Genomic DNA, 54,937 nt, shown 5'->3' with positions numbered 1-54,937 from the left:
GGTGCTGCGCGTCTTCGTGCGCCGCAGCCAGGCCTATGCATCGAACACCCATATTTTCCTGATCTGGATGGTCGGCACCTCGCTGGTGCTGCTGATGATCGCCATTCCCTTCCTGCGCAACCAGATCCGGCCGATTCTGACGCTGGCCGAGGCGGCCGAGAGCTTCGGCAAGGGCCGGCCGATGCCGCGCGATTTTCGCCCGCGCGGAGCCGAGGAGGTCCGCCGCGCCGGCTTTGCCTTCATCCAGATGCGCGAACGCATCGAACGCCAGCTCGAGCAGCGCACCGCCATGCTGAGCGGCGTCAGCCACGATCTGAGGACCATCCTCACCCGCTTCAAGCTGCAATTGGCGCTTGCCGGGACCAAGGCAGCCGATACCCAGGCACTCGACCAGGACATCGCCGACATGCAGTCGATGCTGGAAGGCTACCTTGCCTTTGCACGCGGCGAAGCTTCGGAAGACGCCGGCCAGTTCGATCTCGAAGCCTTCTTCGATAAGCTTTGCGAGGAGGCCGCGCTGCGCAAGCGCAAGCTGTCGACCGTGCTCGTCGGCGATCCGCATGTGCACGTGCGCCCCAATGCCTTTGCCCGGCTGCTGTCCAACGTCGTCGGCAATGCATTCCGCTATGCCAAGTCGGTGGAGATCAATGCCAATCATGGGCGCGGTTCGCTGCTCGTCACCATCGACGATGACGGTCCGGGAATTCCGCCCGAAAAGCGGGAGGATGTATTCAAGCCGTTCGTGCGGCTGGACGAGGCCCGCAACCTCGACGCCAGCGGCACCGGCCTTGGCCTCTCCATCGCACGTGACATTGCCCGCAGCCATGGCGGCGACATCGTCCTCGAACGCAGCCCGCTCGGCGGCCTTCGGGCGGTGATCAAGGTCCCCGCTTGACGGCAGCGACACCCGGCCTTCATCGGCCCGTCATGAAACCATGGTGAAGAGCGCCAATGAAGCGCGCGATCCTGATTGATTCGGCCCTGCGGCCTCATTTCGACCCCGCGCCTGTCCGGGTGCGCCGGTGCGAGGCCAGAGTGGCGGCGTGGTCGCCGTTCAGGCATCGCGGCAAGCCAATCAAGGTTGCCGCCAAGGGACCGCCATGCGCATCCTGATGGTCACCGACGCCTGGCGCCCGCAAGTCAACGGCGTCGTCCACACGCTGGAGCGCCTCTCGGAGACCCTGAAATCCTTCGATATCGAGACGGACTTCCTGACGCCGAATATCTTTCGCACCCTGCCTCTGCCGACCTATCCCGATATCAGGCTGGCGCTGACGACGCCGCACCGCGTGGCGCAGCTGATCGAGGCACGCAAGGTGGACCACATCCATATCGTCACCGAAGGACCGCTCGGCATTATGGCCCGGCGCTACTGCCGCAACGCCGGCCGCCCGTTCACGACCAGCTATCACACACGTTTTCCGGAATATCTGAGCGCGCGCCTGCCGGTGCCTGAAGCATGGGCCTATCGCTGGCTGCGTGATTTCCACAATTCAGGACAGGGCACGCTGGTTGCCACCCAGTCGCTTGCCGACGATCTTGCGGCGCGCGGCTTCACCAAGCTCCGGCCGTGGACGCGCGGCGTCGACACCGATCATTTTCGGCCGGATAAAAGAAAGGACCTGGGATTTCCCGGACCGATCTTCCTCTGCGTCGGCCGCGTCGCGATCGAAAAGAACCTGCCGGCCTTCCTCGACCTCGACCTGCCGGGCAGCAAGGTGATCGTAGGCGAAGGGCCGGAATTGGCGAAGCTGAAGGCCAGATATCCCGATGCCCATTTCCTTGGCCATCGTCCGAACGACGAACTGGCCGAGATCTACGCCTCGGCCGATGTTTTCGTCTTCCCCAGCCGTACCGACACGTTCGGCAACGTCATCATCGAGGCGCTGGCCAGCGGCACGCCGGTCGCAGCCTATCCCGTCACCGGACCGATCGATATCGTCGGCGACAGCATCGGCGGCGCGGTATCGGACGACCTGCGGCAAGCAGCGCTCGCCGCCCTTCATGTCGACCGCGCCGAGGCGCGGCAACGCGCGATGCGCTACAGCTGGAAGGCCTGCGCGGAAATGTTCATGGAAACGGTCGAAGAGGCGCTGGGTACCACGCGTAAACTGGCTGCGTGAACAACAGCGCAGCTAGAACAACCTGCCGCCGTCCGGCACCTTGCGCTCGATCGCGCCAAGGACGACGGCGCCCTCCTCGTCAGGAAAGCCGAGCGTCAGCACTTCCGACATGAATGGCCCGATCTGACGCGGCGGGAAATTGACCACAGCGAACACCTGCCGGCCGATCAGGGTTTCGGGCGTATAATATTTCGTGATCTGGGCCGAGGATTTCTTCACCCCGATCACGGGACCGAAATCGATTTTCAATTTGATCGCCGGCTTGCGCGCCTCGGGAAAAGGCTCGGCCTCGACGATCGTGCCGGCGCGGATGTCGATGCGGTCGAAATCGGCAAAGCTGATCTCGGGTTTTCGCGCGTTGCTCGAACTCATCGACGGTCAGGCGTTTCCGTAGGTTTCGAACAGCACGCCGGCCAACGCATCCTTGGCCGAAGTGCCTGACCAGACGACGAACTGGAACGCCTGGAAATAGCATTCGCAGGCTTCCAGCGCCGACGACAGCAGCACCTCGACCTGCTGGCTCGACGGCTCGACCCCACCGGCCAGCAGCAGCGACTGGCGGAACATGATGGCGCCTTCCTGCTCCCAGAGGTCAAAATGGCCAAATAGCATCTGCTCGTTGATCAGCGAAAGCAGCCGCATCACCTCGAGCGCGCGCGCCTCCGGGACCTTGATGTCGAAGGCGCAGGCCAGGTGCAGCGCCTCGTAGTCCTCCATCCAGGAGAATGAAACGTGGTAGTCGGTCCAGCTTCCGGCAACCGAGATCGAGATCTCGTCGTCACCGGCCCGCTCGAAGGACCAATCGTTGTTGTGCGCCACCTGCTCGATAACGTCCACCGGATGGATTTCGCGGGAGAATTCGAGTTCGAGAAGTTCCATGAAATGCTTCCTGTCGTTCTGGGAGCGCCACCACACGCTCCGCGGGAGAGGCACACTCGAACAATTCTGCCTAGAACTCGGACGGCCAGGACTTCGTCAACGCAAAGACCCCGGACCGGACCCCACCGCCCGGCGCATGACCCTGCTCCGAATCATGCAACAAATTCAGTCTATTGATCGGGAGTCGCGTGACCAGCCAAATTTTTCGCACTGCGTCATTCGCATGTGGAAAGGCGCTGTCACAAAGATTCACGCAGTACCGGTAAGCGATTCACGACAAAGCGCTTTTTGCGATCCGGCTTTGTGGAAAAGTTTAACGATTTATTTCTTGTTATTTTTTTGCACGCGGCTTTGCCGCAGCCGCAGGCGCTGCTTGACCGGTCAATTCGGCAAGCCTGGCCTCGAGCGCCTCGATGCGAGCGGCGAGGCGGGTGTTTTCTTTCCTGGCCTTCGCCGCCATGTCGCGAGCGGCCTCGAATTCCTCGCGCTGCACCACGTCCATGGAGTTGAGTATGCGCTCGGCCTGGCCCCTGAAGGCGGTCTCCACCTCGCGCCGCACGCCTTGCGCGGCACCGGCTGCATCGGTCATCAGCTTGGCGAATTCATCGAGAATGCGGTTCGGTCCGGTCGCCATGGCAAATCCTCGCTTGGTCGAATTGACGTAGTGGCGCGCGATTCGGAATGCAAGCATATGCTTGCCTTGACCGCGCCAAAAGCCTGCCGCATGGTCCGCGCCCGAACCTGATTGGGAACCCGGAGACCCTGTTGAGCGAATATTTGCTGCCGCTGGCCGCCCTGCCCTTTCCCAACATCGACCCGGTCATCGTCCGGATCGGACCGCTGGCGGTGCATTGGTACGGCGTCGGCTACATCGTCGGCATTCTGTTCGCCTGGTGGTATGCCAAGCGCCTCGTCACCAACCCAAAACTGTGGCCCGACGGCACCCTGCCGATGAAGCCCGTCGACCTCGATGACTTCATCGTCTGGGCAGCCATCGGTGTGGTGCTCGGCGGACGCACCGGCTACGTGCTGTTCTACGATCTCAAGCGCTATATCGCCCATCCGCTCGATATCGTTGCCGTCTGGCAGGGCGGCATGTCTTTCCATGGCGGCCTGCTCGGCGTCATTGTCGCCATGACGCTGTTTTCCCGATCGCGCGGCATCCGAACGTGGTCGCTGTTTGACGTGGTGGCGGCCGGCGTGCCGGTGGGGCTTGGTCTTGTCCGTCTCGCGAATTTCGTCAATGCCGAACTCTGGGGCCGCGTTACCGATGTGCCATGGGGCGTCGTCTTTTGTAACAACCGCATTCTGCAGGCCGGTCAGTGCCTGGCCGGCACCGATCCACGCCATCCGAGCCAGATCTACGAGGCGCTGCTCGAAGGCTTGGTGTTGTTCCTTGTCCTGCGCTTCCTCACCCATTCGCGGCTCAAGCTGAAGACGCCGCGCTTCGTCGGCGGCGCCTTCATCGCCGGCTATGGCGCCTCGCGCATCTTCGTCGAATTCTTTCGCGAGCCCGACCAGCAGCTTGGCTACCTCCTTGGCACGAGCTGGCTGACCATGGGAATGGTGCTGTCACTGCCGATGGTGCTTGCCGGCATCTGGGCAATGGCAACGGCCAAGCCGGTGACAAAACCGCAGCCGGCATGACGCGGCTGAAGACCCGCATCGCCGAGCTGATCGGTGCGGTGGGACCGATCCCCATCAGCGAATACATGGCGCTCTGCCTGTTCGATCCGCAGGACGGCTATTATACGACACGCGAGCCGTTCGGCGCTGCCGGCGATTTCATCACCGCACCGGAGATCAGCCAGATGTTTGGCGAACTGGTCGCCATCTGGCTCTACCAGGCGTGGCTGGCGATCGACCGGCCGACGCCGGTCGCCATCGCCGAAATAGGCCCCGGCCGCGGCACGCTGATGAGAGATATGCTGCGCACGCTTTCGCGGCTCGATCGGACGCTTACCGCCAGCGCATCGTTCGCCTTGATCGAGACCAGTCTGCGGTTGACCGAGGTCCAGAAACGAACGCTTGCCGGGACGTCGGCCACCATCGCCTGGCATGAGGCCGTGGACACACTACCGCAGGGGCCGCTTCTGATTGTTGGTAACGAGCTGTTTGACGCGGTGCCCATCCGCCAGTTCGTCCGCGCTGGGGCCGGCTGGCGCGAGCGGATGATCGGTCTCGACGATGCGAACCGGCTGCGCTTTTTCGTCGGCGCCGGCTCGCTTGACCCGATGCTGCTGCCGGAGGGTGCCGAGAATGCGCCGCAAGGTGCCGTCGTCGAGGTGGCGCCAGCCCGCGCCGCCCTGATGGCGGCCATCGCCGGGCGACTTGCCGGATTTGGCGGCGCCGGCCTGTTTCTCGACTACGGTCACCTCCAGCCCGGGATCGGCGACACCTTGCAGGCGTTGCGCAAGCACGGTCATGAGGACGTGCTGGCCAATCCGGGGCAGGCCGATCTCACAGCCCATGTCGATTTCGCTGCCCTCGCGGCAACCGTTCGGGCACACAGCCTCGATGCCCACCTCTCAACGCAAGGTGAATTCCTGCTCAAGATGGGGCTTCTCGAACGGGCTGGCCGGCTCGGCGCCAATGCCGATGAGGCAGCTCGCGAAAAGATCGCGGCCGACGTCGAGCGCCTCGCCGGCCCGCTGGCCATGGGCGAACTCTTCAAGGTGCTTGCCGTCCTCCCCGCCGGCATTGCCGTTCCGCCGTTTCCAAGCACGGATTGACTTTTCGCTGCCGCCTCTCTCACTCTCCCGTCTCCGACTAGCGCCCGACATCAACTGCGCCAGCCTTCAACTGACTAGCCTTCAACTGCGCCCCTTCAACTCGCTTGACGAAATCGCCCATACGGACAACAAAGCCGCCATGCTGAATCAGACCAAACCGGATCCCGTTCGGTCGCCCTTGCTGGAAACGGCGCAAGGCATCCGCCACGGCTACTTCACGCGAGTCGGCGGCATTTCCAGCGGCATCTACCGGGGCCTCAACATCGGCACCGGCTCGAACGACGACCAGACGCTGGTGCGCGAGAATCGCCGCCGGGTCGCCGAATGGATGGGCGTGCCTGCAAACCATCTGCTGACCGCTCACCAGGTTCATTCGCCGGACGTCGTCATTGCCAGGGAGCCTTTTGCCGGCGAGCGGCCCAAGGCCGACGCCATTGTCACCGACCGGCCGGGCATTGCCGTCGGTGCCTCGACCGCCGACTGCGGACCGGTCCTCTTCGCCGACGCCGAGGCGCGCATTACCGGCGCCGCCCATGCCGGCTGGAAAGGCGCTTTCACCGGAGTGCTGGAAAACACCATCGCGGCAATGGAAAGCCTCGGCGCCCGGCGCGACCGCATCGTCGCAGTGCTCGGTCCTTCGATCGGCCCACGGAATTACGAAGTCGGACCGGAATTCGTCGCCCGTTTCGTCGACGCCGATGCCGGCAATGCTCGCTATTTCGCGCCCTCCGCAACTGCCGGACACGCGATGTTCGATCTCAACCGCTACACGGTCGACCGGCTGACCAAGGCTGGCATCAACGCCGAAGGACTTGGCCGCTGCACCTATGCCGAGGAAGAGCTTTTCTACTCCTATCGGCGCAGCACGCATCGCAACGAGCCCGACTACGGGCGGCAGGTTTCGGCAATCGTTTTGGAGGCTGACTGATGGCGCTGCATTTCGAACGCTCGGAATTCGACGCGCGGCGCGATCGACTGATGATCGAGATCGCCGAAAAGAAGCTCGACGCCGTCCTGCTGTTTGCCCAGGAAAGCATGTATTGGCTAACCGGCTACGACACCTTCGGCTTCTGCTTTTTCCAGTCCCTGGTGGTCAAGGCCGACGGCTCGATGGTGCTGCTGACGCGTTCGGCCGACTTGCGCCAGGCGCGCCACACCTCGATCATCGACAACATCGTTTTGTGGACGGACCGCAACGGCGCCAATCCGGCGGTAGATCTGCGCAATCTGCTCAACGAGCTTGACCTGCTCGGCGCCCGGATCGGCGTCGAATACGACACCCACGGCCTGACCGCCTATAATGGCCGGCGCCTCGACGAGCAGTTGCAGACCTTCGGGCAGATCGCGGATGCCTCCGGCATTGTCAGCCGGCTACGGCTGTTCAAGAGCCCGGCAGAAATCGCCAAGGCGGAAAAAGCCGCAAATCTGGCCGACGACGCGCTGGACGCAGCACTGCCGCTGATCAAGCAGGGCGGCGATGAGGCGCTGATCCTCGCCGCCATGCAAGGTGCGATCTTTGCCGGCGGCGGCGATTATCCGGCCAACGAGTTCATCATCGGCTCCGGAGTCGACGCCCTGCTTTGCCGCTACAAGGCCGGTCGCCGCAAGCTCACCAAGAACGACCAGCTGACGCTCGAATGGGCCGGTGTCTTCCACCACTACCATGCGGCAATGATGCGCACGGTGTTGACCGGCAAGGTATCGAAACGCCACCAGGAATTGTTCGATGCCGCCCGCGCCGCGCTACTTGCAGTCGAGAAGGCGATGACGCCCGGTAATACGTTCGGCGACGTGTTCGACGCCCATGCCCGCACCCTCGAAGCCCACAATTTGACCAAGCACCGGCTCAATGCCTGCGGCTATTCGCTCGGCGCCCGCTTCACCCCGTCCTGGATGGATATGCCGATGTTCTATCAGGGTAATCCCGAACCGATTGCGCCGAACATGACGCTGTTCGCCCATATGATCATCATGGACTCCGAAACCGAAACCGCGATGACGCTTGGCCGCACCTATCTGACCACCGAATCCCAGCCGAAGCCGCTGTCCCGCCATGATCTCGACTTGATCGTGCAGTGAATCCATAATGGAAAGAGTGTGAGGGGCGTTCGTCGCCAAGGAGTTTTCAGGCTAATGAGACGATCGCATGTGACGACCGTGTCATTGCTCGTGGCGCTGGCACTGGCGGCCTGCACCAATGCGAAGGACGTTCTCGAACCCTCGGCCATTGCCCCGCAATCGACGCAATCGCTCTCCGGAGCCGGAGGTGCCGCAACGCCCCCCGCAACTCCGGCTCAGCCTGCCGGCACCGCGCAAACTGGAGATACGGCGCAGCCTTCCGCTGCAGCAGCCGTGCCGCCCGCCAAAAGCGCGGCTGCCATTGCGCGGACCCGGCTGCAGGTGGCGCCGATCGTCGGCGCCTCGGTAGAAGCCGCGACACCGCTGACCGCCGAGCTTCAGACACGCGCCAGGCAGCGCGGCATCACCTTGGCCGGCAGCACCGACCAGACCCCTACGCATGTGCTCAAGGGCTATTTCTCGACCATGACGGAAGGCAAGGACACTACCGTCATCTATGTCTGGGACATTTATGACCCGGCCGGCAACCGGCTGCATCGCATCAACGGCCAGCAGAAGGCGCCGTCCGTTGGCGGCGGCGAAGGCTGGACGGCGGTCGCGCCGGCGACCATGCAGGCAATTGCCGACCAGACAATCGACCAGTTCGCCACCTGGCTTGGCGGCGGCGCCGGCTGACCTGGAGCGTGATTCCGAAAAGTGGAATCCGGTTTTCGGAAAAGAGCATGCTCAGACTGAAAGTTAGAAGCTATCCCGATTCCGTCGGCATGGAACTGGCTCTATCGCCGCATGCTCAAGCCGTAAGCGTTTATTGAGATTAGCCGGCGGATTCCCATTCACGACGCTTGCAATACCGGCGCGGGCCGCTAAAAGCCCGACTAAGAGGCTGGAGTGCTATCGGAGTCTCTCAATCCTTCGCCAGGAACGGTGCATGAAGCTCTTCGCGGGCAATTCCAACAGGGTGCTGGCCGAATCAGTCGCCCGTTACCTCAACATTCCGCTGGGCAAGGCCAGCGTCAGGCGCTTCGCCGACCAGGAAATCTTCGTCGAGATCCAGGAGAACGTGCGCGGCGAGGACGTCTTCATCCTGCAGTCCACCTCGTTCCCGACTAACGATCATTTAATGGAACTGCTCATCATGATCGACGCCTTCATGCGCTCCTCGGCCAAGCGCATCACTGCAGTTATTCCTTATTTCGGCTATGCCAGGCAGGATCGCCGTGCCTCGGGCCGCACACCGATCTCGGCCAAGCTGGTCGCCAACATGATCACGAGGGCGGGCGTCAACCGGGTGCTGACCCTGGATCTCCATGCCGGCCAGATTCAAGGCTTCTTCGACATCCCGACCGACAATCTGTTTTCCGTGCCGGTCATGGCCCGCGACGTAAAGGCGAAATACAAGCAGCTTGCCAACGTCATGGTGGTGTCGCCGGATGTCGGCGGCGTGGTCCGCGCCCGCGCGCTCGCCAAGCGCATCGACGCCCAGCTTGCCATCGTCGACAAGCGCCGCGAGCGCCCCGGCGAATCGGAAGTCATGAACGTCATCGGTGACGTGCGCGGCAAGGATTGCCTGTTGATCGACGACATCATCGATTCGGGCGGCACGCTGTGCAATGCGGCCGATGCGCTGCTTGCCGACGGCGCCACCAGTGTCACTGCCTATACTACCCATGGCGTTTTGTCCGGCGGCGCCATCGCCCGCATCGGCGCCTCGAAACTGCAGGAACTGGTCATCACCGATTCCATCCAGCCGACCCAGGCAGTGCTGGACGCCGCCAATATCCGCGTCATCTCCATCGCCGAATTGATGGGCGAGGCGATCTCGCGCACGGCGACCGAGGAATCGGTGTCGAGCCTGTTCGATTAATGCGTGTCGCGCAAAGTGCAGCGGTTTTGCGATAACGACATGCATAAAAGCAAGAACCCAAAGCGCGTCGCATGAGGCCGGTCGAACGCGACGCCCTTCAGGGCTGCGACTCAGGCCGAGCCGGACCGCTTATTCGCCGCACACCTTCGCCAGCATCACGGGCGCCCCGCATGTAACCGCGTGGCGAGGCTCCCAGCATGCGCTTGAACATGGTGATGAACGCCGGCACGCTGTCATAGCCGAGATCGAGCGCCACCCTCGTGATCGGCTCGCCGTCGGCCAGCCGTGGCAGCGCCGCGAACAGACAGGCCTGCTGACGCCAGGTCGACAGCGACAATCCGGTCTGGCGGTGGAACGCGCGGGTGAAAGAGCGGCGGCTCATGCCAACGATAGCGGCCCACTCGTCGATCGTCGCATGCGGTGACGGTGCCGAGACGAAGCGCCGGCATAGCGTCGCCAGCCTTGCATCGGACGGGAACGGAAGGCCGAGCGGCCGTTCCGGCAGGTTCGGGATTTCGTGCAGCAGGAGCTTCATGATCAGTCCGCCCCGCCCCTCCAGCTCGGCGCCTTGCGGCAGCTTTTCCGATTCCACGATCAGGCTGTGCATCAGGTCGGTGATGCCGACGACACGCAACCCGTCCGGCAGGCCGGGAATGGCCTCCGGCATCACATAGACGGACCGCATGCTGACGTCGCCCAGCATCTCGACGGAATGTTCGGTGCCGGCGGGGATCCACATCGCGTGGTCCGGAGGCACCATCCAGCGCCCATGCCGCGTCGTCACCAGCACGACACCGACCAGCGCGTGCAGCAACTGGCTGCGGCTATGATGGTGCCGTGGCACATGGTAGCCGTCCGGATATTCGGTCGGCAGCGCCACTGCCGGCCCTACGGCCTGCTCCAGCCATTGCCAGCGACGCTCATGCAACAGCCCGAGATCGGTGTCGCCCGCTCTGAACATTTCCCTGCCATGCGGCATCAGCTATGGCCCACTTGCGAAACTATTGGACCAAACCACGAAAGAAGTCGCGTGACAAGCAACGTATAAGGCTGCGGCCTATAAGACCGCCTGCGGGAGCGCCCGCCAAAAAGACCACGGAGCCTGCCTTGACCGATACCACAGCAACCGCCGACGCCAAGCCGGCAGCGGCCAGCCACATTTCAGCTCAGGCGACGGCCTTCACCGTCATCCTGGCGGTGAGCTTCTGCCATTGCATCAACGACATCATGCAGTCGCTGCTGTCGGCGATCTATCCGCTGCTGAAGGACAATTACGGTCTCGATTTCTGGCAGATCGGCCTTTTGACTTTCACCTTCCAGGTGACGGCATCCTTGCTGCAGCCGGTGATCGGCATGATTACCGACAAGCGGCCGATGCCTTATTCGCTGCCCTACGGCATGGCTTCTTCGCTGATCGGGCTGGTCGTGCTGGCCTATGCCGGACATTACTCGCTGCTCCTCATCGGCGCCTCGCTGATCGGCATCGGCTCGGCGATCTTCCACCCGGAATCCTCGCGCATCGCCCGCTTCGCCTCCGGTGGCCGGTTCGGTCTTGCGCAGTCGCTGTTCCAAGTCGGCGGCAATTTCGGCCAGGCGATGGGGCCGCTGCTGGCAGCCTTCATCGTCGTGCCCTTCGGCCAGACTAGCATTGCCTGGTTCGCCGGGGGCTCGCTGATCGGCATCATCGTGCTTTGGCAGGTCGGCGGCTGGTACAGCCGCCTGCATGCCGCACAGGGCACCCGCAAGGCGGCAGGTTTCGTCTCGCCCTTCCCGCGCCGCAAGGTCCTGGGCGCGCTGGCGGTGCTGACCTTGCTGGTATTGACCAAGAACGCCTACATCGCCAGCCTGTCCAGCTACTACACCTTCTATGCCATCCATAAATTCGGCGTTTCGGTGCAGATGTCGCAGGTCATGCTGTTCCTGTTCCTCGGCGCCTCGGCCCTGGGCATCCTGCTCGGCGGCCCGTTCGGCGACCGCTACGGACAGAAGGCGATGATCTGGTTCTCGATCGTCGGCGTGCTGCCCTTCACGCTGGCCCTGCCCTATGCCAATTTCGAGTGGACGATGGTTCTCACCGTGCTGATCGGCCTGATCCTGTCCTCGGCCTTCTCGAACATCGTCGTCTTCGCCCAGGAACTGGTGCCCGGCCGCGTCGGCATGATCGCCGGCATCTTCTTCGGCTTCGCCTTCGGCATGGGCGGCATCGCCGCCGCCGTGCTTGGCGTCGTCGCCGACATGAAAGGCATCGATTTCGTCTTCCAGGTCTGCTCGTATTTGCCGCTGCTCGGGCTACTGACGGTCCTCCTGCCTAACATGAAGGAAGCGAGGAAGATGGAGGCGGCGGCCAGCTAAAAATCAGTTCATCTTTCGGAATTGATACGAGTGCGCGACAGTTGCCGCGCCCTCGATGATTCTTTCATCATACGCCGGGTGAAAAGCCTGTTAGAGAGGGTCACCCCTGAAGGCAAAATTTTGGTCAGCAACGCCTTCAAGTTGAACATACCGGGCTCAACCCTGATGCTGCGCAGCGCTCCGCGCCAGGAAAGGCAATTCGCTTATGTCCAGACTAAAAGGCAAGGCCGCATTGATTACCGGCGGCACCAGCGGCATCGGCCTGGTGACGGCGCGACGTTTCATCGAGGAAGGTGCGCGCGTCGCTATCACCGGAACAAATGCGAGCCGTCTCGAGGAGGCGCGCACCATCCTCGGCAGTGATGTGCTTGTCATTGCCGCCGACGCCGGAGATGCTGCTGCCCAGAACGACATAGCGCGGCGGATCGAGGAAACCTTCGGCAAGCTCGACGCTCTCTTCCTCAATGCCGGTATCGCCGACCTGCGCCCGCTTGGCGACTGGACCGAGGCCGCGTTTGACAGGAGCATCGACGTCGACCTCAAGGGGCCGTACTTCCTGGTCAAGGCGCTCGTTCCGCTGTTTTCGAACCCGTCGTCGATCATCCTCAGCGGCTCGGTCAACGCGCATATGGGAATGGCTGGAACGCACGTCTATGCGCTGGCCAAGGCCGGCATGATTTCGCTCGCCCGGACGCTCTCGGGCGAACTGATAGAACGCGGTATTCGCGCCAATGTGATCAGCCCGGGTCCGATCGACACTCCGCTCAACGACAAACTTGGGCTGGACCCCGAAGCGGCGAAGGCGCGTGCGAAAGCTGTGGTCGGCCTGGTGCCTGCCCGTCGTTTCGGAACCGCCGAGGAAATTGCCAACGCGGTGGTTTTTCTTGCTTCGGACGAATGCCCGTTCATGGTCGGTGCGGAAATGCTGATCGATGGCGGCTTGAGCATCGCCTGACATCGGCACGACCTGACACGAGATCACCCGCAGATGGCGGGTTTTTTGTTACGTTCTGAAAGGCCTTACGCCCTGAAGAAGGCCAGCATGTCGGTGTTTATAACATCGGCATGGGTGGTCGCCATGCTATGGGGGAAACCCTTGTAGACCTGTCGCCTGCCATGACTTGCACCCTTTCCCGCCTTCGGCTATAGAGCCGCCACCCGCGTAGACACCCTTGGAGGCAACGCGGCGGAAGGCTGCCTTCCCTTGTGATCCCGAACAAAGGTCCGCTTGCTTATGCGGCTGCCGGCTTTCGGATATGCAGGCCCGGCGGCTTTCGACGTTTACGGCCCAGCCACGCTGACCGTGAGCGCTCCAGAACAACGCGAAAGGAAATGCCATGAGCCACGATACTTACGAGCTCAAGGCCGAAGCGCGCGAACAGGTCGGTAAGGGGTCCGCCCGTGCAGTTCGCCGCAACGGTAAAGTGCCTGCAGTGATTTACGGCGACAAGCAGCCTCCCCTGGCGATTGCGCTGACCTACAAGGACATCTACTACAAGATCCATGGCGGCGGGTTTCTGACCACGGTCGCCACGATCGATGTCGACGGCAACAAGATCCAGGTTCTGCCCAAGGATTTTCAGCTCGACCCGGTCAAGGATTTCCCTGTCCATGTCGATTTCCTGCGCATCGGCAAGGATACCGAAGTCAACGTCGATGTGCCCGTGCACTTCATCAATGAAGACAAGTCGCCCGGCATCAAGCGCGGCGGCGTGCTCAACATCGTGCGCCACGAGGTCGAGTTCCACTGCCCAGCCAATGCGATCCCGGATTTCATCACCGTCGATCTCACCGGTACCGATATCGGCGATTCCATCCACATTTCGGCCGTCACCTTGCCGGCCGGCGTCAAGCCGGTGATCTCCGACCGCGACTTCACCATCGCGACCATTGCCGGCTCCTCGGCGATGAAGCCGGAGGCTGCGGAAGAGACGACTGAAGCGGCTGCGCCCGAAGCGGCTCCTGCCGCCGAAGAGAAGTAACCCCTTCCCGCCCGGAGGCGACGATGCTTGTCTTTGCAGGCCTCGGCAATCCGGGCGCGAAATACGCCAACAACCGGCACAATGTCGGCTTCATGGCGGCGGACGCGATCGCCCGCCGCCATTCCTTTTCGCCCTGGTCGAAGAAATTCCAGGGTCTGATCGCCGAAGGCACGCTTGCCGGCGAAAAGGTGATCCTGATCAAGCCGCAGACCTTCATGAACCTGTCCGGCCAGTCGGTCGGCGAAGCCTTGCGCTTCTACAAGCTCGGCCCTTCGGCGCTGACTGTCTTTTATGACGAGATCGACCTTGCCGCCGGCAAGGTGCGGGTCAAGGTCGGTGGCGGTTCCGGCGGCCACAACGGCATCCGCTCGCTCGACCAGCACGTCGGCAAGGATTTTCGCCGTGTGCGCATCGGCGTCGGCCATCCCGGCGTCAAGGAAATGGTGCACGGCCATGTGCTTGGCGATTTCGCCAAGGGCGACCGCGAATGGCTGGACGTGCTGCTCGACGCAATCGCCGATGGTGCCGGATTGCTTGCCAAGGGCGACGACAATTCGTTCATGAACCGCGTGACGCTGGCGCTGCGCGACAAGCTCACGCCGACGGACGACGACGATCGCCCGCCGCCCAAGGCGCCAAAGGCGCAAAGCCACGTCCGCCAGGCGCGGCCGCAGCAGCCGGCGGCCAAGCTGCCCGAAACCGGCCCGATGGCGGCCATGCTGAAGAAGCTTTTTGGCGGCAAGGACTGAGCCATGGATCTGGATGACATTCAGGAATTGGTCCGTCTCATCAGACAGAAGTATGTTGATTATTTCGTCGCCGCTGCCGGCGAACTTGCTCGCAACAGCCAAGGATCGCATGCGACCGAAATCAAGTTTTCGAACGTCGATTCCTTCTATCGAAATTTCATCGCGGTTGATTTCGTCAGTAATGACGGACAGCCAAATCCGCAATTCATCAACAGCGATTCCTATGTGAAATTCTCTCCGGATATTCACGCCGGGATGGGTGGAATGGATGTCCTCATCTCACCTTTCAGGTGGGATGAGGCTCATTTTAAATTCCCTATAAATGAGCTCGACGGCGATCTCTTCGACGAATGGTTTCGCGGCTGGTTCGATATCGATGGCGAGCGTGAAACATCAGAGACCGTCGGAAACGTCATTCACAGTGCGCAATTGCTCGACGGGCAACTGACCATCGATTTCGGAACCGCTGAGGTCGACGCGTTCTGGCATCTTCTACAAATACTGAGCAGGTCCGGCGTTCGTTCGTTGGCGATAGGCACCGATGACATCGCGCAGCGTCTGAATTGAATTGCGCCTTGACGATCATCGGCGCTTTCGCCCATAGCCCTGCTCAAATTTCGATTTCCCGATAGGACCAGACAAAAATGGGTTTCAAATGCGGCATCGTTGGCTTGCCCAATGTCGGCAAGTCGACGCTCTTCAATGCGTTGACCAGGACGGCGGCGGCGCAGGCCGCCAATTATCCGTTCTGCACCATCGAACCGAATACCGGCGAGGTGGCGGTGCCCGACCCGCGCCTGCAGAAGATCGCCGCGATCGGCAAGTCGAAGGAGATCATCCCGACCCGCATCTCGTTCGTCGACATTGCCGGCCTGGTGCGTGGCGCCTCCAAAGGCGAAGGGCTTGGCAACCAATTCCTCGCCAACATCCGTGAGGTCGACGCCATCGTCCATGTGCTGCGCTGCTTCGAGGATGACGACGTCACCCATGTCGAGGGCCGCATCGATCCTGTCGCCGATGCCGAGACCGTCGAGACCGAATTGATGCTTGCCGACCTCGACAGCCTCGAGCGCCGTATCGTGCAGATCCGCAAGCGTGCCGCCGGCAAGGACAAGGAAGCAGCGACCGTACTTCCGATGATGGAAGCGGCGCTTGAACTGTTGCAGGCCGGCAAGCCCGCCCGCATCCTGCTCAACGGCATCTCGGCTGAGGATCTGCGCATCCTGCAGGGGCTGAATCTCTTGACCTCACACCCGGTGCTTTACGTCTGCAACGTCGCGGAAGCCGATGCCGCCACCGGCAACGCGCATACCAGGGCGGTCGAGAAGATGGCCGCCGCGCAAGGTGCCCGCACCGTTGTGATTTCCGCGGCGATCGAGGCCGAGGTCGCCCAGCTCTCGGACGAAGAGGAAATGGAATTCCTGGCAACGCTCGGTCTGGACGAACCCGGCCTGAACAAGGTCATCCGCGCCGGCTACGAGCTGCTCCAGCTCATCACCTACTTTACCGTTGGCCCCAAGGAGACACGCGCCTGGACCGTGCACAAGGGCGCCAAGGCGCCGCAGGCGGCAGGCGTCATCCACACCGATTTCGAGCGCGGCTTCATCCGCGCCCAGACCATCGCCTATGACGACTTCGTCAGGCTGGGCGGCGAAGTGGCGGCCAAGGAGGCCGGCAAGGCGCGCGACGAAGGCAAGGAGTATGTCGTCCAGGACGGCGACATCATGCTGTTCAAGTTCAACACCTGACCCGGCGAGGGAGCCCGATGGTCACCATTGCCGTCGCTCGATGACAAACTTCAAAGCAGGGTGTCGCAGTGCCTCTTGCGCTGCTTGACGGGCCATCGTGCGGGGTCTAAGGGGCCTCTGCACCGGCCTCGCGCCTCGCCTGCCCGTGTCCGTGCGATGTGACTGACGCGCCCCCTCCAAACGAACGCTCTTTGGCAACAGCAAGGGAGACCCGGCGATGATCAAGGCCTTCGTCGTCGACAATGATCGCCTGCGCCTGGTCGACGATCTCTTGCAAAACAGCGACACTGTCGTCTGGGTCGACCTCTTCAACCCGACAAAGGAAGAAGAGACTTCAATCGAGACCTGGCTCGGCGTCGCCGTTCCGACCCGCGAAGAGATGGAAGAGATCGAGATCTCGAGCCGTCTCTACGTCGAGGACGGCGCCTACTTCATGACCGCCATTCTGCCTGCGCAGACCGAGGTGAACGATCCGTTGATGTCGCCGGTTACCTTCGTGCTCGCCGGCAGCAGGCTGATCACCGTGCGGTACCACGAACCGAAGGCGTTCAAGACCTTTCCGCTGCGCGCCGAAAAGGTGGCGACCGGTTGCACCAGCGGTGACACCATCCTGATCGGACTGCTGGAGGCGATCGTCGACCGCCTCGCCGACATTCTGGAGCGCGCCGGCCGCGACGTCGAGGCGATCTCGCGCGACATCTTCGAGGCACGCTCGACCAAGGTTTCCAAGCGCAACCGCGACTTCCAGGAGCTGTTGAAAGGCATTGGCCGCAAGGAGGACCTCGCCTCCTCGATCCGCGACAGCCTGATCTCGCTGCAGCGCCTTGCCGGCTTTCTCGCCCATGCCTCCACGCAAAGCAGGATGAGCAAGGACACCCGCGCTCGCATCAAGACCTTGTCGCGCGACGTGCTGTCGCTCGCCGACCACGCCACGTTCCTGTCGCAGAAGATCAGCTTCCTGCTCGACGCGACGCTCGGCATGATCTCGATCGAGCAGAACGCCATCATCAAGATCTTCTCCGTCGCCGCTGTCATCTTCCTGCCGCCGACGCTTGTCGCTTCGATCTACGGCATGAATTTCGACATCATCCCTGAGCTCAAATGGCACTTTGGCTATCCCTTCGCCATCGGCATGATGGTGCTTTCGGCAATCCTGCCCTTCTGGTATTTCCGCCGCCGCGGCTGGCTATAGGGTCGTCAATACCGCGCTGCGGCTTGGGCGCAGCGGGCTGGCGCAATAGAAATTGCTTGACCAAATGCCACGCTGCCTGCATCCGGGACCCGGACCCGTAGCGATCGTACAATCCTGAACAGGATTTCCAGACCATGACCGCAAAGACCTGGGCTTATGAGGATTTTATCGAGGGCGCTTCGCTCGACCTCGGCACCAAGCTGGTAAGTGCCGCCGAAATCATAGAATTCGCCGGTGAATTCGATGCCCAGCCGATGCATCTCGACGAGGCCGCGGGCCAGGCCAGCATTCTCGGCGGGCTGGCGGCTTCGGGCTGGCACACCTGCGCCATGTTCATGCGCATGCTGTGCGATGCCTTCCTGCTCGACTCGACCTCCCAGGGCGCGCCGGGCGTCGACCAGGTCAAATGGAAACGGCCAGTCCTGGCCGGCGACCTGTTGACCGGCAGCACCACCGTCCTTGCCAAGCGACTGTCCAGATCGAAGCCCCGGCTTGGCCTGGTGACCATGCGCAGCGAGTTGTTCAACCAGCGCGGCGAAGGTGTTTTCGAGCTCGAAAACACCGTCATGTTCCTCACCCGCGAGGGCCGTGCGTGAGCCTCGACGAATTCTTCTGCATCGGTATCACCGTCACGCTCGGTTCACATCGATTCGAACCGGAGGCGATCAAGGCGTTCGCCCGCAAATACGACCCGCAGATATTCCATATCGACGAAGAGGCGGCGAGGAACAGCATATTCGGCGGGCTCTGCGCCTCGGGCTGGCACACCGCCGCCACCTGGATGAAATTGAACCTCGAGGCTGGCATAGAGGCAGAGGTCGCCCGCTGGCCCGGTCCTGGGCCGGTGCCGGAATTCGGCCCCTCGCCCGGCTTCAAGAATCTCAAATGGCCCAAACCTGTCTATGCCGGGGAAACCGTGACTTTCACCCGCACCGCGCTGGCCCATCGCCCCATTGCCTCGCGACCGGGCTGGCGGCTGCTGACGCTCCGCTCAGAGGCCTTCGATTCGACCGGCGACAAGGTCATCGAATTCGAAAGTGCCGTGCTGGTGAAGGTTGGGTGAGCGGAATTCTTCCCTTCTCTCCCTGTGGGAGAAGGAAAGCGCACTCAATGCCCCTCAAACCCGATCAGCGTCCTCACCGGTACGCCGAGCGCCTCTAACCTCTCGCGGCCGCCAAGGTCCGGCAGGTCGATGACGAAGCAGGCGGCGAGGATGTCGGCGCCGATCTGCCGCAATAGCTTGACGGCCGCCTCGGCCGTGCCGCCGGTGGCGATCAAATCGTCGACGAGGATTACCTTCTCGCCTGGAGAAACACCGTCTTTGTGCATCTCCATCTCGTCCAGCCCGTATTCCAGGCTGTAGGCGACGCGCACCGTCTCGTAAGGCAACTTGCCCTTCTTGCGGATCGGCACGAAGCCGGCCGAGAGCTGGTGGGCGATGGCGCCGCCGAGGATGAAGCCGCGCGCCTCGATGCCGGCGATCTTGTCGATCTTGAGGCCGGCATAGGGATGCACCAGCTCGTCGATGGCGCGGCGGAAGGCCCGCGCATTGCCGAGCAGCGTGGTGATGTCGCGAAACAGGACCCCCGGCTTGGGATAATCCGGAATGGTGCGGATCGCGGCAAGCAGCGTCTCTTCGAGCGAGGATTTCATCAAGCGGCTCTCCGGGCCTTTCAGATTCGGCTGAAGACGTGAAGGGAATTGGCCAATCGTAACCCGGTGCAGCTAAGTCCGGCTACCGCCATGTGACGCCTGACGGAAAATTGTCCGGCAAAGGGCGTGCTCAGCGACGGCTGCAATGAATCGAAATGCCTGCAATGAAAAGGGCGCCTTTCGACGCCCTCCCGGTCTCGTGTGTTGCAGGGCTCAGTGCGCTACGCCGGCCCACACCTTGCGCTTGGTCAGGTAGACCAGCGCACCGAACAGCAGCAGGAAGGCCAGCACGCGAAAGCCGGTCTTCTTGCGATCCTCGAGGTGTGGCTCGGCCGCCCACATCAGGAAGGCCGACACGTCGCGCGAATACTGGTCGACCGTCTGCGGCGCGCCGTCATCATAGGTTACCTGGCCGTCAGAGAGCGGCTTCGGCATCTTCAGCGACACGCCGGACAGGAAGTACGGATTGTAATGCGTGCCTTCCGGTATGACCATGCCCGCCGGCGGCTGCTGGTCGTAGCCGGTCAGCAGCGAGTGGATGTAGTCGGGACCGCCCTGGGCATATTGCGTGAAGATGTCGAAGACGAAGCGCGGGAAGCCGCGTTCGACGCCGCGCGCCTTGGCCAGCAGCGACATGTCGGGCGGTGCTGCGCCGCCATTGGCCGCCGCCGCCGCTTCCGCATTGGGGAACGGCGCCGGGAAATGGTCGGACGGCTTGCCGGGGCGATCGAACATGTCGCCGGCATCGTTCGGGCCGTCGTGGATCGTGTATTCGGCCGCCAGCGTCTTGATCTGCGCATCCGAATAGCCAAGGCCTTCCAGCGTGCGGAACGCCACCAAATTCATCGAATGACAGGCTGAGCAGACTTCCTTGTAGACCTTCAGCCCGCGCTGCAGCTGGGCCTTGTCGTAGGTGCCGAACGGCCCGGCGAAGCTCCAGTCCATTTCCTTTGGTTCGTGTATCGGGAAATGCGTCGGCGCCGCCTCGTTGTGCGCCTCTTCCTGGGCGCGCGCTCCAGTGCCTGTGGCCCCAATGCCAGCGGCCACAAGGCCAAGCAGCGCCAGCGAGGTGAGAATCTTCTTCATGCAAATCCCCTTGAGATTCTCTGACGCGCTGTCATCGTCTCGAGCATGATCTTGTCCGAAAACCGGTTTCCACTTTTCGGGATCATGCTCAGCCTTTGGTTTCCGGCGCGGCCGTGGCGCCGGCAGGATGTCCACCGCCACCCTTGTTCTTCCCGAGCACCGCCTCGGTAATCGAATTCGGCAGCCGCCGCGGCGTCTCGATCAGCCCAAGTACCGGCAGCGCTACCAGGAAGAAGGCGAAGTAGAACAGCGTCGCCATCTGCGCCATGAACACATAGCTGCCCTCGGCCGGCTGCGAGCCCAGCCAGCCGAGCAGGATGGCGTCGGCCACGAACAGCCAGAAGAACAGCTTGTACCAGGGCCGGTAGACTGCCGAGCGCACCTTCGAGGTGTCGAGCCACGGCACCAGGAACAGCATGACAATCGCGCCGAACATGCAGAGCACGCCGCCGAGCTTGGAGTTGATGGGCCCGATATTGAAGGTGATAGCGCGCAGGATCGCGTAGAACGGCAGGAAGTACCATTCCGGCACAATGTGGGCCGGCGTCTTCAGGGGGTTGGCAACGGTGTAATTGTCCGGATGGCCGAGATAGTTCGGCAGATAAAAGACGAAATAGGCGAAGACGAACAGGAACACGATCATGCCGAACCCATCCTTGATGGTCGCGTAAGGCGTGAAGGCGAGCGTGTCGGTCTTCGATTTGACCTCGATGCCGGTCGGATTGTTCTGGCCGACGACGTGAAGCGCCCAGATGTGCAGCACGACGACGCCGGCGATCATGAACGGCAGCAGGTAATGCAGCGCAAAGAAGCGGTTCAGCGTCGGATTGTCGACCGCGAAGCCGCCGAGCAAAAGTTGCTGGATCCAGTCGCCGACCAGCGGGATCGCCGTGAAGAAGCCGGTGATGACGGTGGCGCCCCAGAAGCTCATCTGGCCCCAGGGCAGCACATAGCCCATGAACCCGGTCGCCATCATCAAGAGGTAGATGATGCAGCCGAGGATCCACAGCAGCTCGCGCGGCGCCTTGTAGGAGCCGTAGTAGAGGCCACGGAAAATATGGATGTAGACGGCGACGAAGAAGAACGACGCGCCGTTCGAATGCAGGTAGCGCAGCAGCCAGCCCGAATTGACGTCGCGCATGATCTTCTCGACCGAATCGAAGGCGAGAGTGCTGTCGGCCGCGTAGTGCATGGCCAGCACGATACCGGTCAGGATCTGCGCCGCCAGCATGAGCGCGAGAATGCCGCCGAAGGTCCAGGCGTAATTCAAATTGCGCGGCACCGGATAGGCGATGAAGCTGTCATAGACCAGCCGCGGCAGCGGCATGCGCGAATCGAACCAGCGTCCGATGCCGGTCTTGGGCGTATAGGTCGAGTGTCCCTCGCTCATGGAAATATCCCTTGCCTCAGCCGATACGGATCTTGGTGTCGGAAATGAACTGGAACACCGGCACCGCCATGTTCTCGGGCGCCGGCCCCTTCCGGATGCGGCCGGCGGTATCGTATACGGAACCGTGGCACGGGCAGAACCAGCCGCCGAAATCGCCTTCCTGGCCGAGCGGGATGCAGCCGAGATGGGTGCAGACCTGGACCATCACCATCCAGGCTTCCTTGCCCGGCGTGGTGCGGTTGGCGTCGGTTGCCGGGGCGTCGGCCGGCAAATTGGCGTTGCGGGCGATTGGATCCTTGAGCTCGGCGAGATTGACCGCCTCGCCGTCCTTCATCTCTTGCTCGGTGCGGTTGCGCACGACCACCGGCTTGCCCCGCCACTTCACAACGAGCGACATTCCTGGCGTCAGCGAAGATACGTCGACCTCAACCGAGGCAAGGGCCAGCGTCGAGGCATCCGGACGCATCTGATCGATGAACGGCCAAGCGACAGCGCCCGCGCCGACCACCGCCGCCATGCCAGTGGCGACGTAGAGAAAATCACGACGGTTGGGATCCTGGGTGTCGGTTGCGCTCACGGGTGCCTGATCCTTTCGCCTTTTCCGTGCCGGCGGCCGAGCCTTGTTCCCCGCTCAATCGCGCCGGCCCGACTGCGCATGGCGAACAGGCTAGCGAATTCCTCCGGCATTTGGGACTTGGGTTTATGCGTGAAGCCTGTTTTTGTCCAGACGGGTGAAGGCACAAGGGCAGATTGTCGCGGGGGCGTAATTCGCACGGCGGAACGATTGGAAAACAGCAGCAAAACCAACTGGCTGCGTTCGCCTCGACAGCTGGCGCTGGCCCGGTTTATCCTCGGACTATGGCGCATGTCATAGATCGCGACAAATGGGCCGAAGCGCCCGACCGCTGGCCCGACCACTGGCAGGGCGGGCTGCAAGGCGGAGCTTACGGCTCCCGCAGCTGCCTGATCTTCAACTACCTGCCCGAGATCGGCGGCGGCCCCAGGCTGCACAGCCATCCCTATTGCGAGATTTTTATCATCCGGACCGGGACCGGTCTGTTCACCGTCGGCGACCGGCAGATCGAGGCCACAGCCGGCCAGATCCTGGTCGTACCGCCGAACACGCCGCACAAATTCACCAATCTCGGACCAGGCCCGCTGGAAACCACCGACATACACGAGAACGGCAGCTTCATCACCGAGTGGCTGGAATAGCGCCTCCCAAACCGATTTCGGTTCGGATCATGCGCTGGCGCCGAGCCTGGCCAGCACGGCCTTGGGAATATTGTATTCCCGGATCACCGCGTCGTGCTTGCGCAGGCCGCAGAGTTCGCGCTGGATGAAATAGCTGTGCACCGCTTCGGCTGCATCCCTGAGCAGCCGGGCTCGATCGTCGCTGTCGCCATTCTCGCGCAGCCTCGTCAATGTTTCCTCGACGCGCCGGCCGGCGCGGCCGAGCGCGGCCGCCTTCTCGCCGAGGATTTCATGGCCAAGCAGGTCCAACGCGCTCTCCTGCGCGCCGGACCGTCCGAAATTCGATGGCATTCTCACCGCCATGGTCTACTCCGGTTTTTAGAAACTACTCCGCCGGCCGGGTCTCGGCCAGCGCGCTCTCCTCGTTGAACAGGAAGCCGCCGGACTGCCGCTTCCACAGCCTGGCATAGAGCCCGTCGAGCCCGACCAGCTCGTCATGCGTGCCTTGCTCGACGATGCGGCCCTCGTCGAGCACCACCAGCCGGTCGAGTGCCGCAATGGTCGACAGCCGATGCGCGATGGCGATGACCGTCTTGCCTTCCATCAGCCTTGCCAGATTTTCCTGGATCGCCGCCTCGATGTCGGAATCGAGCGCCGAGGTCGCCTCATCGAGCACCAGGATCGGTGCATCCTTGAGGAAGACGCGGGCGATCGCCACGCGCTGGCGCTGGCCGCCGGAGAGCTTGACGCCGCGCTCGCCGACATAGGCCTCGTAGCCGATACGATCGCGATTGTCGCGCAGACCGAGGATGAACTCGTGCGCCTCGGCCTTCTTCGCTGCCGCGACCACCTCGGCGTCGGTCGCTTCCGGCATGCCGAGCTTGATGTTGTCGCGCAGCGAGCGGTGGAAAAGTGCCGTATCCTGGCTGACGACGCCGATATTGGCGCGCAGCGAATTCTGCGTGACCCTGGAGACGTCCTGCCCGTCAATGGTGATCTTGCCGCTCTCGAGGTCGTAGAGGCGCAGGATCAGATTGACCAAGGTCGTCTTGCCGGCGCCGGACGGGCCGACCAGGCCGACCTTTTCGCCCGGCCGCACGACGAGGTCGATGCCGTCGAGCACGCCGGACCCCTTGCCGTAGTGGAACTCGACATTGCTGACGTCGATACGCCCGCCGCCGACGACAATCTCTTTCGCGTCCGGCGCATCAATCAGGCCGAGCGGCTGTGAGATCAGCGCCTTGGAGTTTTCCAGCACGCCGAGGTTCCGCAAGATGCCGTTGAGCTGCATCATCAGCCGGCCGAGCAGCATGTTCAGCCGCAGCACCAAAGACAGCGTGAAAGCCACGGCGCCGACTGTGATCGAACCCTCGACCCAGAGATAAACGGCAAAGCAGGCGATCGCCGTGATCATAATGCCCGACAGCATCGTCAGTGCCATGCGCACGCCGGTCAGCCTGCGGGTGAACGGGCGCAGCGCGTCGAGATAGATGTCGAAGCCGTTCCTGATGTAGCGGTCGTCGCCATCGGCCGAGAACAGTTTCAGCGTCTGGACGTTCGAATAGGAATCGACAAGGCGGCCGGTGATCATCGAGCCGGCTTCGGCGGTGGCTTCGGCATGCTTGCGGATCGCCGGCAAATAGCGCCTGGCCAGCAAGCCGAAGGCGGTAATCCAGATCACCACCAGCACCGCCAGCCGGAGATCGAGCCCGGCGACCAGCGCCAGCGTCGTCACCGTATAGACGACCATGAACCAGACGACCTCGATGAAGCTTTCCATCAGATCGCCGGTCGCCTGTCCCGCCTGCCAGACCTTGGTCGCGATACGTCCGGCAAAGTCGTTCTGGAAGAAGGCGTAGGATTGGCGCGAGACATGGCGATGCGCCTGCCAGCGCACCAGATTATAGAAACCCGGCGTGATCGTCTGCTCGTCGACCAGCGCCGACAGGCCGACGACGATGGTGCGGATGACCAGCACCACCGCGATCATGAAGACAAGTTCCGGGCCGGCGGCAGTCCACAACGCGTGCCAGCTGCGTTCGCCGGGAAGCTGGTCGAGGATGTCGACCAGCCGCCCGACGAAATAGAACAGTCCGGCTTCGACTAACGGCGCGATGCCGCCGATCAGCAGCATGGCGAAGAAGGCGATCTTCGCCTGCCCGACATAATGCCAGAGGAAACCCCTGACGCCGGCAGGTGGCCGAAGGTCCGCAGGCTCCCGGAATGGATAGACCCAGTTCTCGAACCAGCGGTAGATGGCAGTCATTCGGCGGCTTCACCCTTGACGAGTGCATCGTTGGCGGCTGCATCGTTGGCAGAGGGGCCGTCGTCGAGCAGGAAGCCGCCCGACTGGCGCTGCCAGAGCTGGGCGTAGAGCCCGCCGCTGGCAATCAGTTCCTCATGCGAACCTTCCTCGATGACGCGGCCCTTGTCCATGACGACGAGCCGGTCCATGGCGGCGATCGTCGACAGCCGGTGCGCAATGGCGATGACGGTCTTGCCTTGCATCAGTCTGTAGAGGTTCTCCTGGATGGCCGCCTCGGCCTCGGAATCTAGGGCGGAGGTCGCTTCGTCGAGGATAAGGATTGGTGCGTCCTTCAGCATAACACGGGCTATGGCGATGCGTTGCCGCTGGCCGCCGGACAATTTGACGCCGCGATCACCGACATGCGCGTCGAAACCCTTTCGACCGTTAGAATCCGACAATCCGGCGATGAAATCCAGCGCCTCGGCGCGCCGCGCCGCCTCGATCAGCATCTGGTCACTGGCGTCCGGCCGGCCATAGAGGATATTCTCGCGCACCGAGCGATGCAGCAGCGAGGTGTCCTGCGTGACCATGCCGATCTGGGCGCGCAGCGAGTCCTGCGTCACCGCCGCAATGTCCTGGCCGTCGATCAGGACCTTGCCGCTTTCGAGGTCATAGAAGCGCAACAGAAGATTGACCAGCGTCGACTTGCCGGCACCCGAACGGCCGACGATGCCGACCTTCTCGCCCGGCTTCACCGTCAGCGACAGGCTTTCGATCACGCCCTTCTGCTTGCCATAATGGAAGCGGATGTCCTCAAAACGGATCTCGCCCTTGGTCACGGCAATATCCTTGGCGCCAGGCCGGTCTTCGACGAGGCGCGGCAGCGAGATCGAGGCGATGCCGTCCTGCACCGTGCCGATATTCTCGAACAGCGTGGACATCTCCCACATGATCCATTGCGACATGCCCCAGAGCCGAAGCACGAGGCCGATGACCAGGGCGACGGCGCCGATCGTCACGGCTTGGCCGAGCCACAGCCATAGCGAGATTGCGGTGACCGAAAACAACAGCAGCGAATTCAGGACGTAGAGCAGGCCGTAGAGCTGTGTCACCAGCCGCATCGACCGGTAGACTGTATCGAGAAAGCCGGCCATACCGTCCTTGGCGAAGGATGCCTCGCGCCGCGCATGCGAGAACAGCTTGACCGTCTGGATGTTGGAGTAGCTGTCGACGACACGGCCGGTCATGGTTGAGCGCGCATTGGCCTGCTCCTCGCCGACCTTGCCCAGCCGCGGGATGAAATAGCGCAACAGCAGGACATATCCGGCAAGCCAGACGGCAAGCGGCGCAGCCAGCCGCCAGTCTGCCGAGCCGACAATGAACAGCATGCCGAGAAAATAGACGACGATATAGTTGTGCACATCGATGAGCTTGATGACGCACTCGCGCACCGCGAGCGCGGTCTGCATCAGCTTGGTCGCGATGCGCCCGGCAAACTCGTCCTGATAGAAGCTCATTGACTGCTTGAGCAGATAGCGATGCACCTGCCAGCGGATACGCATCGGATAATTACCCATCAGCGTCTGCTGGTTGAGCAGCGAATGGAACCAGACCGTCGCCGGCAGCGCGAAAATCACGATGAAGGCCATGCCGACCAGCTTCAAGCCTTCGGTCTGCAGGAACGTCTCGCGATTCTGTCCGGACAGCCAGTCGACGATCCGGCCCATGAAGCCGAACATCCACACCTCGGCAAGGGCGATGGCCGTCACCAGTACCGCATCGAGAGCGATGTAGGGCCACGCGCCGCGCGTATAATGCACGCAGAAGGCGATCAGTGTCCGCGGCGGCTCGACCGGCTCCTTGGCAGGGAACGGATCGAGCCTTTTTTCAAACCAGCTAAACATAGAGATGCTCACAATACTGTTTCCGCTCACGCGGCACGCGAACGGACGAGGTGCCCAGACCGCATGGCGTCAAGGACCGGCGATACGGAATCGTCCGCCTCGCCGGTCCTGCTTCGCGCTATATAGGTTGTCGCGGGCCTTTCGCCGACAGTCTCGTTTGACGATGCTGACGACGTTTTGACGATCCGGATTTTCGCGCTGGTTTTTGCACCAGGCCGGATCAGCCTGATGATCCGGCGCACCAGCGACGGCCGGCTATAGTCCGGAACGGCGCGCGAGAAATCGACGTCCGGCAGCATGCCGCGATGCGGACGCCGGCGGGTCTCGGCGTGAACCGCCGACGAGTAGGTCTCGCCGATCAAAAGCGCCCAGGTCGCAGTCTTGCGCTCGTGCAGGCTTCTTGAGCCGGGTATTCTACATGGATCGAACATCGGTCCGTCCTCCAGTTGAAGATGCAGGTAGAAGGGTGAACCAACCCAGGCCGCGGGCACGCGCGGCGCGGCAAAGGTGGCATCGGTCGAAGCGTGTTCAGGTGGGGCGTTCAGCCCCTTCCACCGCTTGAAAAACATCGCAGGATTCCTTCAAAGGCCGAAAAAGGTTTCGGCGGGAATCGGTGCGATTGAAGTCTAGAAGGTCAGGAGAATCGTCGTACCGAAACCGCCGTCGGGCTGGTAAGCCCACGAGAGGGGTGGTGGATGTGCATGGCCATCATGAATTACCCCTCCATCGGTTCGGGTTGACAATGCTGGCCGTATAACCGACTTCGCAGAAAATGACCACCCGCCAGTCCAGGAATTTCCAAAACCGCGAGAGCTCTGTGGCTGATCTGCCACTTATTAGAAAGACGCGGAAATGAACGACCGTCTCCGCATCGCGCTCTATCAGCCTGATATCGCCGGCAACACCGGGACAATCCTGCGCTTCGCCGCTTGCCTCGGTCTCGGCGTCGACATCATCGAACCGGCGGGCTTCCCGCTCGGTGACCGGGCGCTGAAACGGGCCGGCATGGACTACCTCGAAATGGCGGCGCTGACCCGCCATGTCGACTGGCACGCCTTCGAGGACTGGCGCAAGCTTGCCATGCGGCGGCTGGTGCTGCTGTCGACCAAAGCAGCTGCCGCCTACACGGATTTCGCTTTTGCCGGCGACGACATTCTCTTGTTCGGCCGTGAATCCGCAGGCGTGCCGGACGCCGTTCACGAGGCGGCGGATGCGCGACTGATCATCCCGATGCAGCCCGGCGCGCGCAGCATCAACGTCGCGCTTTCCGTTGCAATGGTGGCGGCCGAGGCGATCCGGCAGCTCCGCTAGGATGTGTACGCGATCGCCGGCCGCAGCGACCAAGGCGTCATCCTCACGCAACACTGCGTCCTCTCCGGTCATTCTCATCCAGACGCCCATCGCCTTCTCCTGCCGTTTGCATCTTCGAGGCTTCTTCGCTACAAGCTCAACTTAACTTGAGGTCAAGCGGAAAATCGGAGATGGCTGCGGCAACGGAATTAACAGTCGGCCAGGTGGCGATGCGCAGCGGCGTGGCGGTGTCGGCGCTGCATTTCTACGAAGCACGCGGGCTGATCCGCAGCCACCGCACATCAGGCAACCAGCGGCGTTACGGCCGCGACGTGCTGCGACGGGTGGCGATCATCAAGGTAGCGCAGGAGGTCGGCATTTCGCTGGCCGAGATCGGCACAGCCCTTCGATCATTGCCTGAAGGCCGGACGCCGACGCGCGAGGATTGGAACCTGCTTTCGACGGCTTGGCGCGACGACCTCGACCAGAAAATTAGTCAGCTCAAGAAGCTGCGCGACGGGCTGAGCGACTGCATCGGCTGCGGCTGCATGTCGATCGACAAATGTCCGCTGCGGAATAAGAACGACAGGCTGGCAAGGGACGGCGCGGGCGCCCGCAGGCTGGTCGTGCGTTGAAGCCATGACGGTCTGGACGGGTTCAGCGAACTTATCCTGTCCGTTAGTCACTATACAGTCTTGTGAAGGTCATGTGCCCGTGCTTGATACGCCCCTGCAACTAACCTTGGGGGGCAGAATTGAAATTTGCATACAAGACTTACGCCGCGTTGCTTGGCGCCATTGTGTTGGCTGGATGCATGTCGAGCGAAGGTGAATGGAATACGGCAAGGACTTTGGTTCAGGGCAGTCCTGCCATGTATAAGAAAGTGCTTACGGAATGCATCAGGCATTCGGAGCAATCGCCTCTCAGTTCGAAGCAGGAAGCTGGCAAGATCATGAATGTCAGCGCAGCCGCGGCGCCACGTGTCTGGTGCGGAAGAACCGTGCGGGCCTTCGCGAATGGGCGCCTGACGTATGCCGAGATGAAACGAGCGCATCTTGGAACGGGCGACAGAAGCGTGTTTATCAAGATCGTTCAGGGCAGATGAACTAGCCCTGATACGTTCAGCCTCGAGACCGGAGCGTTAATCCGCCGCCGGCAGCCGCCTGATGGTGAATTCGATGACGTCGCCCGGCCGCTCGAACCAGCTTTCGATCTCGGTCCAATAGGCCTGCTTAGGAAAGCGCTCGAACCATTCCTTCGCCTTGAGACGAGCGTCCGAGCGCGGCAGCACGAAGGTCTCGCGCAGGAAGCCGTCGCGCGGCATGCGCGCGTTCTCGGCGCGCGAACGGTCGAGCCTCTTCTTCAGGCCATCCAGCGGCGGTCTTGCCGGGGTGCGCACGAAAGAACTACATTCACACTTGACCCTTGCACCCAAGAGATTAGGGATCGCGGCCGGAAAAGACGAGTCATTTGTCGGGCGCGCCCGCAACCGGAGACAGGATTTGCAACGACCCGAGATACCGGCGGGGCTGCCAGCCGACATCGAACAGAAGAAGACGAAGGCACGGCTGTGGTTCGAGACGTTGCGCGAGCGCATCTGTGCCAGCTTCGAGCAGATCGAGCAGGACCTGCAGGGGCCGCAGGCCAGCTGGTCGCCCGGCCGCTTCGAAAAGACGCCGTGGCAACGCGATGCCGGCAAGGGCGGCGGCGGTATCATGTCGATGATGCACGGCCGCGTCTTCGAGAAGGTCGGCGTCCACACCTCGACCGTCCACGGCGAGTTCTCGCCCGAATTCAGGAAGCAGATGCCGGGCGCCGAAGAGGACCCCTCCTTCTGGGCAAGCGGCATTTCGCTGATCGCCCATCCGTGGAACCCCAACGTGCCGGCCGTGCATATGAACACGCGCATGGTCGTCACCTCGCGCCAGTGGTTCGGCGGCGGCGCCGACCTGACACCGGTGCTCGACCGCCGCCGCAGCCAGGACGACCCCGACACGATCGCCTTCCACAGAGCGATGCAATTTGCCTGCGAGAAGAACGCGGCGATCGCCGACTACGTGAAATTCAAAGCCTGGTGCGACGAGTACTTCTACCTGCCGCACCGCGACGAGCCACGCGGTACCGGCGGTATCTTCTTCGACTGGCTGCATTCGGATGAGGACAATGGCGGCTGGGACGCCGATTTCAACTTCGTCCAGGACGTCGGGCGATCTTTTCTCGTCGTCTACGGACATCTGGTGCGCGCCAACTTCAATGACAACTGGACCGATGGCGACCGTGACGAGCAGCTCATCCGCCGCGGCCGTTATGTCGAATTCAACTTGCTTCACGATCGCGGCACCATCTTCGGGCTGAAGACCGGCGGCAATGTCGCCTCGATCCTGTCCAGCCTGCCGCCAGAAGCGAAATGGCCGTAAAATCTCGGTGAGCACGACGTGAGCCGCAATCGGGTCCAAATCCCCAGAATTTGACGGCGAATGTGGCGCAAGGCGCGCCAGAAAATATCTTTTTCGTCTAATATACCATTGTAAAGATTGGGCTATTTGTCGCGTCGGGCCGGGAAACGCCGGCGGTTCTTTACTCCCGAGAGCCGCGACCCGACGTGACCGGACGGCCCATGATTGAATGGGGCACCTTTCCCAAGCGGTGCCCGCATTTTCCAGGAGAGCATGCCATGCGCAAGCTTATTATGACCGCAGCCGCCGCTGCCGTTCTCGCCTCTGGTACTGCCGCATTCGCTGCGGTCAAGCACACCACCGGCACGATCAAAAGCTTTGATGGAACGGCGATGAGCCTAGTTCTGGATAACGGAGCCACCTTTACGTTGCCCCAGACCTTCAAGGATCCTGGCCTGAAGGTCGGCGAAAAGGTCCGCGTCACGTGGGATATGAGCGGCAAGGATAAAATTGCCGAGGCAGTCAAGATCGTGAAGTGATGTCCTGCCCGCTGGAGCAAGACGAGGTCTTACTCCTGGGTAGCGTAAGAGGGCGGAGCAGCGATGCTCCGCCTTTTCGCAACCCGATCACTAGAGGGCCGCGTGTCGGCTTGGACGCACGGCACTCTAAGGCAACCAAAACCGTTCGATCGTGTTATGCTAAGCTGGCCAGCGTGTAGCCCGGATACCGGACGCGGTTTCCGGATCGCGCAGTCAAAGGTCTGGAGCTTCCGTGTCATTGCGCGGCGCGGCGCTCCAAGGAGGAAATGAGGAGAAGCCGATGAAGGAATTCCATTGCGGGTCGCTCGTACCCGGCTGCGAGTGGCACACACGCGCCGAGGAGGAGGCTGAGGTCATGCGCCGTGCCGTCGAGCATCTGCGCGAGACGCACGGCGAGACGGTGATCCGCGAGACGATGATCGAGGCGATCCGCTCGCGCATCGAAAAGGTCCGCGACGCAGCGTGACAGTCAGGATTCGAGTGCCTCCGCGGCGCGCTTGAGCAGCGCGCCGCGATCAAGCGCAAAACCGGACTCGACCCATTCCTTTTCGAGATTCTTCAACGTTGCACCAAGCTTCGGCCCCGGTGATGCGCCAAGCGTCGTCAGATCGGCGCCCTTGACCGGAAAAACAGGGTTTTGCCATTTTGCAGCGAAGGCAAGCAGGCGCGAGAAGCCGCCGGCTTCGAGCAGTGCGTCATTGTCCTCGATCGCGCGGGCTCGAGCGGAAGCGAGCAACAGCCGCAACCGATCGACAAAGCCTTGGCGGTCGCCAAAATAGAGCCTTTTCGCCAACTCTCCTTCGGTCGTTTTCGGATCGACGGCAGCTGTGATCGCCCAATTCCGCAGCCGGCTTGCTTCGCTCACGGAAAGCCTCAATCTCTCGGCAAGCGTTTTCATGCGCGCGGCATCCGGCGGCACGATGGCTTCCAGCCTGAGCAGCGGGTCCGGCGCCCAGGCCAGATCCTTCTCGGTCTTGGTCAGCCCGTGGATGGCATCGATGCCCCATTTCTCGCTTTCCGGCAAAACGGCGGTCAGAACGCCGGCCTGGCGCATCCACAGCAGCGCCCGCGACGGATCCGGCGCCGACAGCAATTTCTTCAATTCCCACCAGACGCGCTCGACCGAAAGCTGGTCGAGCCCCTGCTTCAGCCGGGCACAAGCCTTCAACCCTTCGGCATCCGGCCTGCCATCGCCATACCATGCGAAGAAACGGAAGAAACGCAGGATGCGCAGATAATCCTCGCGGATACGCGCTTCCGGATCGCCGATGAATCGCAGCCTCCGCGCTTCGATATCGGCGATACCGCCGACCAGATCGACGACCGTTCCATCGGCCTCGGCATAGAGTGCATTGATAGTGAAATCACGCCGCTCAGCGTCGGCTTTCCAGTCGCGGCCGAACGACACTTTGGCGCGCCGGCCGTCGGTTTCGATATCGGCACGGAGCGTGGTGACCTCATAGGCCTTGCCGTGGCCGACCGCGGTGACTGTGCCATGCTCGATGCCGGTCGGTACCGTCTTGAAGCCTGCCGCCTCGGCGCGCCGGATGGTTTCCTCGGGCACCGTGGTGGTGGCGATGTCGATGTCGGCGACCGGCTGGCCGATGAGCGCGTTGCGCACCGCACCGCCGGCGATACGCGCCTCCTCGCCGCCATCAGTCAGAGCGGCGAGCAGGCGCTGCAGGTGGTGTTCGCCGAGCCACCCGGCCTTGCCCGCGATCGATACTGGATCGCTCACGAATAGAGCCTTTCATAAAGCGTACGGATGATGCCCGCGGTGACGCCCCAGATGCGCTGGCCGCCATAGGGCATCTCGTAATAGAACCATTCGAGGTCGTTCCACATGCGACTGTCTCTGGTGTGGTTGGCGGGGTCCATCAGAAAGCCCAGCGGCACCTCGAAGACGGCATCGACTTCGTCGGAATTCAGCGTCAGGCTGAAACCGGGCCGTACAATCCCGAGCACCGGGGCGATGCGATAGCCGCTGCCGGAAACGTAGTCCGGCAGACGGCCGATGATCTCGATGTAATCACTATCGAGACCGATCTCCTCGGATGTCTCGCGCAACGCCGCCGTTTCCGGGCTCGCATCGGTTGGATCGATGGTACCACCGGGGAAAGCCACCTGCCCCGAATGGTTGCGCAGCTTTTCCGCCCGCCTGGTCAAAAGGACCGTGGCTTCATGGCCATGATCGACCACCGGGATGAGCACGGCGGCATCGCGCAGCGCCTTGGCCAGCTTCAGCCTGGGATGGCCCGGATTGAAGCGGTGGTCGCCAAAATCGTCGCCGGCATGCGCCAGCGGCTGTGCCGCGACGCGCTGGCGAAACCCGGCAGCGGAAAACGGCAACGGCATCACCTGATCCATCATAGGCGGTCCATCATGCGCTCAGCCGTTTCAGTTTCTCAGCCGGCATGATTGGATAGACCTCGCCTTTGGAACGGACGGCAAACATCGTCTTGCCACCGATGTCGATCTCTTCGCCGTGCTCGACCAATTCGTACATCACCGGCCGTGCCACCAGCGCCTCCAGCCGCCCGCGCACCAGCACATAAGGCTTCAGGCCACCTGTCTCGTCCTCATCGACGAAGCGCAGCGGGTGTCCCGCCCCAGCCTCTACCACGTCGCCGACATTGGTGCGAAAGGTGACGATTTGTCCGTCGCCGGCGCCCGACACGTCCATCTCGACGGCAATGAAGGGCGCGTCGGCGACGCGGATGCCGACCTTTTCCACCGGCGTCACCAGGTAGGTTCTACCGTCCGCGTCCTTGCGCAGCACTGAGGAAAAAAGCTGCACCAGCGGCATCCGGCCGATCGGCGTTCCCAGATAGAACCAGGTGCCGTCCTGCTTGATTTCCATGTCGAGATCGCCGCAAAATGCCGGATTCCAGCGTTCCACCGGCGCCGGCCCCTTGCCAGCGCGCGTCGCGCGCGAGACCAGCGCCTCCAGCCCGCGCGCCTCGGTCGCGGCCGTCAGCCTCTCTTCACGATGGTCGGCGGCTTCCGTCATGGTCACGAAATAGTCACTGTTGTTCCGCTTGTCAGCCTAAGTCTGTGATTTAAGTTCATTGCAGGCGCCATGCGAGGCCGAATCGCGGCATTCTCTGCGGCACCAAGGTGCCAAGCGGAATTTCCAACCAGAAGGATCGATGCTGCATGAGCGTTATGATCAAGGAAAGCCCGATCAGCGAAAAGGACATGGTGGCGCAGGCCGAGAAAGCGCTGGCCGACATTTCGAGGGTCCGTGACGGCGTCGGCCGGGTCATTTTCGGCCAGGAAAGCGTCGTCGAGCGCACGCTCGTCGCATTGCTGGCCGGCGGCCATGCACTGCTGGTCGGCGTGCCCGGCCTCGCCAAGACCAAGCTGGTCGAAACGCTGGGCATCGTGCTCGGCCTCGATTCGCGCCGCATCCAGTTCACGCCCGACCTGATGCCATCGGACATTCTCGGCTCCGAGGTGATGGAGCAGGATGAATTCGGCAAGCGCTCCTTCCGCTTCATTTCCGGGCCGATCTTTGCGCAACTGCTGATGGCCGACGAGATCAACCGCGCCTCGCCACGCACCCAGTCGGCGCTGCTGCAGTCGATGCAGGAATACCACGTCACCATTGCCGGCGTGCGCCATGATCTGCCGTCACCGTTCCACGTCCTGGCGACGCAGAACCCGCTGGAGCAGGAAGGCACCTATCCGCTGCCGGAAGCGCAGCTCGACCGCTTCCTGATACAGGTCGATATCCTCTACCCCGAGATCGAGGCGGAGCGCCGCATCCTGCTGGAAACCACCGGTATCGAGGATGCCAAGGCTGAAAACGTGCTGCAGCCGGCGCGGCTGAAGGACATCCAGACGCTCATCCGCCGTATGCCGGTGCCGGAAAGCGTCGTCGAGGCGATCCTCAAGCTGGTGCGCTCAGCGCGCCCCGGCCAGGGCAACGCCGATACCGACAAGTACGTCGCCTGGGGCCCAGGCCCGCGCGCCAGCCAGGCGCTGACGCTGTGCACCCGCGCCCGCGCCCTCTATGACGGCCGGCTGGCGCCGTCGGTCGACGACGTCCGCGCGCTCGCCGAGCCGGTGCTGCAGCACCGCATGGCGCTGACCTTCGCCGCCCGCGCCGAGGGCACCACGGTTCGCGATGTTGTGGCGAAGCTCGCGAAAGGGATTTGATGGCGCGCATCGGTGAAGCGCAGGCACCGGCAGCGACGCGCGATGCGCTCGCCAGAGGCCGGTTGCGGGCTTCGTTGGTGCCGGACCTGCTGGTCGAGGCGCGCCGCATCGTCAACACGGTAATTGCCGGCTGGCATGGCCGCCGCAAGCGCGGTATCGGCGAGAATTTCTGGCAGTTCCGGCCCTATGTCGAAGGCGATTCCTCGCGCATTGACTGGCGCCGTTCCGCCCGCGACGATCACACCTATGTCCGCGACCGTGAATGGGAGGCCGCCCACACGGTGTGGCTTTGGGCCGATCCCTCGCCTTCCATGCTCTACAAATCGACCGGAGCCAGCGTTTCCAAGGAATCGCGCGCCCTGGTGCTGGCGCTGGCCATGGCCGAGCTTTTGTCGCGCAGCGGCGAGCGCATTGCCTGGCCGGGCCTGACCGACCCGTTCACCGCCCGCAATGGCGCCGAGCGCATCGCGGCGCAACTGATGCACGCCGCCGACCTGCCGGCAAAGCCCGACCTATCCGGCATTCGCCGGTTCTGCGACATCGTCCTCGTCAGCGATTTCCTCGACCCGGTCGAGGACACCATGGCGTGGCTGGACGTGCTCGCCCGCCACGGCGTGCGCGCCCATCTGGTCGAGGTCGCCGATCCGGCCGAGGAAAGCTTCCCCTATGCCGGGCGCACCGAATTCACCGATCCTGAGACAGGCGACAAGCTGACCGCCGGCCGCGCCGAAATGCTGGGCGAGGAATATCGCCTGCTTTATGCCGCCCGCCGCCAGGAACTGGCCGCCTGGTGCAAACGGCTTGGCTGGAGCTTTACCGTCAATCATACCGATCGCCTTGCCTCCGAGGCGCTGGTGCGCATCCACATGGCGATGACCGCCGAGGGCAGCTTTGCCGGGAGGGCCCGCGCATGAGTTGGCTGCCGCTCTCCTTCGGGGCGCCGATGGTGCTGTGGGGCCTGCTGGCGCTGCCGGTGATCTGGTGGCTTCTGCGGCTGACCCCGCCCAGGCCGCAAGCCGAGGTGTTTCCGCCGCTCAGGATTCTCGCCCGCGTGCTGAGGCGCGAAGAAACGCCGCAGCAGAGCCCTTGGTGGCTGACGCTGCTTAGGCTGCTGATGGCCGCGCTTGTCGTGGCAGCACTTGCCGAACCGGTCTTCAATCCGCGCGAAAAGCTGCCGGCCGAGGGCGCTGCCCTGGCGCTGGTGATCGACAATGACTGGGCAAGTGCCGCCGACTGGGGCAAGCGCGTCGCCACCGCCGAGCGGCTGATCGCCGATGCCAATTCGAACGGCGTGCCGGTGCTCATCGCTTTCACCGCCGAGAAGCCGAATGCCGAGATCGGTCCCTTCGATGCCGCTGCCGCGCTCGACCGGCTGCGCGCGGCAAAGCCGCGGCCGATCCCGACCGACCGCCCCGCCGTCTATGCCCGCGTCGCTTCAGCCTTGGAGTCGCTGCCTGGCGCCAGCGTCGCGGTGCTCGCCGATGGTCTGGCGGCGCAAGGCGACGAAGCCGCGTTCAACACGCTGTTGTCGAAGAACGCAGCACGCGTTGTCTGGGCCGTCTCCGACCGGCTGTCGCTGACCGGCCTGACCGGCGCCGACAACCAGGTCGACGGCTTCGCCCTGACCGCCATCCGCGCACCGGGCGATCCGGCACCTGCACAGGTGACGGCCGGCGCCTTCGACGACAAGGGCCGCCGCATTGCCGACGCGACGCTGACCTTTGCCCCGGGCGGATCCACCGCCACCGGCACGATGGCCGTGCCGTTCGAACTGCGCAACGACTTCGCCCACGTCGCGCTCGATGGCGAGCGCCAGGCCGGTGCCGTCCGCGTGCTCGATGAGAGCTCAAAACGCCGCCGCGTCGGGCTGTTGTCGCAGGCCGAGGCCGACCAGGCGCAACCGCTGCTGTCGCCGCTCTACTACATCCGCCGCGCCCTGCAGCCGTTCGCCGATCTGGTCGAGCCGTCGAGCGTCGATCTCGCCGACGCGATCCCGCAACTGCTCGACCAGAAGCCGGCGATGATCGTCATGGCCGATGTCGGCACCATTCCGGAACAAGCGCGGCAAAGGCTGGTTGACTGGGTCGACAAGGGCGGCACGCTGGTGCGTTTTGCCGGTTCGCGGCTGGCCGCTGCCGGCAATGACGACGACCTGCTGCCAGTTCGGCTGCGCACGGGCGAACGATCGCTTGGCGGCGCGCTGTCATGGACGGCGCCGCAGCCGGTCACCGAATTCCCGAAAACCGGTCCCTTCGCCGACCTCGCGCCGCCCACCGAGGTCACCGTCACCAGGCAGGTCCTAGCCGAACCGACGCCCGACATCGTCGAGCGCACCTGGGCTACGCTTGCCGACGGTACGCCGCTGGTGACCGGGATGAAGAAGGACAAGGGTACCCTCGTGCTGTTCCACGTCACCCCCGAGGCGACGTGGTCCAACCTGCCGATCTCCGGCAGCTTCGTCGAGATGCTGCGGCGCATCGTGCAATTGTCGCGCAACCAGGGCGCGGCTGTCGCCAATGCCGAGGCCGCCGCCACGTCGCTGGCACCCTATCGCATGATCGCCGCCGACGGCACGCTGGTGCCGCCGACGCCGGATGCCAGGCCGCTGGTGCCCGGCGCCGGCCCGCTGCCGGTGACGCTGGAAAACCCGCCCGGCCTCTACGGCTCGGAAACGGGAGTGTTCGCTCACAATCTGCTCGGTGGCGACAGCGCGTTCACGCCGCTGGCCCGGCCTGATATCACGGTGCCGGTCACCACCATCCAGTATGCCTTCGACGAACAGCGCAACCTCAAAGGTCCGCTTGTCACGGCCGCCCTGGTGCTGATGGTGCTCGACACGCTTGCCGTATTCTGGATGGGCGGCCTGTTGTCGCGCCGGCCGCGCCGTGCCGGCGCTGCGGCGACGGCAGCCGTCCTGCTGATTGCGCTCGGCGCCTTGATTGGCCACGCGGACGTCGCGCGTGCCGACGACGCCAAGCCGGGAGATACGGAGGCGATCGGGGACATTTCAAAGACCCGGATCGCCTATGTGCTGACCGGCGAGCCGGGTGTCGATTCGATCAGCCGCGCCGGGCTCGAAGGCCTGACCCGCTTTCTTATCGAAAAAACCGCGCTCGAACCCGGAGCACCGGCCGGCGTCGACATCTCGAAGGACGAACTTTCCTTCTATCCGCTGATCTACTGGCCGATCGATCCCTCGGCCCCGATGCCCAGCGAGGCCGCCATCGCCCGCATCGACGCCTACATGCAGCAGGGCGGAACGGTCTTGTTCGACACCCGCGACCAGTTCGCCAATGGCATTGGTGCGGATTCGACCAGCCCGGCGACGGAGCGGCTGCGCGACATCCTCGGCAACCTCAACGTGCCACCGCTTGAACCGGTGCCGTCGGACCACGTGCTGACCAAATCCTTCTACATCCTTCCGGAGTTTCCTGGCCGTTTTGCCGGCAGCCCGCTTTGGGTCGAGGCATCGCTCGAAGCCAGCAACACCGAGAACCGCCCGGTGCGCACCGGCGACGGCGTTTCGCCGATCATGATCACCGCCAATGATTTCGCCGGCGCCTGGGCGGTCGACGAGAATGGCGACCCGCTATTGCCGACGGTGCCGTCGGATCCGATGCAGCGCATCTATGCGCTGCGCGCCGGCGTCAACATCATGATGTATATGCTGACCGGCAACTACAAATCCGACCAGGTGCACGTCCCGGTGCTGCTCGAACGGCTGGGGCAATAGACCATGAACTGGTCGCTCGCCTTCGAACCGCTCATCACCTGGCCGCTGCTCGCCGTGGTTCTGGTGCCGCTGCTGCTGCTGGCGCTGGCCGGCCTTTGGTTTCGCCAGCGCGGCGCGGTCTTCCGCCTGACAGCCCTGATTGCGCTGGCTGCGGCGTTGCTCAATCCGGTGTTTCTCAACGAAGAGCGCGAGCCGCTGAAAAGCATCGTCGCGGTCGTCGTCGATCGCAGCCAGAGCCAGGATATCGGCGACCGCACCAAACAGACCGATGAGGCGTTGGCCGGGCTTCAGCAGCGTCTCGGCCGCTTCAAGCAGTTCGACGTCCGTGTCGTCGAGGCCGGCAAGTCCGAAGCCGCCGACGAGCGCACCGAGACGCGGTTGTTTTCCTCACTCGAAAATGCTTTCCGCGACGTGCCGCCGTCGCGCATCGGCGGCGCCATCATGATCACCGATGGCGAGGTGCATGACGCGCCGCCCGGCGCACCCGACTTCAATGCCCCGCTGCACGCGCTGATTACCGGCAACGAGCATGAGAAGGACCGCCGCATCCGCTTCGAGAATGCGCCGCGCTTCGGCCTCGTTGGCAAGCCGCTCGACATGACGTATCGTGTCATCGCCACCAACAACGAGACCGGCCCGGTCGATGTCCGCGTATCGGTCAACGGCGAGCAGGTATCGGTCGAGCACGCCAACATCGGCCAGGCGATGCCGCTGCAGGTGACCATTCCCAGCGCCGGGCGCAACATCGTCGAACTCGCCATCAACCACGAGCCGGGCGAACTCACCGACACCAACAACCGCGCCATCGCGCTGATCGACGGCATCCGCGAAAATCTGCGCGTGCTGCTTGTTTCCGGCGAACCGCATGCCGGCGAGCGCACCTGGCGCAATTTGCTGAAATCCGACGCTTCGGTCGACCTCGTGCACTTCACCATCCTGCGCCCGCCGGAAAAGCAGGATGGCACGCCGATCAACGAATTGTCGCTGATCGCCTTCCCGACGCGCGAGCTGTTCGTCGAGAAGATCAAGGATTTCGACCTGATCATCTTCGACCGCTATCAGCACCGCGACGTGCTGCCGATCCTCTATTACGACTACATCTCCGAGTATGTCGAAAAGGGCGGCGCGCTACTGATCGCGGCAGGCCCCGAATATGCCGGCGAAAGCTCGATCGCCCGCACGCCGCTGATGTCGGCACTGCCGGCAATGCCGACCGGCGAGGTCATCGACAAGGCCTTCTACCCACGTCTCACCGATACCGGCCAGCGTCATCCGGTAACGCGTGGGCTCGACGGCTCCGCGACCGAGCCGCCGCACTGGAGCCGCTGGTTCCGCACCATCGGCGTCGAGAACCCCGAGGGCGAGGTGGTGATGAAGGGTGCCGACAACCGGCCGCTGCTACTGCTCGATCGCAAGGGCGAAGGCCGCGTCGGCATGCTTTTGTCCGATCAGGGCTGGCTGTGGGCGCGCGGATTCGAGGGCGGCGGCCCGCACGTCCAGCTCTACCGGCGCATCGCCCACTGGCTGATGAAGGAGCCCGAACTCGAGGAAGAGCGGCTGACCGCCGACGGCCGCGGCATGGTGCTGGAAATCCGCCGCCAGACGATGAGCGACGATCCCGGCCCGGCGCAAGTCATCACGCCGTCCGGCAAGGCACTGATCGTCAGGCTCGAGAAATCCGAGCCAGGCGTCTTCCTCGGCAGCGTCGAGACCAGCGAAATCGGTCTCTATCAGGTCGGCAATGGCGACCTGACGGCATTGGCCCATGTCGGGCCGGTCAACGCCCCGGAATTCACCGACGTCGTCTCCACCGAGAACCGGCTGAAACCACCGGCTGAGGCAACCGGCGGCAGCGTTCGCCGGCTGGCGCCGGCATCGGCCATTGGCAACCTGACCAGCACCGTCACGCTGCCATCCGTAGTCCCGGTCCGTTCCTCGGGCGCGGCTTCCGGCAATGACTGGATCGGCCTGCGCACCACCGACGACAGCGTGCTCAAGGCCGTCTCGCGCGTGCCGCTGTTCGGCGGCTTCCTCGGCCTCGGCCTGCTGCTTCTGGCGATGGGCTCGATGTGGTACCGCGAAGGGCGGTAACGCGGTTTATCCTTCTCCCCTTGTGGGAGAAGGTGGATTGGCGCGCAGCGCCAAGACGGTTGAGGGGTGCTGGACGGAGTGCCGTCCTTGCCAAGCTGGAACACCCCTCATCCGACCGAGCTTCGCTCGGCCACCTTCTCCCACAAGGGGAGAAGGAAGAAAGCGAACCGCCCTACTCCTCCGGCTCCGTCGTGAACATCAGCGGGTAGCCCTTGGCCTTGCCGGCATCGGTTGCCCGCGCCGCCTTAGTCTCGGCGACATCCCTGGTGAAGACGGCGACAACGCAGACGCCGCGCCGGTGCGCGGTGATCATTATCCTATGCGCCTGGTCTTCGCTGAGCTTGAACTCGGCCTTCAGCACCGTCACGACAAACTCGCGCGGAGTGAAATCGTCATTGACCAGGATGACCTTGTAGAGCTTCGGCCGTTCGACCTTCGGCTTCGTGCTGGTACGGGGTTTTGTCGTGATTTCAGGCATTGGACCGGCAATTGCGTACGACAGCTTTGCGGTCATTTTGACATGGGCAAAAGCGGTCGTCCATTCAACCGCGCGCGATCGGCTTCCCGGCAGGCGCAGTTCAAAAGTCCGTGCCTATGTGGGAACTGCCGTCTGGCGTTCAACGGGGGGTGTGGGCCGGGACTGGCCCTACTGTCTGCACGCAACAAAAAAGACGACCGCTCCAGGCAAATCGCAACTGGAGCGGTCTTCTCATAGGGTAGAAAGATGTCGCTTGATCAGGCCTTCGGAGTTGCCTTGACCGCGTGCTTCTTGTGCTTCTTGACGGTCTTCTTGGCAGCGACCTTCTTCACGGCCTTGGCCGGCGCAGCGGTCGTCGTTGTCGTCGCAGCCGGGGTGGTGGTCGCGGCATTGGCGCTGCTGGCGCCGAGAACCGGCATCGAGACGGCCAGCGCGATGGCGAGACCGAGGGCGGAGAGGAGGGACTTTTTCATGGCTTCACTTCCTTTTTGTGCAGATCGGATTGTGTCACTGAACGGGATCGATCGGTGTCACTCCAAGCAGCTTCAAAGCATTCGCGAGCATCCGGATTCCCTGTGCCTGTTTCTTGTTGGCGCAGAACCGGTTTCCCTTTCTTTGAAGTGCTTTCGCAGCGGTGACCTGCGTTGCCGCGGCATGGGTTTCGAGGGCTTCGTCAAACTGGCGGTTCAGATCGATGCAACGCTCGCTGCGGGTGGTCGCCACCTTTGCATCGGCCGCCTTTGCATTGGCCACCTTCGCATCGGCCAGTTTTGCATCGGCATGTTCGACCGCGGCCGTGACGAGCGAAATGGAAAGCAACGCACCCATCAGACTGATCGAGAACCTTTGCATTGGTCTGTCCGTAATCCCGTAACGCGTGTCGCAGCCGATGACCTGACCGCCACGGCACCACTTATGCCTTTGATTTTTTTCGGCAGTTTTTCCGGATTGTAGAATTTTGTTTCTGGATTGTTTCTGGGCAGCCCGGATCGAGCCGCCGATCTTCACTGGCCAACTTATGGCCTGAATTCTATCGTCTGGCTGACGGCCGAAGCAGCGCTTGGGCGATCCACAAATGACAGGTTCCCGGTGAAATCCGACCCCCACATACTGATCGTCGACGACGACAAGGGCATTCGCGACCTGCTTCAGGAATTTTTCCAGAAGCGAGGGCTGCATACATCGATCGCCGCCGACGGCACCGAGATGGAGACCATCCTGCGCCGCGCCCAGGTCGACCTGATCGTCCTGGACGTCATGCTGCCCGGCAAGAGCGGGCTGGAGCTCTGCCGCGAGTTGCGCGCCAATTATTCGACGCCGATCATCATGCTGACCGCGGTTACCGAAACTACCGACCGCGTGGTTGGGCTGGAGATGGGCGCCGACGACTACGTGCCGAAACCCTTCGATCCGCGCGAGCTGCTCGCACGCATTCGTGCCGTCTTGAGACGCAATGGCGCCGCCGAACCGCGACGCGCCGCCTCGCGGCAGATCTACCATTTCGCCGGCTGGACGATGGACTGTTCGCGCCGCCGGCTGATGGCGCCCGGCGACGTCAGGATCGAGCTGACGATGGCCGAATTCAATCTCCTGCAGACCTTCGTCAAGAGCGCGCAGCGCGTACTGAGCCGCGAGCAGCTGATCGAGCTGTCCGGCGGCGACAGCGGCTACAGCTTCGACCGCAGCGTCGACATTCTGGTCAGCCGGCTGCGGCGCAAGATGGAGGACGACCCGAAAACGCCGAAGCTGATCCTGACCGTGCGCAGCGGCGGCTACCAGTTCCTGCCTGAGACGACCTCCGAATGAGACGCATCCTGCCGCAAACGCTGCCGGTCTGGGTGCTGCTCATCGTCATCGCCGGCCTGCTGATCAGCCAGATCGCGACCCTTTACATCGTTTCGCGCGACCGTGCCGCCGCCAATGACGTCGTCGATCTCTACCGGCTGAACGACCGCGCCTTCTCGCTGGTGCAGCTGATGCATGATGCTACGCCGGAACAGCGCAAGGCGACGGCCTCCGGCCTGTTCAACGCCACTTATGCGCTCACCGTCTCCGACACGCCCGCCGTTACTTCGTCGATAGCCGGCGACGACGAACTGGCCGAATTGGAAGACATATTGGTCGGTCGGCTATCGAAGTTCGGCATCACCGACGCGCGGGTCCGCCGCGACCCGGCAACGCACGAAGCCGACGCTCCCGGTGGGACGGTCGCCGGTCCCGATATCGGCCAGGTCGAGCGCGACCTGCTGGTGCTGGCGGCCGATTTCGCCCAGAGCGACAAGCTGACCGCTTCGCTTCGCTTTGCCGACGGCCAATGGCTGAACTTCACCGAGCCGAACACACCGGCCGGACCGATACTGAGCTTCGATAGCCTGCCGCTCTATGCCTTGATCGCCGGGCTGGTGGTGGCTTCCTCGATCTGGTCGCTGCGCCGGCTGACGGCGCCCTACCGGATGATGGAGACCGCGGTGAAGCGGATCGGCGAGGACCTGAAAAGCCCGCCGATCGCCGAGAGCGGCAGCCGCGAGGTGCGTACCGCGGCAAAGGCGGTCAATGCCATGCAGGCGAGGCTGCGCGCCTACGTCGAGGACCGCGAGCATCTTGCGGCCGCACTGGCGCACGACCTGCGCACGCCGCTGACCAGGATGCGGCTGCGCCTCGAACTGCTGAGGAATTCGTCCGTGCGCGCCGCACTGGCGCACGACCTCGCCGACATCGAAGGCATTGCCAGCTCGGTCATCGACTTCGCCACTTTCGAGGTGACCGAGGAGAAGAGCGAGAGGATCGATTTCTGGTCGCTGGTAGAATCGATCGCCGACGGCTTCGACGAGGTCTCCTTCGACAATGAGGACGCGCGCTCGCGCGGCCTGATCTGCGTCGCGCGGCCGGTCGCGCTACGGCGCTGTGTCACCAACCTCGTCCAGAACGCGGTGACCTATGGCAAGAGGGCGCATCTCAGCCTGCGTCAATCAGGCAAGACAATCACCCTGGCGATCCATGACGAGGGTCCGGGCATACCGCAAGCCGAGCTCGACGCCGTGTTCGGCTCGTTCGTGCGCCTGGAACAGTCGCGCAACCGTCAGACCGGCGGCCTCGGCCTCGGCTTGACCATCGCCCGCAACATCGCCCGTAGCGCCGGCGGCGAAGTCAGCCTGTCCAACCATCCCGATGGCGGCCTGATGACGGAGCTGCGCCTGCCGCTTGCGGTTTAGCTTGCGGTATCGGGCTAAGCCGGCGTTCCTTCGCGCCCCCTCTGTTCTGCTGGACACCTCCTCCACAGGTGGGAAGATTGGCCGTCGTCGCCGATTTCGCCAATTACAAACGTTGGAATGTGAGAGCCGTCCGCGAAACCGCCGATCTCCCCCAAGTAGGAGAGATGTCCGACAGAACAGAGGGGGGCGCGACAGAACTCGGCGTTTGGTCTTGGTTCTCTCCCCAAGGAGAAAAACTACCTTCTCAACACCGCGCTCAGCACATCCCTGACGCCGATGGCGCCGACAAAGCGCGACTGGTCGTCGAACAGCGCCACCGGTGCCGTCTGCGAGCGATGCATGGCCAGCATCACGGTCTTCAGCGAGGTGCCGGGATTGGCCCAGAACACCTGCGCCGTCTCCTCCGGCTGGGCTTCGACATCGGCGCAGGACACCCATACCGCGGGCTTGCCGTCGCGCTCGGCCGCCGCCACCAGCCCATGCTCGTCGATCTTGAAACGCGTCGTCCTGCGCCGGTCGAGCCACACCCAGCCGTTCTCGCCGTGTTCGAGGTCGCGGCGGTCGCGCATGACGTTCCACGCGGTCAGCACCGAGAGCGGGTTCACATTGGCGATGAAGTCGCGGACATAGTCGTTGGCGGGCCGCAGCACGATGTCTTCCGGCGCGCCGGTTTGCACGATGCGCCCGCCTTCCATGATGGTGATATGGGTGCCGATCTTCAGCGCCTCCTCGAGGTCGTGGCTGACGAAGATGATGGTCTTCTTCAGCTCGGCCTGGAGCTGCAGCAACTCGTCCTGCAGCTTGGTCCGGATCAGCGGATCGAGCGCCGAGAACGGCTCGTCCATGAGCAGGATCGGCGCCTCGGTGGCAAAGGCGCGCGCCAGGCCGACGCGCTGCTGCATGCCGCCGGAAAGCTCATGCGCATATTTCTTCGACCACTGGTCGAGATGAACCAGCTTCAGTTGCCTGTTCACCCGCTCCTTGCGCTCGGCTTCGGGTACGCCGGCGAGCTCGAGGCCAAGGCCGACATTCTCCTCCACCGTGCGCCACGGCAGCAGCCCGAACTGCTGGAACACCATCGCCACCTGCTTCTGCCGCAGCCGCCGAAGCGTCGCCTCGTCGCAGGTGACGACGTCGACCGTACCGTCGCCGTCCTTGACCAGCACCTGGCCGCGCGAGACGACGTTCAGCCGGTTGACGGCTCTGAGCAGCGTCGATTTGCCGGAGCCGGAAAGCCCCATCAGCACCGAGATCTCGCCCTCGTTCACGGTGAGGCTGGCGCCGGCGCAGCCCAGTACGTTGCCGGTCTGTTCGAGGATCTCGGCTCGGGTGGCACCACTGTCGATCAGCGCCAGCGAGCCTGCCTGGTCGGCGCCGAAGACGATGTCGACATTCCTGAAATCGACGGCGACGGTCATTTCTTGCCTCCCACGCCGATGCGCGTCATCCGGTCGAGCACGATGGCGAGCACGACGATCGCCAGCCCTGCCTCAAGCCCGAGGTCGATCCTGCGCGAACCGAGCGCCCGGTTGATTTCCGTACCGAGGCCGCCGGCGCCGATCAGGGCGGCGAACACCACCATCGACAGCGACAGCATGATCGACTGGGTCAGCCCAGCCATGATGGTCGGCAGCGCCGAAGGCAGCTCGACCTTCCACAGCAGCTGGCGCTTGGTGGCGCCGAACGCCTCGCCCGCCTCGACGATCGATTTCGGCACCGAGGTGACGCCGAGATGGGTGAGCCGAACCGAGGTCGGGATGACGAAGATGATGGTGACGATCAGGCCGGGCGCGTTGCCGAGGCCGAACAGGGTCAGCACCGGGATCAGGTAGACGAAGGTCGGCAATGTCTGCATCAGGTCGAGCACCGGCAGCATGACGCGATACACCTTCGGCTTGTGCGCGGCCCAGATGCCGAGCGGCACGCCGATGGCCATCGACACGGCGGCGGCGGCGACCACCAGCACCAGCGTCTCCACCGTCTGCTTCCACAGGTTCTGGTTGAGGATGAACAGCAATCCGATGAATACCGCCAAAGCCAGGCCTTTCGAGCGCTGCAGGAAATAGGCGAGCAGAGCGATCAGCGCGATCAGCAGAACCGGCGGCAGCAACAGCAGCCCGTCGACGATGCCGTCGAGCAGGAAGTTGAGGCTGTTGGAAAAAGCCCTGAAGATGGTGTCGAAATTGTCGGTGAGAAAGCCGAAAAACGCCTTCCCCCATGCCCCGATGGGAATCTTGTAACTGACCAGGAATTTGGAGATCGGATCCATCTAGCCCCTCTTCTACCGGCGCCGTCCTTCGCCGGACGGTCATCTTGTCACAGGATATGAAAAAGGGCAGCCATTTCTACCGTGGCTGCCCCTTGTCTCGTCATGCCAGATGGTCGGGTCAGCTTCCGAGCGCCGTTTTCACCGCAGCCGCCGCATCGCCGCCGTCGAAGGTGGTGACGCCGGCGATCCAGGGAGCGACCGCGTCCGGGTGCTTCTTCAGCCAGTCGGTCGCGACCGTATTGGCGTCGCCGCCCTTCAGGATCGCGTCCATCATCTCGCCTTCCATGTCCAGGTTGAACTTCAGATTGGCGATGAACTTGCCGGCGTTCGGACATTCGCTCATGTAGCCCTTGCGTACATTGGTATGCACGGTGGCAGCACCAAAGCCGCTATCTCCCATCCCCTCGAGATAGGTGATCTTCATGGCGCCCATCACCGGATGCGGCGTCCAGCCGAGGAAGGCGATCCATTCATTGTTCTTCATCGACTGGTCGGCCTGGGTGAGCATGCCGGCCTCGGAAGATTCGACCAGTTCGAAGCCTTCGAGATTGGTCTTCGGATCCTTGATCATGTCGAGGATGATGCGGTTGCCGTCATTGCCGGCCTCGATGCCGTAGATCTTGCCGTCGAACTTGTCCTTGAATTTGCCGAGATCGGTCAGCGTCTTGACACCGGCATCGGCGACATAGGTCGGAACGACGATGCCGTAGCCGGCACCGCTGAGATTTTCACTGACGGTCTCGACCGAGCCTTCGGCGGCATAGTCCTTGATGTCGTTGGTCATCGACGGCATCCAGTTTCCGAGGAACACGTCGAGATCTTTGTTCTTCAGGGACGCATAGGTCACCGGCACCGAAAGCTGGATCACCTGCGGCTCGTAGCCGAGCGCCGTGAGCAGCACCGAGGCGACGCCGGTGGTCGCCTGGATGTCGGTCCAGCCGACATCGGACAGACGCACCGTCTTGCAGCTTTCCGGATCGCCGGCGAAGGCCCCAGTCGTGGATAGAAAAGCCGCCAGGCCGAGGCCGGCGACGAATGAACTCATACGCGACATGAAAATTCTCCCATTTCAGTTCTCGGTGAAGCGAAGCGACGGTTTTATCTCCGCCTTTGTTCCGTCAGCCAAACATCATTCTGCTGCGGTTTCAAGCACTAAGGCAATCACGAACAACGGCGCAGGCTGGCCGATCAGCGACACGCCCGCCGCTTTCCGGATGGAAGTCGCCTTTTCCCGGTGGAATGTAGGCGCTCCCCCTCCCCGCTTTGTTGCAACTCGGCTTAAAAGGACGGCATGGCCAAGCTGTACTTCCATTATGCGACGATGAATGCCGGCAAGACGACGATGCTGTTGCAGGCCTCGTATAATTACCGCGAGCGCGGCATGACGACGATGCTGTTCATCGCCGGCCACTACCGCAAGGGCGATACCGGGCTGATCTCGTCGCGCATCGGCCTGGAGACGGAAGCCGAGATGTTCCGCGACGGCGACGATCTGTTTGCCCGGGTCGCCGAGCATCACGACCACGCCACGGTCCATTGCGTCTTCGTCGATGAGGCGCAGTTCCTCGAAGAGGAGCAGGTCTGGCAACTCGCCCGCATCGCCGACCGGCTGAACATCCCGGTCATGTGCTACGGCCTGCGCACCGATTTCCAAGGCAAGCTGTTTTCCGGATCGCGCACCCTGCTGGCAATCGCCGACGACCTGCGCGAGGTGCGCACCATCTGCCGTTGCGGCCGCAAGGCGACGATGGTGGTGCGCCTCGGCGCCGACGGCAAGGTGGCGAAACAGGGCGAACAGGTGGCGATCGGCAAGGATGTCTATGTCTCGCTCTGCCGCCGCCATTGGGAAGAAGAAATGGGCCGCGCCGTGCCCGACGATTTCATCGGCTTCACCAAAACCTGACCAGCGCTATTGCTTTCATCCGACCTCCCGGCCGACATTCGTTCACCAATCGCGCCATCGTGCGGCGCTTGTTTAAGGCCTGCTTGCTATTTCAGAACCTCTCAGCCAGAGCCGTCGGGGAGTTCCCATGCTTCGAGCCATTTCGTCTGCCGCTGCTTTCCTCATCGCCGGCGCTCTTGCCGCGCATGCCGACGGCGATGCCGCTCTCGGCAAGAAAGTCTTCAACAGATGCATGGCCTGTCATGAGGCCACGAGCGACCACGACAAGGTCGGCCCGCATCTGCTGGGTGTCGTCGGCCGCACCGCCGGCACCGCGGACAGTTATCTCAGCCGCTACTCGCAGGGGATGAAGGACGCCGGCGCCGCCGGCCTGGTCTGGGACGAAGCAAACCTCGCCGAATACCTGCGGGCGCCGCGGCAGAAGGTCCCCGGCAACAAAATGGCCTTCTCCGGCCTGACCAGCGACGACGACATCGCCAATGTCATCGCCTACCTCAAGGCCGATCCCAAGCCCTGAGCGTCGCTCCCGACCTAAAGTCCAGCCGCGGTTGAAGCGGTGTCTGACCGGACGGCAGTTACACCGTAATCATTGCCTGACTATCCTGCGGTCGGCCTCCTGAAATTCTTTTGTTTTCCTGTAATCCCATGTCTTCCGTCTTTCATTCGCCAAACCCGGCACATATATTCGCGGCGGTTTGCGAAACGAAACCGATGCCGAAGCGGGAGGCCCCAATGGCGACATTGCAGAATTTCGATGCCGAGATTGCCAAGACCAAGCAGGTCGTAGAGGACATGCGCACCAAGATCGAGCAGTCCGGTACTGTGCTCGACACGCTCGCCACCGCCGACAAGAAGATCGGCGACGCCAATTTCGACATCGAGAATGCCCGCATTGAGGATGTGCTGAAGCAGCAGAAGGTGATGGAAGGCAATATCGCCGACCTGATTATCGGCCTCGAGGACGCCACCAACGTCTTCGGCGCCGAATTCGAGAGCATGAAGAACTACACCGGCTGGGAAAATTTCGTCGGTGTCTTCTCCAGCCAGCGCAAGCAGCGCCTGCGCACCGACCGCGTCCGCAACATGTCGCTGGCCGGCAATCTGCAGGAGCTGCTGGCGAAATCCGACACCATCGTCGGCATCCTCAAGGCTCAGAAGCAGGTTCTCGACACGCGCTACAAGACCTCCGAGGCCAGCCTGTCGCAGGTGATCGAGCGCCGCAAGACCACCATGTCCAATCTCGAGACCGTGCAGAAGCGCATCGAGGAGCTCAACCCGATGCTGCTCGACATCGAGAACAAGATCGCCGCCTCGACCAGCCAGAAGGTGCGCACGCAGCTGGAAGGCGAACGCTCGAAACTGGCCACGGAATACAACGAGAAGCAGGCCAAGGAGCAGGAATTGCTGGCCGAAAGCCAGACGCTGGAGCGCTACACCTCGATGTTCCAGACCTTCGTCGATTCGCTCAACAACCAGATCGCGGCGCAATCGACGCTGATCAACAAGCTGACCATCGATACCGAGCAGCGCATCGTTCTGTACAAGGCGCTGGAAGATTCGCTGAAGACCGCCGCCCAACAGGATGTCGCCCACAAGATCAACACGCTGGGCAGCCAGGTCGACAACACCGCCGAAGAGACCATGGCCGGCATTGGTGCCGCCTCGCAAAAGCACATCGGCGATCTGCTTGAAATGCACGAGAAGAACATGGTCGCCACCGCCGACATCCAGCGCCGCAAGAAGCTCGCCGACGATGCCTTCGCCCGCCGCTTCGACGATGTGATGAAGAAGCACAATTCGGCAAATTACGTGCAATCGTAATTGCTGCACGTGCACTGCTCCCAAGGGCTGGCAGCATGACCCCCGAAAACGAAGCTGCGGCGCGCTATTTCTCGGCGATCACGGCGGCACTTGGCGGCCTCGAAGTGTTCATGCGCGACGATCGCTCGCCGCTCTATCGGCACGGCATCGTCGCCAAGGTCGTCGCCGAATATATTGCGCGGCTCGACAAGTCGTTCTCGTGCTGGCGCAACCGGCTGGGCTTCACCGAGACGTTCCGCATCTCGCGCGCCGAAAGCGGTTTTCCGGTCTTCCAGAACCTGCTCGAGTTGGAGAACGACCGGCTCCAGGCCGATGCGCGCCTCGCCAACCTTCCGCTGGCCGATGAGCTGCGCGAGGAAATGGCGGACTTCATCCTGCGCCACAAGGAATTTCCCGAAGCGCTGCAGAAGTCGATGGCCGAGCGGCTTTACCTCGAGGACGTCAAGAGCGAGACCACCTTCGGCCCGTTCACGCTGGCCCAGACGGTCAAGGTGTCGGTCAATCCGAAGACGTTGCGCCCCTATTATCTGGTCCACTGGGCCTGCTTCGACGGCAGCGCCAACCTGCCGCTTGTGTATATGGTGACGGTCGAGGATTCCTCGGACGACATGATCCGGCAGCTTGTCGACTCCAGTGGCAAACTTAATGAGAGGGTCGACATTCCGCTGCCGGTCGACGGCTTGCTCAATCCCGAGCTTGCCCACCGTTTCGACGATTTCACCGAGAAGAATTCCGCCTACGCGCTGTCGCCGGCGACCATCGCGGTCAACCTCGACAAGGATTTCGAGCCGCTGCATCCCAAGCAACTGCGTCGCGTCGTGCTCGGCCCGTTCTATTCTGCAGGGATTACCGACAACAATTCGACGGTGAGCGAAGTGCTGGCCAAGGTGCGCAAGCCGGAAAACGCCTGGCTGCTGACCTGGACCATCCAGGAGGTCTTTTCCAAGGCCGAAAAGCCAGGCCGCAAGGGGCTGTTTTCGAGCGAAAAGACGACGCAGGAATTCTTCATCAATACCGACGATCTCGAGGCCGCGCGGCAAGGCGTGTCGAGCTATGAGAACCATGCGTTGATTCCGCACGAGGCCTATCAGGCGCTCTATGCCGCCGGCGAGGCGCAGAAGATCTTTTCGGGCTACAAGGTCCACATCCTGTCCAAAGGGCAGGTCATCAGCGACGTCTGACCATCAAATCGCGGAGCATCCTCCATGGACACCGGCCTGACCACCATCCCGGAAGCGGCAATTGAAAAGCACCGTGCCACTGCGCAAAGTTTCATCACTCGCATCGTCGTGCTGGAGGACCCATCGCGCGAGTCCGGCACCGCGCTTGCCGGCACCAACCGCCGCTTCGTCTCTACCGTCTCGGTCGGCTCGGTGCGCCGCACGCGCGAGGTCGAGCTCTCCAAAACCGTCGCCGCCGTCCATTCCGACGACCAGTTGCTGACTATCCCGCAGCACACGCTGTTGTTTCGCGCCCGGCGCGGCACAGCGATAGCGCTGGCCATATCGGATGTCTTCGCCGAGGGCTCGGACCTCGAAAGTCTGCAGGCGAAAAACGCCCGCGCGCCGCTCGAAGGCGATGAAGCTGCCACCTTCAAGAAGCTGCTGTCGGCCTCTGCCTACATCTCCGCCTTCAGCCTTGCCTCCTATTTGTTCCAGCTGATCGACAGCGACGGCGAGGCGCCGAACGACACGCCCGAGCCGGACTTTCTGTTCGACACGCCACAGGATGCGGTGAAGTCGATCGTGGCCGGGCTCGACAGGGCGATAGCAGGTTCGAAGGACGATGCCGATCTGATGACCCGCGCCCGCGCCTTTGCCCGCGTCGCCATCGACGGGCTGCTGGCGCGAAAGGGCCGCTTCGACGGCATCGGTCCGTTCGAGAACGCGCATATCCGCATCGACGTCGACGATTTTACCCTTGACGGCTTCGACGTCGCGCCGGGTAAGCGGGCAAAGCCGCTGGTGATGACCTTCAAAAAACCGGAAGAGGTCGTCGGCAACCACATCGCCAAATACCAGTCGGTCAAGCTTGCCAAGATGCTGATGGCCTACGATTTCGAGCGCGAGCTGAACCCGTTCGTCGAGCTCGGCGGCTTCCTGTTCACTTTTATCGGCGATGGCGCGCCCGGCACCGGCAAGACAACCTTGATCCAGATGATCGCCGGTCTTCTCAATGGTTATTGCCAGGTCGCCGGCTATCCCTTCGCCTACGAGAATTTCGGCGTCGACCAGATCTCCTCCTACCAGGGCAAGTCGGGCCAGAACTGCCGCCAGTTCATCAACAATGTGCTGAACCCGCGCGTCATCGGCTTCGGCACCATCGACGATATCGACCAGGTGGCGGCACGCCGGTCCGACGACCGCGCCTCGGCCGGCCAGCAGGAAATCACCGGCGTCCTGATGGACGCCTTTGGAGGTGCGGCGACCGTGGTGCGCGGCAACTGCTCGTTCGGCATGTTCTCCAACTATCCCGAAAACGTCGACGACGCGCTACGCCAGCGCGCCGGCGCGCGCTGGCTGGTCGACGGCCCGCAGAGCCGCGACGACTACATCGACATTTTCGTCCTGCTCGCCGGCAAGAACCACAAGATCCCGCTCGGCGACCACAAGCTCTATGCGGCGCAAGAGATCCAGCGCGCGGTGATCGAAGCTTACGAGGAGCATGAGAAGCCACAGGAAGACGGGTTGATGAAGGTCTATGAGCGCTACATGAAGGAGAATGGCGCGCCAAAGACGATGGCCGACATCGGCACTTATCTGCATATGATCAAGGATGCCGAGCCGCGCTTTACCGGCCGCGCCATCAAGAACGTTACCGATGCCATCAAGATGCGCGCCATGGACATCGAATTGCCGGACGAGTGGTTCGAAAAGCCGGAAGCCTTCATGCACAAGGGTTACGACGACAAGAAAGCGATGATCGAGGAGCTGCGCGGGCCATTCTCGATGGACATGATCATGCAGGAGATCAACCGCTACGCGGATTCCGAGTTCCGCTATTCCGACAAGTCCGATGATGCGGCGGTGACCAAGATGATCCGCGACACCCGTCTGCGGGAGCGTGCCGTGCGCGAGATCGAGGAGTTGAAGAAAAAGGGGCTGTGGAATGCGTGAGGTTTCTTCTCGCCGGATACCACTGCCCCTGGTGCGCTGCATAAGCTCCCACAGCAACGCTGAAAGACGTGGCTCAAAAGCTGACGCCCCCCTCTCCCCGTTCTTCACGGGGAGAGGGTAAGGGTGAGGGGCAGCGCATGCGTGGACCAGAAATAGACATAACCAAGCGCGCAAGGCGCCTGCGTCAATCCGACAACGATGCAGAAACCGCGCTCTGGATGGAGTTGCGCGACCGCAGACTGAACGGCCATAAATTCGTACGGCAGTTGCCGATAGGCTCTTACTTCGCCGATTTCGCCTGCAGAGACTGCCAGCTGGTCGTCGAAGTCGATGGCAGTCAGCATGTCGGCAGCCAATATGATCGAATCCGGGATCGCTTCATCGTCTCGAATGGCTGGTCCATGCTGCGCTTTTGGAACGTCGACGTATTGAAGGACCGGGAAGCAGTCCTTGAGACAATATTGGCTGCGATCGAAGGACGCCTCGAACGCCATATCGAAACGCATGATCTTCGATTTGTCGCCGCCAAAGGGTATGGAGAGACATGTCCTTGACCGTTCGCGCCGCCCCTCACCCTTACCCTCTCCCCGTGAAGAACGGGGAGAGGGGGGCGTCACCGCTGGAGCTCGATCCTCCAGCGCAAGATCCATTGGTATCGCGCACATGAGCCCCGCCAAGAAACCCGATCTGTTGCGCGACAACGAGCTGATCTACGGCCGGCTGCTGACGATCGACGAGCCGCATCTGATCCAG

Annotated in this window: 59 protein-coding genes and 1 pseudogene (2 of these 60 only partly in view); 37 read left to right on the top strand and 23 right to left on the bottom strand. The window is 62.8% G+C overall.

Annotated elements, in window-relative coordinates; all coding sequences use genetic code 11:
- Both NKI70_RS22100 and NKI70_RS22095 read left to right on the top strand, forming a co-directional pair.
- Nucleotides 1–895, top strand: partial view of an ATP-binding protein gene (locus tag NKI70_RS22100; protein WP_352724905.1) — the 3' portion only. 521 nt of this gene lie to the left of the window's left edge; 895 of the gene's 1,416 nt are visible here — the last part of the coding sequence; its start codon lies off the left edge, out of view; its stop codon occupies nt 893–895.
- A gap of 205 nt (nt 896–1,100) precedes the next feature.
- A complete protein-coding gene (locus NKI70_RS22095; RefSeq protein ID WP_352697549.1) occupies nt 1,101–2,123 on the top strand; it encodes a glycosyltransferase family 4 protein in 1,023 nt (340 codons plus the stop codon).
- Between the two features lie 12 nt (nt 2,124–2,135).
- Here the strand turns inward: NKI70_RS22095 and NKI70_RS22090 are convergent, their stop codons facing one another.
- From NKI70_RS22090 to NKI70_RS22080, 3 genes are all read right to left on the bottom strand, one after another.
- Complete coding sequence (locus tag NKI70_RS22090) at nt 2,136–2,495, bottom strand: tRNA-binding protein (protein ID WP_352568003.1); 360 nt, start codon at nt 2,493–2,495, stop codon at nt 2,136–2,138.
- Between the two features lie 6 nt (nt 2,496–2,501).
- Complete coding sequence (locus NKI70_RS22085; RefSeq protein ID WP_023678420.1) at nt 2,502–3,002, bottom strand: type III secretion system chaperone family protein; 501 nt, start codon at nt 3,000–3,002, stop codon at nt 2,502–2,504.
- Between the two features lie 331 nt (nt 3,003–3,333).
- On the bottom strand, nt 3,334–3,636 hold the full coding sequence (locus NKI70_RS22080) for an accessory factor UbiK family protein (RefSeq protein WP_352697676.1): 303 nt from the start codon (nt 3,634–3,636) through the stop codon (nt 3,334–3,336).
- Between the two features lie 131 nt (nt 3,637–3,767).
- On the opposite strand from NKI70_RS22080, the gene lgt reads away from it, so the two are divergent.
- The 6 genes from lgt to NKI70_RS22050 all read left to right on the top strand — a co-directional run bounded on the left by lgt (nt 3,768) and on the right by NKI70_RS22050 (nt 9,677).
- Complete coding sequence (gene lgt / locus NKI70_RS22075) at nt 3,768–4,649, top strand: prolipoprotein diacylglyceryl transferase (protein ID WP_352697547.1); 882 nt, start codon at nt 3,768–3,770, stop codon at nt 4,647–4,649.
- On the top strand, nt 4,646–5,734 hold the full coding sequence (locus tag NKI70_RS22070; RefSeq protein ID WP_352697545.1) for a class I SAM-dependent methyltransferase: 1,089 nt from the start codon (nt 4,646–4,648) through the stop codon (nt 5,732–5,734). The genes lgt and NKI70_RS22070 overlap by 4 nt, the downstream gene beginning before the upstream one ends.
- 139 nt (nt 5,735–5,873) lie before the next feature.
- Complete coding sequence (gene pgeF, locus NKI70_RS22065) at nt 5,874–6,662, top strand: peptidoglycan editing factor PgeF (protein ID WP_352724904.1); 789 nt, start codon at nt 5,874–5,876, stop codon at nt 6,660–6,662.
- Entirely contained in the window at nt 6,662–7,813 is a 1,152-nt protein-coding gene (locus NKI70_RS22060) for a M24 family metallopeptidase (RefSeq protein ID WP_352697541.1), read from the top strand. The genes pgeF and NKI70_RS22060 overlap by 1 nt, the downstream gene beginning before the upstream one ends.
- A gap of 54 nt (nt 7,814–7,867) precedes the next feature.
- Entirely contained in the window at nt 7,868–8,488 is a 621-nt protein-coding gene (locus tag NKI70_RS22055) for a hypothetical protein (RefSeq protein ID WP_352697538.1), read from the top strand.
- Nucleotides 8,489–8,741: 253 nt separating this feature from the next.
- Nucleotides 8,742–9,677 (top strand): ribose-phosphate pyrophosphokinase, encoded by a 936-nt coding sequence (locus tag NKI70_RS22050; RefSeq protein ID WP_023678427.1) that lies wholly within the window; start codon nt 8,742–8,744, stop codon nt 9,675–9,677.
- A gap of 97 nt (nt 9,678–9,774) precedes the next feature.
- Here NKI70_RS22050 and NKI70_RS22045 read toward each other — a convergent pair whose 3' ends face one another.
- Nucleotides 9,775–10,656 carry an AraC family transcriptional regulator gene (locus NKI70_RS22045; RefSeq protein ID WP_023678428.1) on the bottom strand — a complete coding sequence of 294 codons (882 nt, stop codon included), beginning with the start codon at nt 10,654–10,656 and terminating at the stop codon, nt 9,775–9,777.
- Between the two features lie 128 nt (nt 10,657–10,784).
- On the opposite strand from NKI70_RS22045, the gene NKI70_RS22040 reads away from it, so the two are divergent.
- On the top strand, nt 10,785–12,029 hold the full coding sequence (locus NKI70_RS22040) for an MFS transporter (protein WP_352680840.1): 1,245 nt from the start codon (nt 10,785–10,787) through the stop codon (nt 12,027–12,029).
- A 205-nt stretch (nt 12,030–12,234) separates the two neighbouring features.
- Nucleotides 12,235–12,984 carry an SDR family oxidoreductase gene (locus NKI70_RS22035; RefSeq protein ID WP_352456918.1) on the top strand — a complete coding sequence of 250 codons (750 nt, stop codon included), beginning with the start codon at nt 12,235–12,237 and terminating at the stop codon, nt 12,982–12,984.
- A gap of 65 nt (nt 12,985–13,049) precedes the next feature.
- Here NKI70_RS22035 and NKI70_RS22030 read toward each other — a convergent pair.
- Nucleotides 13,050–13,145 (bottom strand): annotated as a pseudogene (locus NKI70_RS22030) (alpha/beta fold hydrolase); the annotation flags it as partial.
- Nucleotides 13,146–13,366: 221 nt separating this feature from the next.
- On the opposite strand from NKI70_RS22030, the gene NKI70_RS22025 reads away from it, so the two are divergent.
- From NKI70_RS22025 to NKI70_RS21995, 7 genes are all read left to right on the top strand, one after another.
- Entirely contained in the window at nt 13,367–14,011 is a 645-nt protein-coding gene (locus tag NKI70_RS22025; RefSeq protein WP_352469743.1) for a 50S ribosomal protein L25/general stress protein Ctc, read from the top strand.
- Nucleotides 14,012–14,034: 23 nt separating this feature from the next.
- On the top strand, nt 14,035–14,760 hold the full coding sequence (gene pth, locus NKI70_RS22020; RefSeq protein WP_352568009.1) for an aminoacyl-tRNA hydrolase: 726 nt from the start codon (nt 14,035–14,037) through the stop codon (nt 14,758–14,760).
- A gap of 3 nt (nt 14,761–14,763) precedes the next feature.
- Nucleotides 14,764–15,327, top strand: coding sequence for a hypothetical protein (locus tag NKI70_RS22015; protein ID WP_352568010.1), 564 nt, complete (start codon nt 14,764–14,766; stop codon nt 15,325–15,327).
- A 77-nt stretch (nt 15,328–15,404) separates the two neighbouring features.
- Entirely contained in the window at nt 15,405–16,508 is a 1,104-nt protein-coding gene (gene ychF, locus NKI70_RS22010) for a redox-regulated ATPase YchF (RefSeq protein ID WP_352568011.1), read from the top strand.
- 217 nt (nt 16,509–16,725) lie between these two features.
- Nucleotides 16,726–17,700, top strand: a complete 975-nt coding sequence (gene corA, locus NKI70_RS22005; RefSeq protein WP_352508136.1) for a magnesium/cobalt transporter CorA — start codon at nt 16,726–16,728, stop codon at nt 17,698–17,700.
- Between the two features lie 134 nt (nt 17,701–17,834).
- Nucleotides 17,835–18,296, top strand: a complete 462-nt coding sequence (locus tag NKI70_RS22000; RefSeq protein WP_352575772.1) for a MaoC family dehydratase — start codon at nt 17,835–17,837, stop codon at nt 18,294–18,296.
- A complete protein-coding gene (locus NKI70_RS21995) occupies nt 18,293–18,763 on the top strand; it encodes a MaoC family dehydratase (RefSeq protein WP_352697534.1) in 471 nt (156 codons plus the stop codon). The genes NKI70_RS22000 and NKI70_RS21995 overlap by 4 nt, the downstream gene beginning before the upstream one ends.
- A gap of 44 nt (nt 18,764–18,807) precedes the next feature.
- Here NKI70_RS21995 and NKI70_RS21990 read toward each other — a convergent pair whose 3' ends face one another.
- The 4 genes from NKI70_RS21990 to petA form a co-directional block, all read right to left on the bottom strand.
- Complete coding sequence (locus tag NKI70_RS21990) at nt 18,808–19,353, bottom strand: adenine phosphoribosyltransferase (RefSeq protein ID WP_023679476.1); 546 nt, start codon at nt 19,351–19,353, stop codon at nt 18,808–18,810.
- 213 nt (nt 19,354–19,566) lie between these two features.
- On the bottom strand, nt 19,567–20,439 hold the full coding sequence (locus NKI70_RS21985; protein WP_352586770.1) for a cytochrome c1: 873 nt from the start codon (nt 20,437–20,439) through the stop codon (nt 19,567–19,569).
- An 88-nt stretch (nt 20,440–20,527) separates the two neighbouring features.
- Entirely contained in the window at nt 20,528–21,829 is a 1,302-nt protein-coding gene (locus tag NKI70_RS21980) for a cytochrome b (RefSeq protein WP_352586768.1), read from the bottom strand.
- Nucleotides 21,830–21,845: 16 nt separating this feature from the next.
- Entirely contained in the window at nt 21,846–22,406 is a 561-nt protein-coding gene (gene petA, locus NKI70_RS21975; RefSeq protein ID WP_023719206.1) for a ubiquinol-cytochrome c reductase iron-sulfur subunit, read from the bottom strand.
- A 281-nt stretch (nt 22,407–22,687) separates the two neighbouring features.
- On the opposite strand from petA, the gene NKI70_RS21970 reads away from it, so the two are divergent.
- On the top strand, nt 22,688–23,044 hold the full coding sequence (locus NKI70_RS21970) for a cupin domain-containing protein (protein WP_352586766.1): 357 nt from the start codon (nt 22,688–22,690) through the stop codon (nt 23,042–23,044).
- A 27-nt stretch (nt 23,045–23,071) separates the two neighbouring features.
- On the opposite strand, the gene NKI70_RS21965 is transcribed toward NKI70_RS21970, so the two are convergent.
- The 4 genes from NKI70_RS21965 to NKI70_RS21950 are packed head-to-tail and all read right to left on the bottom strand — an operon-like array spanning nt 23,072 to nt 27,744.
- Nucleotides 23,072–23,386 (bottom strand): DUF6665 family protein, encoded by a 315-nt coding sequence (locus tag NKI70_RS21965; protein ID WP_352586764.1) that lies wholly within the window; start codon nt 23,384–23,386, stop codon nt 23,072–23,074.
- 22 nt (nt 23,387–23,408) lie between these two features.
- Nucleotides 23,409–25,289: an ABC transporter ATP-binding protein gene (locus NKI70_RS21960; protein WP_352568015.1), complete on the bottom strand. Its 1,881-nt coding sequence runs from the start codon at nt 25,287–25,289 to the stop codon at nt 23,409–23,411.
- Nucleotides 25,286–27,175 carry an ABC transporter ATP-binding protein gene (locus tag NKI70_RS21955; protein WP_352724902.1) on the bottom strand — a complete coding sequence of 630 codons (1,890 nt, stop codon included), beginning with the start codon at nt 27,173–27,175 and terminating at the stop codon, nt 25,286–25,288. Before NKI70_RS21955 ends, NKI70_RS21960 begins: the two co-directional genes overlap by 4 nt.
- A gap of 26 nt (nt 27,176–27,201) precedes the next feature.
- Nucleotides 27,202–27,744: a hypothetical protein gene (locus tag NKI70_RS21950; RefSeq protein WP_352724900.1), complete on the bottom strand. Its 543-nt coding sequence runs from the start codon at nt 27,742–27,744 to the stop codon at nt 27,202–27,204.
- 283 nt (nt 27,745–28,027) lie between these two features.
- Here NKI70_RS21950 and NKI70_RS21945 point away from each other — a divergent pair, with 283 nt between their 5' ends.
- The 3 genes from NKI70_RS21945 to NKI70_RS21935 all read left to right on the top strand — a co-directional run bounded on the left by NKI70_RS21945 (nt 28,028) and on the right by NKI70_RS21935 (nt 29,570).
- Nucleotides 28,028–28,486, top strand: coding sequence for a tRNA (cytidine(34)-2'-O)-methyltransferase (locus NKI70_RS21945; RefSeq protein ID WP_023679484.1), 459 nt, complete (start codon nt 28,028–28,030; stop codon nt 28,484–28,486).
- Nucleotides 28,487–28,656: 170 nt separating this feature from the next.
- A complete protein-coding gene (soxR, locus tag NKI70_RS21940; RefSeq protein ID WP_023679485.1) occupies nt 28,657–29,100 on the top strand; it encodes a redox-sensitive transcriptional activator SoxR in 444 nt (147 codons plus the stop codon).
- Between the two features lie 119 nt (nt 29,101–29,219).
- On the top strand, nt 29,220–29,570 hold the full coding sequence (locus tag NKI70_RS21935) for a hypothetical protein (protein WP_352724898.1): 351 nt from the start codon (nt 29,220–29,222) through the stop codon (nt 29,568–29,570).
- 36 nt (nt 29,571–29,606) lie between these two features.
- On the opposite strand, the gene NKI70_RS21930 is transcribed toward NKI70_RS21935, so the two are convergent.
- Entirely contained in the window at nt 29,607–29,864 is a 258-nt protein-coding gene (locus NKI70_RS21930; protein ID WP_023679487.1) for a hypothetical protein, read from the bottom strand.
- Between the two features lie 103 nt (nt 29,865–29,967).
- Between NKI70_RS21930 and hemF the strand changes: the two genes are divergently transcribed.
- The 3 genes from hemF to NKI70_RS21915 all read left to right on the top strand — a co-directional run bounded on the left by hemF (nt 29,968) and on the right by NKI70_RS21915 (nt 31,866).
- Nucleotides 29,968–30,882, top strand: coding sequence for an oxygen-dependent coproporphyrinogen oxidase (hemF, locus tag NKI70_RS21925; RefSeq protein WP_352456466.1), 915 nt, complete (start codon nt 29,968–29,970; stop codon nt 30,880–30,882).
- Nucleotides 30,883–31,139: 257 nt separating this feature from the next.
- Entirely contained in the window at nt 31,140–31,400 is a 261-nt protein-coding gene (locus NKI70_RS21920; protein ID WP_023679489.1) for a DUF1344 domain-containing protein, read from the top strand.
- 280 nt (nt 31,401–31,680) lie between these two features.
- A complete protein-coding gene (locus NKI70_RS21915; protein WP_023679490.1) occupies nt 31,681–31,866 on the top strand; it encodes a DUF1059 domain-containing protein in 186 nt (61 codons plus the stop codon).
- Between the two features lie 3 nt (nt 31,867–31,869).
- Here the strand turns inward: NKI70_RS21915 and NKI70_RS21910 are convergent, their stop codons facing one another.
- The 3 genes from NKI70_RS21910 to NKI70_RS21900 are packed head-to-tail and all read right to left on the bottom strand — an operon-like array spanning nt 31,870 to nt 34,410.
- Complete coding sequence (locus NKI70_RS21910; RefSeq protein WP_352568017.1) at nt 31,870–33,138, bottom strand: CCA tRNA nucleotidyltransferase; 1,269 nt, start codon at nt 33,136–33,138, stop codon at nt 31,870–31,872.
- Complete coding sequence (locus NKI70_RS21905) at nt 33,135–33,767, bottom strand: CoA pyrophosphatase (RefSeq protein WP_023679492.1); 633 nt, start codon at nt 33,765–33,767, stop codon at nt 33,135–33,137. The genes NKI70_RS21910 and NKI70_RS21905 overlap by 4 nt, the downstream gene beginning before the upstream one ends.
- A 13-nt stretch (nt 33,768–33,780) precedes the next feature.
- Entirely contained in the window at nt 33,781–34,410 is a 630-nt protein-coding gene (locus NKI70_RS21900; RefSeq protein ID WP_023679493.1) for a DUF1285 domain-containing protein, read from the bottom strand.
- A 146-nt stretch (nt 34,411–34,556) separates the two neighbouring features.
- On the opposite strand from NKI70_RS21900, the gene NKI70_RS21895 reads away from it, so the two are divergent.
- The 4 genes from NKI70_RS21895 to NKI70_RS21880 are packed head-to-tail and all read left to right on the top strand — an operon-like array spanning nt 34,557 to nt 41,385.
- Nucleotides 34,557–35,561 (top strand): AAA family ATPase, encoded by a 1,005-nt coding sequence (locus NKI70_RS21895; protein WP_023679494.1) that lies wholly within the window; start codon nt 34,557–34,559, stop codon nt 35,559–35,561.
- Nucleotides 35,561–36,475 (top strand): DUF58 domain-containing protein, encoded by a 915-nt coding sequence (locus NKI70_RS21890; RefSeq protein ID WP_352568018.1) that lies wholly within the window; start codon nt 35,561–35,563, stop codon nt 36,473–36,475. The genes NKI70_RS21895 and NKI70_RS21890 overlap by 1 nt, the downstream gene beginning before the upstream one ends.
- Nucleotides 36,472–39,294: a DUF4159 domain-containing protein gene (locus NKI70_RS21885; RefSeq protein WP_352568019.1), complete on the top strand. Its 2,823-nt coding sequence runs from the start codon at nt 36,472–36,474 to the stop codon at nt 39,292–39,294. Before NKI70_RS21890 ends, NKI70_RS21885 begins: the two co-directional genes overlap by 4 nt.
- 3 nt (nt 39,295–39,297) lie before the next feature.
- The gene (locus NKI70_RS21880; protein ID WP_352456452.1) at nt 39,298–41,385 is read left to right on the top strand and encodes a hypothetical protein; all 2,088 of its coding nucleotides are present in this window, start codon (nt 39,298–39,300) and stop codon (nt 41,383–41,385) included.
- A gap of 172 nt (nt 41,386–41,557) precedes the next feature.
- Here the strand turns inward: NKI70_RS21880 and clpS are convergent, their stop codons facing one another.
- The 3 genes from clpS to NKI70_RS21865 form a co-directional block, all read right to left on the bottom strand.
- On the bottom strand, nt 41,558–41,863 hold the full coding sequence (gene clpS, locus NKI70_RS21875; protein WP_023679498.1) for an ATP-dependent Clp protease adapter ClpS: 306 nt from the start codon (nt 41,861–41,863) through the stop codon (nt 41,558–41,560).
- Nucleotides 41,864–42,120: 257 nt separating this feature from the next.
- A complete protein-coding gene (locus tag NKI70_RS21870) occupies nt 42,121–42,336 on the bottom strand; it encodes a hypothetical protein (protein WP_352456451.1) in 216 nt (71 codons plus the stop codon).
- A 34-nt stretch (nt 42,337–42,370) separates the two neighbouring features.
- Entirely contained in the window at nt 42,371–42,715 is a 345-nt protein-coding gene (locus NKI70_RS21865; RefSeq protein WP_023679500.1) for a hypothetical protein, read from the bottom strand.
- Nucleotides 42,716–42,952: 237 nt separating this feature from the next.
- Between NKI70_RS21865 and NKI70_RS21860 the strand changes: the two genes are divergently transcribed.
- Entirely contained in the window at nt 42,953–43,669 is a 717-nt protein-coding gene (locus tag NKI70_RS21860) for a response regulator (protein ID WP_352568020.1), read from the top strand.
- Nucleotides 43,666–45,075, top strand: coding sequence for an ATP-binding protein (locus NKI70_RS21855; RefSeq protein WP_023679502.1), 1,410 nt, complete (start codon nt 43,666–43,668; stop codon nt 45,073–45,075). The genes NKI70_RS21860 and NKI70_RS21855 overlap by 4 nt, the downstream gene beginning before the upstream one ends.
- A gap of 236 nt (nt 45,076–45,311) precedes the next feature.
- Here NKI70_RS21855 and choV read toward each other — a convergent pair whose 3' ends face one another.
- The 3 genes from choV to NKI70_RS21840 form a co-directional block, all read right to left on the bottom strand.
- Nucleotides 45,312–46,493, bottom strand: a complete 1,182-nt coding sequence (choV, locus tag NKI70_RS21850; RefSeq protein ID WP_023679503.1) for a choline ABC transporter ATP-binding protein — start codon at nt 46,491–46,493, stop codon at nt 45,312–45,314.
- Nucleotides 46,490–47,344, bottom strand: coding sequence for a choline ABC transporter permease subunit (gene choW / locus NKI70_RS21845; protein WP_254819158.1), 855 nt, complete (start codon nt 47,342–47,344; stop codon nt 46,490–46,492). Before choW ends, choV begins: the two co-directional genes overlap by 4 nt.
- Before the next feature lie 118 nt (nt 47,345–47,462).
- Complete coding sequence (locus NKI70_RS21840) at nt 47,463–48,398, bottom strand: choline ABC transporter substrate-binding protein (RefSeq protein ID WP_023679505.1); 936 nt, start codon at nt 48,396–48,398, stop codon at nt 47,463–47,465.
- 237 nt (nt 48,399–48,635) lie between these two features.
- Here NKI70_RS21840 and NKI70_RS21835 point away from each other — a divergent pair, with 237 nt between their 5' ends.
- The 7 genes from NKI70_RS21835 to NKI70_RS21805 all read left to right on the top strand — a co-directional run.
- Entirely contained in the window at nt 48,636–49,247 is a 612-nt protein-coding gene (locus tag NKI70_RS21835) for a thymidine kinase (RefSeq protein ID WP_023679506.1), read from the top strand.
- 127 nt (nt 49,248–49,374) lie between these two features.
- The gene (locus NKI70_RS21830; protein ID WP_023679507.1) at nt 49,375–49,764 is read left to right on the top strand and encodes a c-type cytochrome; all 390 of its coding nucleotides are present in this window, start codon (nt 49,375–49,377) and stop codon (nt 49,762–49,764) included.
- A gap of 215 nt (nt 49,765–49,979) precedes the next feature.
- Complete coding sequence (locus NKI70_RS21825) at nt 49,980–51,068, top strand: hypothetical protein (RefSeq protein ID WP_023679508.1); 1,089 nt, start codon at nt 49,980–49,982, stop codon at nt 51,066–51,068.
- A gap of 35 nt (nt 51,069–51,103) precedes the next feature.
- Complete coding sequence (locus NKI70_RS21820; RefSeq protein ID WP_023679509.1) at nt 51,104–52,249, top strand: hypothetical protein; 1,146 nt, start codon at nt 51,104–51,106, stop codon at nt 52,247–52,249.
- Between the two features lie 24 nt (nt 52,250–52,273).
- Nucleotides 52,274–54,184 (top strand): AAA family ATPase, encoded by a 1,911-nt coding sequence (locus NKI70_RS21815; RefSeq protein ID WP_352724897.1) that lies wholly within the window; start codon nt 52,274–52,276, stop codon nt 54,182–54,184.
- Between the two features lie 137 nt (nt 54,185–54,321).
- Nucleotides 54,322–54,738, top strand: coding sequence for an endonuclease domain-containing protein (locus NKI70_RS21810; protein ID WP_352568022.1), 417 nt, complete (start codon nt 54,322–54,324; stop codon nt 54,736–54,738).
- A 109-nt stretch (nt 54,739–54,847) separates the two neighbouring features.
- Nucleotides 54,848–54,937, top strand: the beginning of a protein-coding gene (locus tag NKI70_RS21805; RefSeq protein ID WP_352568023.1) for a DUF6638 family protein. The gene runs 1,215 nt beyond the window's last position; the window shows 90 of its 1,305 coding nt (coding positions 1–90); its start codon is at nt 54,848–54,850; the stop codon falls past the right edge of the window.

Source organism: Mesorhizobium sp. M0500 (assembly GCF_040321165.1).
Lineage (GTDB): Bacteria > Pseudomonadota > Alphaproteobacteria > Rhizobiales > Rhizobiaceae > Mesorhizobium.
This window is presented reverse-complemented; position numbering and strand designations above follow the sequence as displayed.

What these genes read in the sequence shown, in the direction of transcription:
- NKI70_RS21965 (WP_352586764.1), bottom strand. Translation starts at nt 23,386, where the DNA reads ATGGCGGTGAGAATGCCATCGAATTTCGGACGGTCCGGCGCGCAGGAG.
- NKI70_RS22045 (WP_023678428.1), bottom strand. Translation starts at nt 10,656, where the DNA reads ATGCCGCATGGCAGGGAAATGTTCAGAGCGGGCGACACCGATCTCGGG.
- choV (WP_023679503.1), bottom strand. Translation starts at nt 46,493, where the DNA reads ATGACCGTCGCCGTCGATTTCAGGAATGTCGACATCGTCTTCGGCGCC.
- NKI70_RS22085 (WP_023678420.1), bottom strand. Translation starts at nt 3,002, where the DNA reads ATGGAACTTCTCGAACTCGAATTCTCCCGCGAAATCCATCCGGTGGAC.
- NKI70_RS22090 (WP_352568003.1), bottom strand. Translation starts at nt 2,495, where the DNA reads ATGAGTTCGAGCAACGCGCGAAAACCCGAGATCAGCTTTGCCGATTTC.
- NKI70_RS21815 (WP_352724897.1), top strand. Translation starts at nt 52,274, where the DNA reads ATGGACACCGGCCTGACCACCATCCCGGAAGCGGCAATTGAAAAGCAC.
- NKI70_RS21865 (WP_023679500.1), bottom strand. Translation starts at nt 42,715, where the DNA reads ATGCAAAGGTTCTCGATCAGTCTGATGGGTGCGTTGCTTTCCATTTCG.
- NKI70_RS21970 (WP_352586766.1), top strand. Translation starts at nt 22,688, where the DNA reads ATGGCGCATGTCATAGATCGCGACAAATGGGCCGAAGCGCCCGACCGC.
- pgeF (WP_352724904.1), top strand. Translation starts at nt 5,874, where the DNA reads ATGCTGAATCAGACCAAACCGGATCCCGTTCGGTCGCCCTTGCTGGAA.
- NKI70_RS22035 (WP_352456918.1), top strand. Translation starts at nt 12,235, where the DNA reads ATGTCCAGACTAAAAGGCAAGGCCGCATTGATTACCGGCGGCACCAGC.
- NKI70_RS21950 (WP_352724900.1), bottom strand. Translation starts at nt 27,744, where the DNA reads ATGTTTTTCAAGCGGTGGAAGGGGCTGAACGCCCCACCTGAACACGCT.
- NKI70_RS22060 (WP_352697541.1), top strand. Translation starts at nt 6,662, where the DNA reads ATGGCGCTGCATTTCGAACGCTCGGAATTCGACGCGCGGCGCGATCGA.
- NKI70_RS21900 (WP_023679493.1), bottom strand. Translation starts at nt 34,410, where the DNA reads ATGACGGAAGCCGCCGACCATCGTGAAGAGAGGCTGACGGCCGCGACC.
- NKI70_RS21920 (WP_023679489.1), top strand. Translation starts at nt 31,140, where the DNA reads ATGCGCAAGCTTATTATGACCGCAGCCGCCGCTGCCGTTCTCGCCTCT.
- NKI70_RS22055 (WP_352697538.1), top strand. Translation starts at nt 7,868, where the DNA reads ATGAGACGATCGCATGTGACGACCGTGTCATTGCTCGTGGCGCTGGCA.
- soxR (WP_023679485.1), top strand. Translation starts at nt 28,657, where the DNA reads ATGGCTGCGGCAACGGAATTAACAGTCGGCCAGGTGGCGATGCGCAGC.
- choW (WP_254819158.1), bottom strand. Translation starts at nt 47,344, where the DNA reads ATGGATCCGATCTCCAAATTCCTGGTCAGTTACAAGATTCCCATCGGG.
- NKI70_RS21890 (WP_352568018.1), top strand. Translation starts at nt 35,561, where the DNA reads ATGGCGCGCATCGGTGAAGCGCAGGCACCGGCAGCGACGCGCGATGCG.
- NKI70_RS21885 (WP_352568019.1), top strand. Translation starts at nt 36,472, where the DNA reads ATGAGTTGGCTGCCGCTCTCCTTCGGGGCGCCGATGGTGCTGTGGGGC.
- NKI70_RS22025 (WP_352469743.1), top strand. Translation starts at nt 13,367, where the DNA reads ATGAGCCACGATACTTACGAGCTCAAGGCCGAAGCGCGCGAACAGGTC.
- pth (WP_352568009.1), top strand. Translation starts at nt 14,035, where the DNA reads ATGCTTGTCTTTGCAGGCCTCGGCAATCCGGGCGCGAAATACGCCAAC.
- NKI70_RS21830 (WP_023679507.1), top strand. Translation starts at nt 49,375, where the DNA reads ATGCTTCGAGCCATTTCGTCTGCCGCTGCTTTCCTCATCGCCGGCGCT.
- NKI70_RS21835 (WP_023679506.1), top strand. Translation starts at nt 48,636, where the DNA reads ATGGCCAAGCTGTACTTCCATTATGCGACGATGAATGCCGGCAAGACG.
- NKI70_RS21955 (WP_352724902.1), bottom strand. Translation starts at nt 27,175, where the DNA reads ATGTTTAGCTGGTTTGAAAAAAGGCTCGATCCGTTCCCTGCCAAGGAG.
- NKI70_RS21880 (WP_352456452.1), top strand. Translation starts at nt 39,298, where the DNA reads ATGAACTGGTCGCTCGCCTTCGAACCGCTCATCACCTGGCCGCTGCTC.
- NKI70_RS21855 (WP_023679502.1), top strand. Translation starts at nt 43,666, where the DNA reads ATGAGACGCATCCTGCCGCAAACGCTGCCGGTCTGGGTGCTGCTCATC.
- NKI70_RS21840 (WP_023679505.1), bottom strand. Translation starts at nt 48,398, where the DNA reads ATGTCGCGTATGAGTTCATTCGTCGCCGGCCTCGGCCTGGCGGCTTTT.
- NKI70_RS21825 (WP_023679508.1), top strand. Translation starts at nt 49,980, where the DNA reads ATGGCGACATTGCAGAATTTCGATGCCGAGATTGCCAAGACCAAGCAG.
- NKI70_RS21990 (WP_023679476.1), bottom strand. Translation starts at nt 19,353, where the DNA reads ATGAAATCCTCGCTCGAAGAGACGCTGCTTGCCGCGATCCGCACCATT.
- NKI70_RS21810 (WP_352568022.1), top strand. Translation starts at nt 54,322, where the DNA reads ATGCGTGGACCAGAAATAGACATAACCAAGCGCGCAAGGCGCCTGCGT.
- NKI70_RS21915 (WP_023679490.1), top strand. Translation starts at nt 31,681, where the DNA reads ATGAAGGAATTCCATTGCGGGTCGCTCGTACCCGGCTGCGAGTGGCAC.
- NKI70_RS21985 (WP_352586770.1), bottom strand. Translation starts at nt 20,439, where the DNA reads ATGAAGAAGATTCTCACCTCGCTGGCGCTGCTTGGCCTTGTGGCCGCT.
- NKI70_RS22000 (WP_352575772.1), top strand. Translation starts at nt 17,835, where the DNA reads ATGACCGCAAAGACCTGGGCTTATGAGGATTTTATCGAGGGCGCTTCG.
- NKI70_RS22070 (WP_352697545.1), top strand. Translation starts at nt 4,646, where the DNA reads ATGACGCGGCTGAAGACCCGCATCGCCGAGCTGATCGGTGCGGTGGGA.
- clpS (WP_023679498.1), bottom strand. Translation starts at nt 41,863, where the DNA reads ATGCCTGAAATCACGACAAAACCCCGTACCAGCACGAAGCCGAAGGTC.
- NKI70_RS21960 (WP_352568015.1), bottom strand. Translation starts at nt 25,289, where the DNA reads ATGACTGCCATCTACCGCTGGTTCGAGAACTGGGTCTATCCATTCCGG.
- NKI70_RS22080 (WP_352697676.1), bottom strand. Translation starts at nt 3,636, where the DNA reads ATGGCGACCGGACCGAACCGCATTCTCGATGAATTCGCCAAGCTGATG.
- NKI70_RS22015 (WP_352568010.1), top strand. Translation starts at nt 14,764, where the DNA reads ATGGATCTGGATGACATTCAGGAATTGGTCCGTCTCATCAGACAGAAG.
- NKI70_RS22050 (WP_023678427.1), top strand. Translation starts at nt 8,742, where the DNA reads ATGAAGCTCTTCGCGGGCAATTCCAACAGGGTGCTGGCCGAATCAGTC.
- corA (WP_352508136.1), top strand. Translation starts at nt 16,726, where the DNA reads ATGATCAAGGCCTTCGTCGTCGACAATGATCGCCTGCGCCTGGTCGAC.
- NKI70_RS21870 (WP_352456451.1), bottom strand. Translation starts at nt 42,336, where the DNA reads ATGAAAAAGTCCCTCCTCTCCGCCCTCGGTCTCGCCATCGCGCTGGCC.
- NKI70_RS22095 (WP_352697549.1), top strand. Translation starts at nt 1,101, where the DNA reads ATGCGCATCCTGATGGTCACCGACGCCTGGCGCCCGCAAGTCAACGGC.
- NKI70_RS21895 (WP_023679494.1), top strand. Translation starts at nt 34,557, where the DNA reads ATGAGCGTTATGATCAAGGAAAGCCCGATCAGCGAAAAGGACATGGTG.
- ychF (WP_352568011.1), top strand. Translation starts at nt 15,405, where the DNA reads ATGGGTTTCAAATGCGGCATCGTTGGCTTGCCCAATGTCGGCAAGTCG.
- NKI70_RS21820 (WP_023679509.1), top strand. Translation starts at nt 51,104, where the DNA reads ATGACCCCCGAAAACGAAGCTGCGGCGCGCTATTTCTCGGCGATCACG.
- NKI70_RS21945 (WP_023679484.1), top strand. Translation starts at nt 28,028, where the DNA reads ATGAACGACCGTCTCCGCATCGCGCTCTATCAGCCTGATATCGCCGGC.
- NKI70_RS21905 (WP_023679492.1), bottom strand. Translation starts at nt 33,767, where the DNA reads ATGGATCAGGTGATGCCGTTGCCGTTTTCCGCTGCCGGGTTTCGCCAG.
- NKI70_RS21980 (WP_352586768.1), bottom strand. Translation starts at nt 21,829, where the DNA reads ATGAGCGAGGGACACTCGACCTATACGCCCAAGACCGGCATCGGACGC.